Source organism: Lentzea sp. NPDC005914 (assembly GCF_040629405.1).
Classification (GTDB): Bacteria; Actinomycetota; Actinomycetes; order Mycobacteriales; family Pseudonocardiaceae; genus Lentzea.
This window is the reverse complement of the sequence record NZ_JBEXVQ010000002.1, coordinates 1-56,571: the sequence shown is the minus strand read 5'-3', so window position 1 is coordinate 56,571 and position 56,571 is coordinate 1. Positions and strand designations below refer to the sequence as shown.

General features: G+C 66.7%; 56 protein-coding genes and 1 pseudogene (1 of these 57 only partly in view). 35 read left to right on the top strand and 22 right to left on the bottom strand.

From position 1 onward, the window contains the following. Positions 1-620: the 5' portion of a hypothetical protein gene (locus ABZ345_RS03035; RefSeq protein WP_359842356.1), read on the bottom strand. The gene continues 52 nt to the left of window position 1, outside the view; only the first 620 of its 672 coding nucleotides appear in the window; it begins with the start codon at positions 618-620; its stop codon lies beyond the left edge, outside the window. A gap of 117 nt (positions 621-737) precedes the next feature. Between ABZ345_RS03035 and ABZ345_RS03030 the strand changes: the two genes are divergently transcribed. Then, on the top strand, positions 738-1,913 hold the full coding sequence (locus ABZ345_RS03030; protein ID WP_359842354.1) for a sensor histidine kinase: 1,176 nt from the start codon (positions 738-740) through the stop codon (positions 1,911-1,913). A 9-nt stretch (positions 1,914-1,922) separates the two neighbouring features. Further along, complete coding sequence (locus tag ABZ345_RS03025; protein WP_030465720.1) at positions 1,923-2,579, top strand: response regulator transcription factor; 657 nt, start codon at positions 1,923-1,925, stop codon at positions 2,577-2,579. On the opposite strand, the gene ABZ345_RS03020 is transcribed toward ABZ345_RS03025, so the two are convergent. Genes ABZ345_RS03020 through ABZ345_RS03010 form a run of 3 tightly spaced genes read right to left on the bottom strand, consistent with a single transcriptional unit; the run spans position 2,576 to position 4,486 of the window. Further along, positions 2,576-3,496, bottom strand: a complete 921-nt coding sequence (locus ABZ345_RS03020; RefSeq protein WP_359842352.1) for an SDR family oxidoreductase — start codon at positions 3,494-3,496, stop codon at positions 2,576-2,578. The genes ABZ345_RS03025 and ABZ345_RS03020 overlap by 4 nt on opposite strands. Next, positions 3,480-3,959 carry a pyridoxamine 5'-phosphate oxidase family protein gene (locus ABZ345_RS03015; protein ID WP_359842350.1) on the bottom strand — a complete coding sequence of 160 codons (480 nt, stop codon included), beginning with the start codon at positions 3,957-3,959 and terminating at the stop codon, positions 3,480-3,482. Before ABZ345_RS03015 ends, ABZ345_RS03020 begins: the two co-directional genes overlap by 17 nt. Beyond that, positions 3,959-4,486: a TetR family transcriptional regulator gene (locus tag ABZ345_RS03010; protein ID WP_359842348.1), complete on the bottom strand. Its 528-nt coding sequence runs from the start codon at positions 4,484-4,486 to the stop codon at positions 3,959-3,961. Before ABZ345_RS03010 ends, ABZ345_RS03015 begins: the two co-directional genes overlap by 1 nt. Before the next feature lie 48 nt (positions 4,487-4,534). Between ABZ345_RS03010 and ABZ345_RS03005 the strand changes: the two genes are divergently transcribed. Continuing rightward, the gene (locus ABZ345_RS03005; RefSeq protein ID WP_359842346.1) at positions 4,535-5,323 is read left to right on the top strand and encodes an HAD family hydrolase; all 789 of its coding nucleotides are present in this window, start codon (positions 4,535-4,537) and stop codon (positions 5,321-5,323) included. On the opposite strand, the gene ABZ345_RS03000 is transcribed toward ABZ345_RS03005, so the two are convergent. Continuing rightward, positions 5,320-6,186 carry a LysR family transcriptional regulator gene (locus ABZ345_RS03000; RefSeq protein WP_359842344.1) on the bottom strand — a complete coding sequence of 289 codons (867 nt, stop codon included), beginning with the start codon at positions 6,184-6,186 and terminating at the stop codon, positions 5,320-5,322. The two genes, ABZ345_RS03005 and ABZ345_RS03000, sit on opposite strands and share 4 nt — an antisense overlap. A 75-nt stretch (positions 6,187-6,261) precedes the next feature. Here ABZ345_RS03000 and ABZ345_RS02995 point away from each other — a divergent pair, with 75 nt between their 5' ends. Next, complete coding sequence (locus ABZ345_RS02995; protein WP_359842342.1) at positions 6,262-6,615, top strand: darcynin family protein; 354 nt, start codon at positions 6,262-6,264, stop codon at positions 6,613-6,615. Between the two features lie 374 nt (positions 6,616-6,989). Here the strand turns inward: ABZ345_RS02995 and ABZ345_RS02990 are convergent, their stop codons facing one another. After that, positions 6,990-7,424 carry a PPOX class F420-dependent oxidoreductase gene (locus tag ABZ345_RS02990; protein WP_359842340.1) on the bottom strand — a complete coding sequence of 145 codons (435 nt, stop codon included), beginning with the start codon at positions 7,422-7,424 and terminating at the stop codon, positions 6,990-6,992. A gap of 129 nt (positions 7,425-7,553) precedes the next feature. Here ABZ345_RS02990 and ABZ345_RS02985 point away from each other — a divergent pair, with 129 nt between their 5' ends. The 3 genes from ABZ345_RS02985 to ABZ345_RS02975 all read left to right on the top strand — a co-directional run bounded on the left by ABZ345_RS02985 (position 7,554) and on the right by ABZ345_RS02975 (position 10,229). Continuing rightward, positions 7,554-8,465, top strand: coding sequence for an ATP-binding cassette domain-containing protein (locus tag ABZ345_RS02985; protein WP_359842338.1), 912 nt, complete (start codon positions 7,554-7,556; stop codon positions 8,463-8,465). A gap of 5 nt (positions 8,466-8,470) precedes the next feature. Continuing rightward, positions 8,471-9,226, top strand: a complete 756-nt coding sequence (locus tag ABZ345_RS02980) for a hypothetical protein (RefSeq protein WP_359842336.1) — start codon at positions 8,471-8,473, stop codon at positions 9,224-9,226. A 100-nt stretch (positions 9,227-9,326) separates the two neighbouring features. Then, positions 9,327-10,229 carry an ABC transporter ATP-binding protein gene (locus tag ABZ345_RS02975; protein WP_359842334.1) on the top strand — a complete coding sequence of 301 codons (903 nt, stop codon included), beginning with the start codon at positions 9,327-9,329 and terminating at the stop codon, positions 10,227-10,229. Here ABZ345_RS02975 and mycP read toward each other — a convergent pair. After that, the gene (mycP, locus tag ABZ345_RS02970; protein ID WP_359842332.1) at positions 10,195-11,340 is read right to left on the bottom strand and encodes a type VII secretion-associated serine protease mycosin; all 1,146 of its coding nucleotides are present in this window, start codon (positions 11,338-11,340) and stop codon (positions 10,195-10,197) included. The two genes, ABZ345_RS02975 and mycP, sit on opposite strands and share 35 nt — an antisense overlap. A gap of 260 nt (positions 11,341-11,600) precedes the next feature. On the opposite strand from mycP, the gene ABZ345_RS02965 reads away from it, so the two are divergent. The 5 genes from ABZ345_RS02965 to ABZ345_RS02945 all read left to right on the top strand — a co-directional run bounded on the left by ABZ345_RS02965 (position 11,601) and on the right by ABZ345_RS02945 (position 17,143). Then, complete coding sequence (locus tag ABZ345_RS02965; RefSeq protein ID WP_359842330.1) at positions 11,601-12,005, top strand: hypothetical protein; 405 nt, start codon at positions 11,601-11,603, stop codon at positions 12,003-12,005. A 68-nt stretch (positions 12,006-12,073) separates the two neighbouring features. After that, positions 12,074-12,718 carry a tRNA (guanosine(46)-N7)-methyltransferase TrmB gene (gene trmB, locus ABZ345_RS02960; protein WP_359843091.1) on the top strand — a complete coding sequence of 215 codons (645 nt, stop codon included), beginning with the start codon at positions 12,074-12,076 and terminating at the stop codon, positions 12,716-12,718. A gap of 132 nt (positions 12,719-12,850) precedes the next feature. Continuing rightward, positions 12,851-13,957 (top strand): nitric oxide synthase oxygenase, encoded by a 1,107-nt coding sequence (locus ABZ345_RS02955; protein WP_359842328.1) that lies wholly within the window; start codon positions 12,851-12,853, stop codon positions 13,955-13,957. Between the two features lie 294 nt (positions 13,958-14,251). Further along, positions 14,252-15,409, top strand: coding sequence for a histidine kinase (locus ABZ345_RS02950; RefSeq protein ID WP_359842327.1), 1,158 nt, complete (start codon positions 14,252-14,254; stop codon positions 15,407-15,409). A gap of 426 nt (positions 15,410-15,835) precedes the next feature. After that, positions 15,836-17,143, top strand: a complete 1,308-nt coding sequence (locus tag ABZ345_RS02945) for an amidohydrolase (protein ID WP_359842325.1) — start codon at positions 15,836-15,838, stop codon at positions 17,141-17,143. Between the two features lies 1 nt (position 17,144). Here ABZ345_RS02945 and ABZ345_RS02940 read toward each other — a convergent pair whose 3' ends face one another. Then, positions 17,145-17,822, bottom strand: a complete 678-nt coding sequence (locus tag ABZ345_RS02940; RefSeq protein ID WP_359842323.1) for an SDR family oxidoreductase — start codon at positions 17,820-17,822, stop codon at positions 17,145-17,147. A gap of 15 nt (positions 17,823-17,837) precedes the next feature. Between ABZ345_RS02940 and ABZ345_RS02935 the strand changes: the two genes are divergently transcribed. Then, complete coding sequence (locus ABZ345_RS02935; RefSeq protein ID WP_359842321.1) at positions 17,838-19,010, top strand: MFS transporter; 1,173 nt, start codon at positions 17,838-17,840, stop codon at positions 19,008-19,010. On the opposite strand, the gene ABZ345_RS02930 is transcribed toward ABZ345_RS02935, so the two are convergent. From ABZ345_RS02930 to ABZ345_RS02910, 5 genes are all read right to left on the bottom strand, one after another. Continuing rightward, positions 18,986-19,459 (bottom strand): DUF3455 domain-containing protein, encoded by a 474-nt coding sequence (locus ABZ345_RS02930; protein WP_359842319.1) that lies wholly within the window; start codon positions 19,457-19,459, stop codon positions 18,986-18,988. The two genes, ABZ345_RS02935 and ABZ345_RS02930, sit on opposite strands and share 25 nt — an antisense overlap. Positions 19,460-19,644: 185 nt before the next feature. Then, positions 19,645-20,184, bottom strand: coding sequence for a DUF3455 domain-containing protein (locus ABZ345_RS02925; protein WP_359842317.1), 540 nt, complete (start codon positions 20,182-20,184; stop codon positions 19,645-19,647). Positions 20,185-20,311: 127 nt separating this feature from the next. Continuing rightward, on the bottom strand, positions 20,312-22,384 hold the full coding sequence (locus ABZ345_RS02920) for a PhoX family phosphatase (protein ID WP_359843089.1): 2,073 nt from the start codon (positions 22,382-22,384) through the stop codon (positions 20,312-20,314). Between the two features lie 159 nt (positions 22,385-22,543). Further along, positions 22,544-24,562 carry a PhoX family phosphatase gene (locus tag ABZ345_RS02915; RefSeq protein WP_359842315.1) on the bottom strand — a complete coding sequence of 673 codons (2,019 nt, stop codon included), beginning with the start codon at positions 24,560-24,562 and terminating at the stop codon, positions 22,544-22,546. Positions 24,563-24,618: 56 nt separating this feature from the next. After that, on the bottom strand, positions 24,619-25,785 hold the full coding sequence (locus tag ABZ345_RS02910) for an MFS transporter (RefSeq protein ID WP_359842313.1): 1,167 nt from the start codon (positions 25,783-25,785) through the stop codon (positions 24,619-24,621). 67 nt (positions 25,786-25,852) lie between these two features. Here ABZ345_RS02910 and ABZ345_RS02905 point away from each other — a divergent pair, with 67 nt between their 5' ends. Together ABZ345_RS02905 and ABZ345_RS02900 are read left to right on the top strand one after the other, a co-directional pair. Further along, the gene (locus tag ABZ345_RS02905; protein WP_359842311.1) at positions 25,853-26,482 is read left to right on the top strand and encodes an HAD family phosphatase; all 630 of its coding nucleotides are present in this window, start codon (positions 25,853-25,855) and stop codon (positions 26,480-26,482) included. Positions 26,483-26,491: 9 nt separating this feature from the next. Continuing rightward, the gene (locus ABZ345_RS02900) at positions 26,492-27,232 is read left to right on the top strand and encodes an SDR family NAD(P)-dependent oxidoreductase (RefSeq protein WP_359842310.1); all 741 of its coding nucleotides are present in this window, start codon (positions 26,492-26,494) and stop codon (positions 27,230-27,232) included. On the opposite strand, the gene ABZ345_RS02895 is transcribed toward ABZ345_RS02900, so the two are convergent. Both ABZ345_RS02895 and ABZ345_RS02890 read right to left on the bottom strand, forming a co-directional pair. After that, positions 27,210-27,767 carry a hypothetical protein gene (locus tag ABZ345_RS02895; protein WP_359842308.1) on the bottom strand — a complete coding sequence of 186 codons (558 nt, stop codon included), beginning with the start codon at positions 27,765-27,767 and terminating at the stop codon, positions 27,210-27,212. The two genes, ABZ345_RS02900 and ABZ345_RS02895, sit on opposite strands and share 23 nt — an antisense overlap. Before the next feature lie 48 nt (positions 27,768-27,815). After that, positions 27,816-27,959, bottom strand: coding sequence for a hypothetical protein (locus tag ABZ345_RS02890; RefSeq protein ID WP_359842306.1), 144 nt, complete (start codon positions 27,957-27,959; stop codon positions 27,816-27,818). Positions 27,960-28,104: 145 nt separating this feature from the next. On the opposite strand from ABZ345_RS02890, the gene ABZ345_RS02885 reads away from it, so the two are divergent. Continuing rightward, positions 28,105-28,839 carry an SDR family oxidoreductase gene (locus tag ABZ345_RS02885; RefSeq protein ID WP_359842304.1) on the top strand — a complete coding sequence of 245 codons (735 nt, stop codon included), beginning with the start codon at positions 28,105-28,107 and terminating at the stop codon, positions 28,837-28,839. 36 nt (positions 28,840-28,875) lie between these two features. Here the strand turns inward: ABZ345_RS02885 and ABZ345_RS02880 are convergent, their stop codons facing one another. Both ABZ345_RS02880 and ABZ345_RS02875 read right to left on the bottom strand, forming a co-directional pair. Then, the gene (locus tag ABZ345_RS02880; RefSeq protein WP_359842302.1) at positions 28,876-29,961 is read right to left on the bottom strand and encodes an inositol-3-phosphate synthase; all 1,086 of its coding nucleotides are present in this window, start codon (positions 29,959-29,961) and stop codon (positions 28,876-28,878) included. Positions 29,962-29,991: 30 nt separating this feature from the next. Then, entirely contained in the window at positions 29,992-30,528 is a 537-nt protein-coding gene (locus ABZ345_RS02875) for a PadR family transcriptional regulator (protein WP_359842300.1), read from the bottom strand. 163 nt (positions 30,529-30,691) lie between these two features. Between ABZ345_RS02875 and ABZ345_RS02870 the strand changes: the two genes are divergently transcribed. Beyond that, on the top strand, positions 30,692-31,090 hold the full coding sequence (locus tag ABZ345_RS02870) for a DUF5318 domain-containing protein (RefSeq protein WP_359842298.1): 399 nt from the start codon (positions 30,692-30,694) through the stop codon (positions 31,088-31,090). A gap of 421 nt (positions 31,091-31,511) precedes the next feature. Continuing rightward, complete coding sequence (locus ABZ345_RS02865) at positions 31,512-33,950, top strand: transglycosylase domain-containing protein (RefSeq protein WP_359842296.1); 2,439 nt, start codon at positions 31,512-31,514, stop codon at positions 33,948-33,950. A 95-nt stretch (positions 33,951-34,045) separates the two neighbouring features. Here ABZ345_RS02865 and ABZ345_RS02860 read toward each other — a convergent pair whose 3' ends face one another. Both ABZ345_RS02860 and ABZ345_RS02855 read right to left on the bottom strand, forming a co-directional pair. Beyond that, entirely contained in the window at positions 34,046-34,894 is an 849-nt protein-coding gene (locus tag ABZ345_RS02860) for a hypothetical protein (RefSeq protein ID WP_359842294.1), read from the bottom strand. A gap of 125 nt (positions 34,895-35,019) precedes the next feature. After that, complete coding sequence (locus ABZ345_RS02855; protein WP_359842292.1) at positions 35,020-35,442, bottom strand: hypothetical protein; 423 nt, start codon at positions 35,440-35,442, stop codon at positions 35,020-35,022. 927 nt (positions 35,443-36,369) lie between these two features. Between ABZ345_RS02855 and ABZ345_RS02850 the strand changes: the two genes are divergently transcribed. The 4 genes from ABZ345_RS02850 (at position 36,370) to ABZ345_RS02835 (ending at position 41,545) form a co-directional block, all read left to right on the top strand. Further along, positions 36,370-38,541, top strand: coding sequence for a glycoside hydrolase domain-containing protein (locus ABZ345_RS02850; protein ID WP_359842291.1), 2,172 nt, complete (start codon positions 36,370-36,372; stop codon positions 38,539-38,541). Positions 38,542-38,546: 5 nt separating this feature from the next. Then, complete coding sequence (locus ABZ345_RS02845) at positions 38,547-39,179, top strand: M15 family metallopeptidase (RefSeq protein WP_359842289.1); 633 nt, start codon at positions 38,547-38,549, stop codon at positions 39,177-39,179. Positions 39,180-39,254: 75 nt separating this feature from the next. Then, the gene (locus ABZ345_RS02840; RefSeq protein ID WP_359842287.1) at positions 39,255-39,566 is read left to right on the top strand and encodes a hypothetical protein; all 312 of its coding nucleotides are present in this window, start codon (positions 39,255-39,257) and stop codon (positions 39,564-39,566) included. A gap of 386 nt (positions 39,567-39,952) precedes the next feature. Beyond that, positions 39,953-41,545, top strand: coding sequence for a glycosyltransferase 87 family protein (locus tag ABZ345_RS02835; protein ID WP_359842285.1), 1,593 nt, complete (start codon positions 39,953-39,955; stop codon positions 41,543-41,545). Here the strand turns inward: ABZ345_RS02835 and ABZ345_RS02830 are convergent. Genes ABZ345_RS02830 through ABZ345_RS02820 form a run of 3 tightly spaced genes read right to left on the bottom strand, consistent with a single transcriptional unit; the run spans position 41,457 to position 44,654 of the window. Next, positions 41,457-42,464, bottom strand: a complete 1,008-nt coding sequence (locus tag ABZ345_RS02830) for a GDSL-type esterase/lipase family protein (protein WP_359842283.1) — start codon at positions 42,462-42,464, stop codon at positions 41,457-41,459. The two genes, ABZ345_RS02835 and ABZ345_RS02830, sit on opposite strands and share 89 nt — an antisense overlap. 19 nt (positions 42,465-42,483) lie before the next feature. Next, positions 42,484-43,860, bottom strand: a complete 1,377-nt coding sequence (locus tag ABZ345_RS02825) for a hypothetical protein (RefSeq protein ID WP_359842281.1) — start codon at positions 43,858-43,860, stop codon at positions 42,484-42,486. A gap of 23 nt (positions 43,861-43,883) precedes the next feature. Next, on the bottom strand, positions 43,884-44,654 hold the full coding sequence (locus tag ABZ345_RS02820; protein WP_359842279.1) for a deoxyribonuclease IV: 771 nt from the start codon (positions 44,652-44,654) through the stop codon (positions 43,884-43,886). Between the two features lie 132 nt (positions 44,655-44,786). Here ABZ345_RS02820 and ABZ345_RS02815 point away from each other — a divergent pair, with 132 nt between their 5' ends. From ABZ345_RS02815 to ABZ345_RS02755, 13 genes and pseudogenes are all read left to right on the top strand, one after another. Beyond that, entirely contained in the window at positions 44,787-45,719 is a 933-nt protein-coding gene (locus ABZ345_RS02815) for a hypothetical protein (protein ID WP_359842277.1), read from the top strand. Between the two features lie 101 nt (positions 45,720-45,820). Then, a complete protein-coding gene (gene rpsF / locus ABZ345_RS02810; RefSeq protein WP_359842275.1) occupies positions 45,821-46,195 on the top strand; it encodes a 30S ribosomal protein S6 in 375 nt (124 codons plus the stop codon). A gap of 30 nt (positions 46,196-46,225) precedes the next feature. Next, positions 46,226-46,735, top strand: a complete 510-nt coding sequence (locus ABZ345_RS02805; RefSeq protein WP_359842273.1) for a single-stranded DNA-binding protein — start codon at positions 46,226-46,228, stop codon at positions 46,733-46,735. A gap of 58 nt (positions 46,736-46,793) precedes the next feature. Further along, a complete protein-coding gene (rpsR, locus tag ABZ345_RS02800) occupies positions 46,794-47,033 on the top strand; it encodes a 30S ribosomal protein S18 (RefSeq protein ID WP_030480165.1) in 240 nt (79 codons plus the stop codon). 18 nt (positions 47,034-47,051) lie between these two features. After that, the gene (gene rplI, locus ABZ345_RS02795; RefSeq protein ID WP_359842270.1) at positions 47,052-47,510 is read left to right on the top strand and encodes a 50S ribosomal protein L9; all 459 of its coding nucleotides are present in this window, start codon (positions 47,052-47,054) and stop codon (positions 47,508-47,510) included. 580 nt (positions 47,511-48,090) lie between these two features. Further along, on the top strand, positions 48,091-50,118 hold the full coding sequence (dnaB, locus tag ABZ345_RS02790; RefSeq protein WP_359843087.1) for a replicative DNA helicase: 2,028 nt from the start codon (positions 48,091-48,093) through the stop codon (positions 50,116-50,118). Between the two features lie 101 nt (positions 50,119-50,219). Further along, a complete protein-coding gene (locus ABZ345_RS02785) occupies positions 50,220-50,609 on the top strand; it encodes a hypothetical protein (protein WP_359842269.1) in 390 nt (129 codons plus the stop codon). Positions 50,610-50,831: 222 nt separating this feature from the next. Beyond that, complete coding sequence (locus ABZ345_RS02780; protein ID WP_359842267.1) at positions 50,832-51,581, top strand: TnsA-like heteromeric transposase endonuclease subunit; 750 nt, start codon at positions 50,832-50,834, stop codon at positions 51,579-51,581. Further along, complete coding sequence (locus ABZ345_RS02775; protein WP_359842265.1) at positions 51,578-52,123, top strand: helix-turn-helix domain-containing protein; 546 nt, start codon at positions 51,578-51,580, stop codon at positions 52,121-52,123. The genes ABZ345_RS02780 and ABZ345_RS02775 overlap by 4 nt, the downstream gene beginning before the upstream one ends. A 518-nt stretch (positions 52,124-52,641) precedes the next feature. Beyond that, positions 52,642-53,727 carry a Mu transposase C-terminal domain-containing protein gene (locus ABZ345_RS02770; RefSeq protein WP_359842263.1) on the top strand — a complete coding sequence of 362 codons (1,086 nt, stop codon included), beginning with the start codon at positions 52,642-52,644 and terminating at the stop codon, positions 53,725-53,727. After that, a complete protein-coding gene (locus ABZ345_RS02765; protein WP_359842262.1) occupies positions 53,724-54,872 on the top strand; it encodes a TniB family NTP-binding protein in 1,149 nt (382 codons plus the stop codon). The genes ABZ345_RS02770 and ABZ345_RS02765 overlap by 4 nt, the downstream gene beginning before the upstream one ends. Continuing rightward, positions 54,869-56,335, top strand: a complete 1,467-nt coding sequence (locus tag ABZ345_RS02760) for a TniQ family protein (protein ID WP_359842260.1) — start codon at positions 54,869-54,871, stop codon at positions 56,333-56,335. The genes ABZ345_RS02765 and ABZ345_RS02760 overlap by 4 nt, the downstream gene beginning before the upstream one ends. A gap of 30 nt (positions 56,336-56,365) precedes the next feature. Further along, positions 56,366-56,571, top strand: a pseudogene (locus tag ABZ345_RS02755) (IS5/IS1182 family transposase); the annotation flags it as partial.

Genomic DNA, 56,571 nt, shown 5'->3' with positions numbered 1-56,571 from the left:
GCGAGGACGCAGAAGAGACCGAACCCACCGCCGACCAGCGCACCGACCAGCGCCGCGCCGAGTCCCGCCGACACGTGCACGCTTCGGGTGCGCAGCGCCCGGTCGACCTGCTCGTCACCGTCGGCAGGCCGGGCGACGGCGGCCCAGGTGACCAGTGCCACCGCGCCGACGGACACGACGAGCGCGGGCAGCTGCCCGATCTTCATCTCGACGACCAGCAGGACGACCCCGATCACCACGATCGCGGCGTACGACATCAGCACGTACTGCGAGGCGATGTCGAACAGGCCGCGCGGTGTGAGCGTCGCCACCCTCTGTGACCCCTCGCGATGCAGTTGTGTCGCGATCAGCTCGGCGAGCAGCGTGCCGCCGAGCACGATCGCCGCGAACGACCCGACACCACGACCGCTGCCGAGGGGCACGAACGTGAGCCCCACGAAGATCCACGGGTAGAGGAACCGCCGCCGCTTCAGGTAGCGGATCGCGTCCTCGATCTGCGCGGACGTCGGATCCTTCACACGCCAGCTCTTCAGCAGCCGCTTGCCGGTCGACCGGGTGGGCCAGAGCGCCAGCAGCAGGACCAGCCCCACGCCCGCGGCCCACAGAGCGTCGTACAGCATGCGTGCCCCCTTGACCTTTGTATCAACCCCTCGACACAATAACTCACACCGAAGTCGTACGCAGCGTCATTCCGTGGCGCGACGCGCGAAGGTTCGATCCGCACCTAACCTTGTCCGGTGCGGAGGTTCAGCCTGTGGATGAAGGCTCACCCGGCGTTCGGGGACTCCCTGATCGCCGGAATCTTGCTGATCTTCGACATGGGGTTCGCGGTCAGCGCTGCCGACCGCGGGGTGTCGTTCTCCGCGTTCCTCGCCGTCACACTGCTGATGCTCGGGCCGCTGCCGTTCCGGCGCTACCACCCGCTCGGCACTAGCTACCTGATCCTCGCGGGCGCGTTCCTGCAGCTCTTCACCCACGGCGGCGAGAGCGGCATACCGGCGCGGATGTCGGACTTCGCGCTGGCCATCGCCCTGTACACGCTCGTCGCGTACATCGGCCGCAAGTCAGCGTTGATCTACTCGGGCTGGTTGCTCGCGGGCACGCTGCTCTGGGCGATCTTCCAGGTCGGCGAGATCCAGGCCGTGTTCCTCGTGTTCATGGTCTTCGTGATCTTCGGCTTCAGCTGGGCGATGGGCGAGTTCATCGGGGCTCGTCGCGCGTACCAGAGCGAGATGGAGCAACGTTTGAAGCTGCTCGAGACCGAACGCGACCAGCAGGCCAAGATCGCGGTCGGCGAGGAACGGTCCCGCATCGCCCGTGAACTGCACGACGTGGTCGCGCACGCGGTGAGCGTCATGATCGTCCACGCGGACGGCGCGGCGTACACGATCAGGTCACAGCCGGAGGTCGCGGAGAACGCGGTCCGCACGATCGCGGACACCGGCCGCCAGGCGCTGACCGAGATGCGGCGGCTGCTGGGCGTGCTGCGCAGCGAGGACGCCGAGACGCAGTGGGCCCCGCAACCTGACGCGAGCGGCGTCGTCGAGCTCGCCGAGAACACCCGCGCGGCCGGCGTCCCGGTCCGGCTGGAGATCACCGGCGACGTGGACGACCTGCCCGTCGGCGTGGGCCTGAGCGTCTACCGGATCGTGCAGGAAGCGCTGACCAACACCATCAAGCACGCCGGCGCGGGCTCCACCGCGTTGGTGCGCCTCGCCCGCTCGCAGGAGGAACTGCGGCTCGAGGTGATCGACAACGGCTTCGGCACACCGTACGACGTGGTCAAGGTGTCCGGCGGCAACGGACTGATCGGCATGAGAGAAAGGGCTGCGGTGCTGGGTGGCGAGTTCGAGGCGGGCCCCAACCCCGGTGGGGGATGGCGCGTGCGCGCGAGCTTCCCGCTAGCCGCATAGGGTGATCGAGTGATTCGGGTGCTGCTGGTCGACGACCAGGAACTCATGCGCATGGGCTTCCGCATGGTGCTGGGAGCGCAGGAGGACATCGACGTCATCGGCGAGGCCGCGGACGGGCTCGACGCGGTGCAGATGGCGGACAAGCTGCGCCCCGACGTCGTGCTGATGGACGTCCGCATGCCCGTGCTGGACGGCGTGGAGGCGACCAAGCGGATCACCGAGGCCGACACGGCCAAGGTGCTGGTCATGACCACGTTCGACATGGACGAGTACGCGTTGTCCGCCCTGCGAAACGGCGCCAGCGGGTTCCTGCTGAAGGACACCCCGCCGTCCGACCTCGTGTCGGCGTTGCGGGCCGTGGCCTCCGGCGACGCGGTGGTCTCGCCGTCGGTGACCAAGCGCCTGCTGGGGCGGTTCCTCGGCGACGGCGGCGGTGAGCTGCGCGACGCCACGGTGTTGGACGTGCTGACCGAACGCGAGCGCGAGGTGCTCGTGCTCATCGCGAAGGGCCTGTCCAACACGGAGATCGCCCGCAAGCTCTTCCTGTCCGAGGCGACGGTGAAGACGCACGTCGGACGGATCCTCGCGAAGCTGGAGCTGCGAGACCGGGTGCAGGCCGTGGTGCTGGCCTACGAGACCGGCCTCGTCCGCCCTGGTGACGCCTAGCGGTAGTCCGCCGGGTCGGTTTCCACTGTTCTGCCGGCGATCCTCGGCTTCACCACGTCGTCCCACCAGCGGCCCCAGTCGGGCTGCGTGCCGTCGAGGTCGGTGAACCCGTACTCGCGCTTGAGCTTCCACGACGACAGGCACTGCCCGGCGAACCTCTTGCGGTCGGGGTCCGCGGCGAGATGTGCGATGCCGCGCCCGAGGTAGTGCGGGGTCTCCGAGATCGCGTAGTCCGGCACCTTCTCGACGGCGTCGCGCCAGTTCTCCTCGGTGACGCCGAAGGTCTCCAGCATCTGCTCGGACCGCAGGAACCCCGGCGTGGCGGCGAGCGCGGTCACGTTCGGGTGGTCCTTGAGGTCCTTCGCGAGCACCTCGCCGAACCGCCGCACGGTGTTCTTCACCGCGTCGTAGGTGAGGTTCACGAAGTACGCCTCGCCGTCCTCGCCGTCAGTCACCTCGACGACCAGTCCGTCATCGGACCGGATGAGGATCGGCATGAGTTTGTGCAACGCCACGAGGTGCGTCTCCACGCCGTTTCGCCACATGTGGAGCTGCCGGTCGAGGTCGTGCTCCCAGAACTTGCCCCACTCGACGAGGTTCTCGCCGCCCCACGCGTTGTCGACGAAGATGTCGAGCTTGTCGATCTTCTTGGCGAGATCGTCCACATCGGACGGATCAGTGAAGTCGCAGCGGACGGCGATTCCCTTGCCACCGGCTTTGGTGACCAGGTCCGCGGTGTCCTCGATCGTCTCGGCACGACCGACCTCGGACTGCTGCGTGCGCGTCGTGCGTCCCGCCACGAACACCGTCGCACCGGCCGCGCCCAGTTCGACCGCGATCGCCCGGCCCGCACCTCGCGTGGCGCCCGTGACCACGGCGACCTTCCCGCTCAGGTCGGGTTCACTTCTTTGCGACACGCCGAATTCCCCTTCCTTCGTGCCAGGACAGGACCACCATCTCGTCGCCCTCGACGGTGATCGACACGACCTCGGTGACGTCGCACCGGAAGAGGTCGAGCTCGCCGCCCTCGGGCATCCACCCGGTGCGGTCGTAGAGGTCCTTGAGGTAGTCGTCCTTGTCGGTCCAGAACTGCGCCGTCCCGCTGATCTTCGCGTCACCCGCCGCGGTCATCGAGGCCGTGGTCGTGTTGCAGTGCAACGAAAAGCGCGGGTCTCTCCGGAGGTCGCGCGACTTCAGCGAGTCGAGCATCATGCCCATCCACAGCTCGCCGCGCGTGAAGTCCGGCTCCACGCCGCTGATCCGCGGCGAGCCGTCCTTGCGCAGGGTCGCGACCAACGCGTGCCGGTCCGCCGCGAACCTGGCCTGCGCGAACGCGGCCAGGTCGGGCTGCTCGGCCGCGAACTCGGCCCAGGTTGCCATCAGCGCATCCCCTTCAGCACCAGATCGATGTCTTCCTCCATGCGTGCCAAGAGCTCGCCTCGCGGTCTGATCGACCAGTCCATCGCGATCCCGTAGACCAGCGCGGCCAGCACTCTCGCGGCGTTGGGCGGCAGGTTCTCCGCCGCGCACAGGACCTCCAGCTCGGACTCCAGCACCGCGTAGTGCCGGGCGAGCAACGCCCTCAGCTCGGGATCGATGAGATCCACGCCCAGCTGCGCGAGGTTGTTCGTGGCCGTGGCCGGATCGGCGAGCCGGTCGAACCAGGTCATGAGCGCGTCTTTGACCGTGCCGGCCGCACGCATCCGGTTTCTGACTTCTTCCGTACCGGCTCGCGTCAACGCCTGCAGCAGTCCGCTCTTCGACCCGAACCGCTTCGCCACCGCGCCGACCGACACGCCTGCCTCCGCCGCCACGTCCGCGACCGTGAACCCCGGCCCACGCCGGTCGATGACCGTCGCGGTCGCCGTCAGGATCCGCTCGTCGGAGATGGTTCTCGGCCGTGCCACGTCGTTAGTGAACCACAATTCACTAACCTTCGCATAGGGTGGCGTCACGTGAACTGGAGACCGCGCCTGGTCGCGCTGGACATCGACGGAACCCTGACGCCTGTCGGCTCGAACGACATCTCGCCCGCTGTTCAGGCTGCCGTGGCGCGTGCCGCTGATCATGGCGCTCAGATCGTGCTGTGCACGGGCCGCAGCCTCATCGGCACCACGCCGATCGCCGCTCAGCTGCCGTCGTCGTTCGCGCTGTGCTCGAACGGCGCGGTGTGGTGGGACCCGGTCCGTGACGAGATCACCAAGCGGACGACGTTCGAGCCCGGCCCGACGATCAAGACGCTGTCCGCGTTGCTGCCAGGCTCGGTGTTCGCGGTCGAGCGGACCGGCGTGGGCAGCCTCTCGCTCGGCCAGTTCCTGCCGAACGACCTGTGGGGCGTGACTGCCCATGCGACGTTCGACGAGATCGCCGCCGTGCCGACACCGCGGCTGGTGATGCGCTGGCACGACCGCACTCCGGCCGAGCTGGCGTTCGCCGTGCGGGAGCTGGAGCTGCCGGGCGTTTCGTGGACCGTCGACCACACCGAACCGTGGCTGACCGCGGTACCTGCTGATGTCACGAAGGGCGCGGCGCTGGAGGAGCTGAGAGTGTCGCTGGGAATCTCGGCGGACGACACGCTCGCGATCGGCGACGGGTCCAACGACGTCGAGATGCTGCGGTGGGCTGCTTGCGGCATCGCGATGGGCCAGGCGCCTGCGACCGTGCAGGCAGCGGCTGACTCGGTTACCGGGACGGTTTTGGAAGACGGTGCGGAGCAAGCGCTTTCGCGGTTCTTCCCGGCTTAGGCCAGGTCCCGGACCACGTCCCGCAGCCAGCGCTGTGCCGGGTCGGCGTCGAGGCGGGCGTGCCAGTGCATGCGCACCTCGACCTCCGGCAGATCCGCGTCGATCGAGAACCAGCGCAGCACCTTGTGGTGTTCTTCGGCCAGGCGCTGCGGGATCAGTCCTATGTAGTCGGTCGACGCGACCAACGCTGCCGCGGCCGCGTAGAACGGGACTACCGCGCCGACGTGGCGTTGCAGGCCTTGGGCTTGCAGCGCCGCGTCCAACGGGCCGTGGGCGCGGCCTCTCCTCGAGACGCTGACGTGCGGGAACTTGCAGAGCTGCTTGAGCGTGGGCTTCTTCAGCGGATGATCGGCGCGGACGACCCCGACCATCCGCTCCATGAACAGCACCTCGGACCTGATGTCGGCGTCCACGTCGGCACCAGCGCCGAGGTCCAGGTCGACCGAGCCGTCTCGGAGCGCCTCGACGCTCTCGTCGCCCTCTGCCACGAACCGCAGCACCACGCGAGGCGCCTTGTCGGCCACCGCGTTGACCAGCGACGTCACCACCCCGTCGCCGACCCGGACGGTGAACGTGCGGCGGAGCTGGGTCACGTCGAACTCTTTGTCGTTGACCAACGCCGACGCCTCGTCCAGCAGCGACCGCACCCGCGGCGCGATCCGCAACGCGAACGGCGTGGGCGCGAGTCCTCGGCCGGCGCGCACGAGGATCGGGTCCTCCATAGCGCGCCGCAACCGGGCGAGTGCCCTGCTCGTGGCGGCGGGGATCGACAGGTGCAACCGCTCGGCCGCCGCGGTGACGCTGCCGTCCTGCAGGAGGGCGTCGAACACGCGGAGGAGGTTCAGATCGAGCTGATCAGGCATGTTTGCACCGTACGCAACCCTGGCTTGCCAAAGTTGCGTGGCACGAAATGCCCGCTGGTTTCTAGCGTCTGTGACATGACTTTCGAAGCCAACGTGACTGCGTTCATGCTGATCAAGACCACCCCGAAGTGGCTCTCCCTGTCGGTGCCCGAACGCATGCGGGCGTTCGAGACCGAGATCCTCCCGGCGCTGAAGGACGTGGAGGGCGTGCGCTCTCGCTACTACGACACGGAGTTCTACGGCGCGAGGGTGACCGACGTCTGGATGTGGGAGGCGCGCGACCACGCGTCGTACCAGCTGCTTGTGGAGGCGCTGCGGGAGACGCCGTTCTGGGACACCTACTTCGAGGTGGTCGATCTGCTCGTCGGGGTGGAGAACGGGTACGCGCGCAACTACGACGTGGACCCGCTCGCCACCGTCGGCAACTAGGAGTTCGGGAAGAACGAGCCGGCGCGGCGGGTGGTCAACTGCTGGCTGCGGCCGCACAACGTGCCGGACCGCATGAACTCCGGACGGTCTGCTCCTGGCCGGCACGAGGGACGGCGCAGGTAGCAGTGCCCGACATCCGGAGCGGTGCGGCGAGCCAGCCGTCGGCGACCAGCAGTTCAGGACGAACGAGCTCACACGGTTGGCTGCTGGCCGCGGCCGCGCAACGTGTCCAGCCGCGTGAGCTCCGGGTCGGCCGCTCCTGGCCGGCACGAGGACAGCGCAGGTAGTCGCTCCAGCCCGCGTGATCCTGAGCCAAGAGTGCGCGACCCAGTGCCCCCACGTCCGGAGCGGTGCGGCCAGCCCGCCGTCGGCGACTAGTCCGAGACGTTGGTCTTGGCCACTACCTTGTCGATCTTCACGCGGATGACCATCTCGCCCGGCACGCCGTTGCGCTCGGCATAGGCATCGGCCTGGTCGTCGCCCATGTACCGGGCCGCGGTGCGCCCGGCCCAGTACTTGAGCTGTTCGGGGTCCTCGTCCACCTGTGCGCGGCCCGTGATGGTCACGAAGTTGAACGGCGGTGTTTCGTCGTCGAAGCACACGGCCACGCGGCCGTCGCGCAGGATCGACTTGCCCTTGATCGTGTCGCGGTTGGTCAGGAAGACGAGGTCCGGGCCGTCCAGGTCCACCCACACCGGTGCCACGTGCGGCGAGCCGTCCTTGCGGGTGACGGCTAGTTTGCCGGTTCGGGCGGGCTTGGCCAGCACGAACTCGCGCCACCAGCCTTCTGGAGCTTCCGTGTAACCCATGGGGATCATTCAACTACGACTGAGGTAGGGGCACAGCACGACTGAAGTTGACGCCACCGCAGACTGCTGGGCGATGTGGCGGACCCCCTCGGAGCAGGACAGTTGTCCCAACACCGAGAGGGGACGCCAATGATCGAGGCAATCGGCCTCACCAAGAGATACGGCAGGACGGTCGCGGTCGACGACCTGTCGTTCACCGTCCAGCCTGGACGGGTGACCGGGTTCCTCGGTCCGAACGGCGCCGGCAAGTCCACCACGATGCGGATGATCCTGGGGCTCGACCGACCGACGGCAGGCCGCGTGCTGATCGACGGGAAGCCCTACGCCGAACTCAACCGTCCACTGCGGACGGTGGGTGCGCTGCTCGACGCCAAGTGGGTGCACCCCAACCGGTCTGCGCGGGCTCACCTCAGGTGGCTCGCCAAGTCCAACGGGTTGCCCGACAAGCGTGTCGGCGAAGTCCTCGACGCCGTGGGTCTCACGCAGGTCGCGGGCAAGAACGCCGGTGGGTTCTCGCTCGGCATGTCGCAGCGGCTGGGGATCGCCGCGGCACTGCTCGGTGACCCGCGGGTGCTGCTGTTCGACGAGCCCGTCAACGGGCTGGACCCCGAGGGCATCCTCTGGATCCGCACGTTCATGCAGAACCTCGCCGCCGAGGGCCGGACGGTCCTGGTGTCGAGCCACCTGCTGTCGGAGATGGCGCTCACGGCCAGCGAGCTCGTGGTGATCGGCAAGGGGAAGCTGATCACGCAGAGCACCACCGCGGAGTTCATCGACAGCGCAACGGGCAACTCGGTCCTCGTGCGCAGTCCTCAGTTGTTCAAGCTCGGCCCGTTGCTCGTGGACAAGGGCTTCACGGTTCGTGACGGCGCGGACGGGGCATTGTCCGTATCGGGTGCCACCAGTGACCAGATCGGTGACATCGCCGCTGCCAACGGTGTCGTCCTGCACGAGCTGAGCCCCCAGCGCGGTTCGCTCGAAGAGGCGTTCATGCAGCTGACCGGCGATGCTGTCGAGTACCACGCAGAGATCGGGAAGTGAGTCTGATGACCCTGTTGGCAGTTGAGAGAATCAAGCTCTTCTCGACCCGCTCGCCGTACTGGTGCAGCGCGCTCGCCCTGATCCTCGGCGTCGGCCTCACCGCGATCATCGCGGGCACGACCGAGACCGGCCACATGTCCATCGGCCTGACGCAGCTCGGCAGCAGCCAGCTCGCGCTCGCCGTGGTGCTGGTCATGTCGGCGCTCGCGGTCACCACCGAGTACCGCTTCAGCACGATCCGGGCCACGTTCCTCGCGGTGCCGAACCGGATCTCCGCGCTCGTCGCGAAGACCGTCGTGGTCGCGTTCATCGCCGGTGTCCTCGGCGAGATCATCGCGTTCGGCTCGTGGGGCATCGCGAAGGTCATGTCGCCCACGTCGGACCTCGCGATCAACACCGGCGCCGAGTGGCGGCACGTCGCGGGCGTCGGCCTGCTGTACGGGATCGGCGCGGTCCTCGCGATCGCGGTCGGCATCCTCATCCGCCAGACCGCCGGTGCCGTGGCCATCCTGCTGGTCTGGAACATGCTGCTCGAAGGCCTGATCGGGATCATCCCGAAGGTCGGCGTCAAGATCCAGGCGTGGCTGCCCTTCCAGAACGCCAACCACTTCCTGCAGCTCGGTGGGGCCGACCCCGCGGAGCAGCCGGGAGCCGGGATCGACTTCAAGCTGAGCCAGTGGGGATCGCTCGCCTACTTCGCCGGTGTAGCGGTCGCACTGCTGGTGGTCGCACTGATCGTCGCCAAGCGGCGGGACGCGTGACCTCCCAGAAGATCCACCACTGAGGGGGAGCGGGACGCAGGTCATCCATCGGGGGGATGGCCTGCGTCCCGATCACACTTTCGAGCGAACGGGAGAGGTCATGATCCAGGCAGTGCGGTTGCGCAAGCACTACGGCAGGACGAAGGCGGTCGACGACCTGTCGTTCACCGTCAAACCCGGTCGTGTCACGGGCTTTCTCGGACCGAACGGTGCCGGCAAGTCCACCACCATGCGGATGATCCTCGGCCTCGACACCCCCACCAGTGGGGACGTCACGATCGACGGGAAGTACTACTCCGAGCTCAAGCAGCCGCTGCGCAAGGTCGGCGCGCTGCTCGACGCGAAGTGGGTGCACCCCAACCGTTCCGCTCGGTCGCACCTGAAGTGGATGGCCGTCTCCAACAAGATCCCGGTCAGCCGCGTCAACGAGGTGCTGGAGATCGTCGGGCTCACCGAGGTCGCGCACAAGAAGGCGGGCGGGTTCTCGCTCGGCATGGCGCAGCGGCTCGGCATCGCGGGCGCGTTGCTCGGCGACCCCGAGGTGCTGCTGTTCGACGAGCCGGTCAACGGTCTCGACCCGGAGGGCATCCTCTGGATCCGCCAGTTCATGCACCGGCTCGCGGACGAGGGCCGCACGGTGTTCGTGTCGAGCCACCTGCTCTCGGAGATGGCGCAGACCGCCCAGGACCTCATCGTCATCGGCAAGGGTCAGCTGATCTCGCAGACCACCACCGAGCAGTTCATCGCCGACGCCACCCAGGACCACGTCCGGGTGCGTTCGCCGCACGCCGTGAAGCTGCGCGAGATTCTCGTGGCGCACGGGACGGTCACCGAGGACGCCGTCGACGGAGCCCTTGTGGTGCACGGGATTCCGGCGCAGCAGATCGGTGAGATCGCTGCGGAGAACCAGATCGTGCTGCACGAGCTCAGCCCTCAGCGCGGCTCGCTGGAGGAGGCCTTCATGCAGCTCACCAAGGAGTCGGTGGAGTATCACGCGCACTGACCTCACGCGGCCTGCGTGACCTGATGGCGGGCAGGGCGATCAGAAGTCCCGTCATCAGCGCGGTGCCGCCCGCGACACCGGCGACGAACGGCAGCCGGTCCTCGATCTGCTCGGCCGGCCGCGCGGGACGTTGCGCGGCGAGCGTCGGAGTCGGTTGCGCGGTCGAGGGTTTCGCCGCCGGCATCAGCGGGTTGCGTTCCACCGGCGGCAACTGGGCGGTCAGCGCGCCCATCGGGTTGACCATGCCGAACCCGGTCGTGGCGTCGCGGCCGGGTTCCGCCATGTCCTTCGCGGTCTTGATCAGCACGTTGACGACGTCCTTGGCGGGCATCTCCGGGTGCTTCGCGCGCACCAGCGCGGCGACTCCGGACACGATCGCCGACGCCGCGCTCGTGCCGTCCATCTCGGCGTAGCCGCTGGCGTAGACGCTGGTCGGTGCCGCCGTGACGATGCCTTCCGCGGGTGCCGCGAGCACCGTGTCCGCGCCGACGTTGGACGCCTTCCACGGCTTGCCCTCGCGGTTGGTGCCCGCGACCGCGATCACGCCACCGATGTTGGCCGGTGCGGAGACCTCCTTGCCCTCGTTGCCGGTGGCGGCGACGAGGACGACGTCCTTCTCGATCGCGTAGTTCACGGCCTTGACCAGGCTCGGCGTCATCGAACTGGAGAAGCCCAGCGACATGTTGACGACCTTCGCGCCGTGGTCGGCCGCCCACCTGATGCTCTCCGCGACGACGTCGAGCGAGAACTGCTCCTTCTCGGCGCTCGCGATCGGGAGGATCTTGGCGCCGGGCGCGATGCCGAGCGCGCCACCGTGGTGACCGGTCGCCGCGATGATCCCGGCCATCCCGGTGCCGTGGCCGTCGGTGTCGGTCGTGCCGTCGGTGCCCTTGGAGCTGCCGAAGCCGGTTCCGGGTAACACCTGGCCGGTGAGGTCGGGGTGCTTGGCGTCCACACCGGAGTCGATGACCGCGACGATCACGCCGTCACCGCGCGCCTGATCCTGCGCCGAGTAGACGTCGAGCGCGTCGAGATGCCATTCCTGTTCCTCGATCGTCTGCGCGGCGAGCAGCAACGGCAGCGCGACGGCGAGCGCGGGAAGCAGAGGCACGTTCCCTACATCGTGTTTCCATCCCGCAGCGCAACGTGCCTGGGGTCACACGTTGCGTAAGAGTGGTGTTAACAAGCTATGAAATGCCACTTTCTGGACATCACCGGCGTTTGGATTCGAGTTCAATTGGGCTATCCCGGTGCCGGAGGTGGCCAGTGGTCCGTGTGGAAGCAATGCTCGGTCTCGAATGGGCAAATGCGCTCGAAGCTCCCAACCCTGCTGAAATCGCCCTCACGCCCGCAGAGGCGCGCCGTTCCTGGGTGAACCGCGCCAGTGAGAGCGAAGTGCTCGCGATGTACCGCGCGGTGCGTTCCGTCGAGGACGCTCCCGCACCCTGGTGGCTGCGTGCACTGCACTGCGGCCGGCTGCGCTCTCGTGCCGAAGGTCACGCCGTCGAAGACGCGGTGAGCGAGTTGCTCTCGTCACGTCCCGGCTGGGTGTTCGTGCCCTGGGTCGACCTCGGCGAGGTCGGGTACTGGGAGTTCGTGCCGTCCGAGAGCGGTGTCTACGGGCCCGCCACGCCCACGACCGTGCAGTTCACCGCGCGGCACAAGGGCTTCATCGACCTCGTACCGGCGCACCGCGGACCGGGTCAGGCCCAGCCCATCGACTTCACGGTCGCCGACCTCCGTGCTCAGATCGAGGACATCGAGCTCATCGCTTAGGCTGTCCGGTCGTGACCAGGCCTGAGTTCCCCCGTTCCATCGTCAGCTTCGTCCAGCGCGGCGAGCGCATGACCGTGGGACAGGAGCGCGCCTGGGACATGTACTGGGAGAAGATGGGCAACGACGTGAAGTCGTTGCCCGAGGGGCCGCTGGACTTCGACACGTGGTTCGGCCGTTCCGCGCCGGTGCTGCTGGAGATCGGGTCCGGCATGGGCGAGACCACCTCCCAGCTCGTGGCCGCCGCGCCCGAGCTCAACTACGTGGCCGTCGAGGTCTACAAGCCGGGACTCGCCCAGCTGCTGCTGCGCGGCGAGCACCTCGGCGGGCTGGACAACCTGCGCGTGCTGCGCGGTGACGCCGTCGATCTGCTGACCTCGCACATCGCGCCGGCGTCGTTGCACGGCGTGCGGATCTTCTTCCCGGACCCGTGGCCGAAGAAGAAGCACCACAAGCGCCGGCTGGTGCAGCCGGAGTTCGTGGCGCTGCTCGCGTCACGGCTCGAGCCCGGCGGTGTGCTGCACCTCGCGACGGACTGGGAGCACTACGCGGAGCAGATGCTCGAGGTGTGCTCCGGCGAGCGGTTGCTGACCAACATGTACGACGGCTGGGCACCGCGTCCGGACTGGCGGCCCGTCACGAAGTTCGAGCAGCGCGCTGTGAACGAGGACCGCGTTTCGCACGATCTGATGTTCAAGCGGAACGACCTCACCTGATCGAGGTCTCAAGCTGGGGGTTCCGCCACTGGCGGTCGAGCTCTCACTCGATCGGGTGGCGGGTGTTGATCACCCGAAATGCCCCGAGTGGCAGTGACGCGTGAAGCTGTTCCGGCCTTAGCGTCTCGCTGCGTGACCCCCGACGTCCTCCCCGTCGCGGAGGAGTTCGTCCGCATGTTCCACGCGGCGCACTCCGACGCAGGCTCCCTGTCCGCCCGCATCGCCCAGGTGCGCGCCGAGATCGCCGAGACCGGAACCTACCGCCACACCACCAACGAACTCGCGTACGGCGCGCGGATCGCGTTGCGAGATTCTGGTTGGTGCACTTCAGGTCTGCCGTGGCGCCGGCTCAAAGTCCGCGATCTGCGCGGCTATCGCAACGCCGCCGCTGTCGCGGGCGAATGCGTGGAGCATCTCCGGCTCGCGACGAACGGCGGTGAAATTCGGCCGCTGGTCACGGTTTTCGCGCCGGACGCGCCCGGCTCGCCCGGCCCGGTGATCTGGAACGAGCAGCTGATCCGGTACGCCGGGTACGCCGACGGGATGGGGGACCGTCGCTACACCCAGTTCACGGAGACCATGCAGGGCATGGGATGGCGGCCTCCGGCCCGTCGCTCTCGCTTCGACCTGCTGCCGTTGGTGGTGGAGACCCAGCACGAGGGACCGCGGTTGTTCACGCTGCCGTCCGAGATCGTGCACGAGGTGCCGCTGGAGCACCCGACCCTGCCGTGGTTCGGCGAGATGGGCCTGCGCTGGCACGCGGTTCCGGTCATCTCGAACATGCGGCTGTCGATCGGCGGCGTGAGCTACCCCGCGGCGCCGTTCAACTCCTGGTTCGTGGGCGCCGAGATCGGTACGCGCTCACTGGCCGAGGAAGGCGCTTACGGTGTGGCGCGCGAGGTCGCCGACGCGTTGGGTTTGGACACGACGTCCGAACGCACGCTGTGGCGGGACCTCGCCACCGTTCACCTTAACGCGGCAGTGCTGCACTCGTTCGACAAGGCGGCCGTCACCATCACGGACCACCACGCGGAAGCGCTGCACCGCCTCGCGTGGTTGCGCTCTCGCCAACGCCCCTCCGCGGCCAGGCCCGCTTTCCGACTGGACCCGACCGCCGCGAACCGCGCTCGTGCCGGTGCACCCGCGCAGTTCACCGCCGCGCTGGACGAGACACGCCCACAACCGACGAGCAGGCTGGCGGAGCTTCTCCGCCTGCAACATTCCCTGACCAGCGTCTGACTTCCCCATCACACGCTGGTGCCGTGGACCTACCGGTGAGAGTCGACCATCACGCCCGACAGTGCCATGAGCGCTAGGACCAACAGGCCGACCACCGCGGCGGCCCAAGTGAACACAACTGACAACATGGCGTCCTCCGTTTCCCCGACTGCTACTCCAGAGTCCGTGACCGGCGCGTAATCCGGCATCCGCCGGGAGGGTATTTCCGCAGGTCGCCCACTCAGCCTTCTGGCTGATGCCGGGTTAGCCTCCGGTCGGACGCGATGTCGTTCTTCCGGCCCTACTGTGTGTCGGGTGGAGAGCACGGACTTGAACTGGCGGTTGCTCGCCAAACGCCAGTGGCCGCTGGCGCTCTCGCTCGCCGGGATCAACGTGGCGGAAACCGCCTCGATCAGCACCGGCATGGGCTTTTGGCAGGTCCCGGGCGTGCTGATCATCTGCGTGATCGCGGTGCTGGCCCCGCGCCGGCCGTTCGACGCCGCGCTGGCGCTCTCGTTCGCCGTCGTCTGCGTGGCGATCTACATGCGGTTTCTCGGCGTCGCGCTGAGCCCGCACTTCTTCCTGAGCGGCGCCACCGTGACGATGACCGGTGCCGCGATGGCGACCATCGCGGTCGTCGTGAGGGAGGCGTCCCGGTGGCCGGCGGTGGCCGGAACCGCGCTCGTCGTGGCCGCGATGGTCACCGCCGAGGTGCTCGGGTTCCCGATCGTCGCGGCCGCCGACTACACCGAGTGGGTCCCGGACGCCACGCCCTACCTGTTCGGCGCCACGCTGTTGTTCGTCGTGTCCGTCGGCACCGGGTTGTACTTCCGGGCCCGTGACAACGAACGCGCGTCTCAACTGGCGGCTTCCGTTGCGGCGGCGCAGAACTCCGAGCGGATGGCGTTGGCGCGCGAGCTGCACGACGTGGTGGCGCATTACGTGACGGCGATCGTGGTGCACGCTCAGGCCGGTCAGCTGAACCGCGAAGTCGACGTGCTGCCCGCGATCGCCGCTTCCGGTACTGAGGCGTTGACCGCGATGCGGCGTCTGGTGGGGACCATGCGGGACGGGACGTCCGCCGGTCCCGCCGCGTCTTCGTCGTTGATGGACGACGTGCGTTCGCTGGCTTCGGAATCCGGGCTGCCGGTGCGGTTGTCCTTCGACCTGCAGGACGCGGTGCCGCAGGAGCTGGCCCGGTCGGTGCTGCGGTTGGTGCAGGAATCCCTGACCAACACCCAGAAGCACGCCTCGGCAGTGTCCTCAGTGGACCTTTCGCTGTCCTCGCGCGACGGTGTGCTGTTCCTGAGCGTGGTGGACGACGGCGTCGCCTCTGGCGTTCCCGTCGGCGGCTCCGGCGGTTACGGGCTCGTCGGCATGCGCGAACGCGTGGAACTGCTGGGCGGCAAGTTCTCCGCAGGCCGACGCGAACCGACTGGGTGGACGGTCCGCGCCGAACTGCCTCTTGCCTAGCGCTCGTCGCGGATGACGTCGAACTCCTGCGTCATCTCGACATCGCTGAACTGGTCGTCGTTCTGAGGGTCGATGTCGGCCACTGATGCCTCCGCATGATCACGCCCGTACCCGTGCGAGTGTGATCATGCCAACTCAGCGGCGAGTCGGCGGTTTGGGGGTGGCGGGCTTCTGCGCGCGCCGGAAGTCTCCACTGGACGTGCACGGCTTCTTCGACATGATCATGTGACGTCGTCCCCGCGGTCGTGGTTGCTTCGGGATGCACAAAGGGCCCGCCGGTTCGTGCTCGACGGGCCCTCTGGTTGGGGAAAAGTTCTGGTCGGGGCGGACCCTGGGGGTCGGTCCGCACCCGACGGAGACAGGATTCCCAGCGCTTCCCGATGTATGCATGCTTGTGACTGGCATCACAATGGCAGGATTCTCCGCATGTCACTGCGTCTGCACGCCCCGGTGGTCCTGCCCTGCGACCCGTCCTGCTCCGTGTTGAGGGACGCCGTCGTGGACGTAGTGGACGGTCGAATCACTTACGTGGGTGGTGCTGACGCCGCCCCGGCTTTCGACGGCGAGGTTCGGCGGCTGACCGGAATCCTGCTGCCCGGCCTGGTGAACACCCACGCGCACAGCCCGATGACGGTGCTGCGCGGCCTCGGCTCGGACCTGCCGCTGCTCCGGTGGCTGAGGGAGGCCATGTGGCCGAACGAGGCGCAGATGACCGCCGCCGACGTCGGCACGGGCATGCTGCTCGGCGCCGTGGAGATGCTGCGACACGGCGTGACCACGTCTGCCGAGATGTACTTCCACGGCCCTGAGCTGGTCTCTTCGGTGCTGGCCGCCGGCTCGCGCGTGGTGTTCGGTTCGGCGATCCTCGACCTGCCCGGCATGTCGTGGCAGTCGATGACCGACGAGGTCTCGTCGTGGATCGACGCCGACGGGCTGCGGTTCGGGCCCGGCGAGCGGGTCGAACTGGCCTTCGGGCCGCACTCCGCCTACACGCTGACGCCTTCGATGCTGACGGCCGTGGCCGAGGAGGCACGGGCGCGCGAGGCGTTGCTGATGGTGCACGTCGCCGAGTCGCCGGAAGAAGACATCGCGCAGCGGGCCGAGTACGGCTCGGTGCCCGCGCTGCTCAAGGCCTCGGACGTGCTGGGCGGCCGGGTGCTGTCGGCACACTCCGTGCACCTGTCCGACGACGACATCGCGCTGTACGCCTCGTACGGCGTCGGCGTGGCGCACTGCCCCGGCTCGAACGCGAAGCTCGCGTCCGGCATCGCGCGGGTGCCGGCGCTGCTGCGGGCGGGCGTGAACGTGGGCCTCGGCACGGACGGACCGGCGTCGAACGACGATCTGGATCTGTTCGAGGAGGCAAGGCTGGCGGCGATGTTCGCGCGGGTCTCCACGATGGACGCGACCGCGCTGGGTGCCGCGCAGGCGTTGCTGATGGCCACTCGGGGCGGGGCCGCGGCTTTGGGACGCGAGGACATCGGGGCACTGGAGACCGGACGCTGGGGCGACGTTGTGCACATCGATGTCGACGACCCGGCGTTCGCGACCGGTCTCGACGCGCCGGACGAGCAACTGCTGGCGAACCTGGTCTGGGCTTCCGGAGCTCGCCGGGTCACCGACGTCTGGGTGGCCGGTGACCACGTCGTGGCCGGCGGGGAGTCGACTCGGGTGGATCGTCAGGAAGCCCAGGCCGGCGTGACCGCGGTGGCCGAGCGACTGCGCTCGGCCTGAGTCACCGGGGTCGTGGGCGGACCACGAGCTCGGTGATGTGCGCGTCCGGCGTCGCCAGCACCGCGGACGCCACCGCGCGCCCCACCGAGGCCGGGTCCAGGTACTGGGTGGCGTCGTACTCGCCGCCCTCGTGGCGCCGCACCTCGCGCTGCATCGGCGTGTCCGTGCGCCCTGGGAACACCGAAGTCACGCGCAGGGACGGCTCGTCGGCGCGCAGGGCGTCGGCGTAGGCGCGGAGAGCGAACTTCGAGGCCGCGTAGACGCCCCAGCCCGGGTTGGCGCGCAGGCCGGCGCCCGAGTTGATCAGGACGACGTGACCGGACGAGGCGCGCAGCTGTGGGAGCAGCAGGCGGGTCAGTTCGGCCACGGCCAGGACGTTCACCTCGAAGGTCTGGCGCCACACGTCGGCCGAGGCTTCGGACAGCGGGCCCAGCAGGGCCACGCCGGCGCTGTGGACGATCACGTCGAGGCGCTGGATGTGGGTCGTGTCGGCCGAGGCGAGGTTCGTGAGGTCGAACGGCCAGGCCTGCGCGCCGGGGAGCTCAGCGGCGACCAGTGAGAGGGACGTTTCGTCGCGTCCACCTAGCAGCAGGTCGTGGGTCGGGGCCAAACTTCTTGCGATGGCCGAGCCGATTCCGCTGGATGCCCCGGTGACGAGGGCGACCGGACGATCACTCATGGGGGGAACCGTAACGTGCCTCGGAAGTTGATCCTGCCGTACCTGTGCCTGCTCTACTTCATCAACTACCTGGACCGGGTCAACATCGGGTTCGCCGGGCCCAACGGGATGTCCGAGGAGCTCAAGCTCAGTGCGACCGTGTTCGGGTTCGCGTCCGGGGTGTTCTTCATCGGGTACCTGATCCTCGAGGTGCCCAGCAACCTGGCGCTGCACAGGTTCGGGGCGCGCAGGTGGATCGCACGGATCATGGTCAGCTGGGGGATCGTGGCGAGCGCGATGGCGTTCGTGCCCAACGGGACGGTGCTGATCGCGTTGCGGTTCCTGCTCGGGGTGGCCGAGGCCGGGTTCTTTCCCGGGATCATCCTGTACCTGACGTACTGGTTCCCGCAGAAGGACCGGGCGCGGATCGTCGCGTTGTTCATGGTGGCGATACCGATCTCCACGGCGCTCGGGTCGACGCTCAGCGGGTGGCTGATCCAGGTGACCGACTGGCGGACGATGTTCCTGATCGAGGGGCTGCCGGCGATCGCGCTGGCGTTCGTGACGTGGTTCTGGTTGCCGGACAAGCCACAAGAGGCGATCGAAGAACCGGAGAAGGAGCACTGGCCGCTCAAGAAGGCCCTCACGCACCCGCGGGTCCTGGCGTTGAGCTTCGTGTACTTCGGGATCGTGTATGGGCTGTACACGCTGGGGTTCTTCCTGCCGACGATCATCAAGGGGCTGGCGCCCCGCGCGAACATCGTCGAGCGAGGGCTGATCAACGCGATCCCGTACGTCCTCGGTGCGGTCGCCATGATCCTGTGGGCCAGGCATGGAGACCGCACCGGAGAACGGAAGTGGCACGTCGCCGCCCCGATGTTGCTCGGTGGAGCAGCCATTCCCGTCGCGCTCTACCTCAGCAACCCCGTCGCGGCGATGGTCGCGGTCAGCGTGTGCGCGATCGGCGTCTGTGCTGCTCTGCCGACGTTCTGGGCCCTGCCGACCAGTTTTCTGGGCGGCACGGCCGCGGCGGGCGGGATCGCGTTGATCAACTCGCTGGGCAACGTGAGCGGGTTCGTGGCGCCCTACGTCACCGGGTGGCTGCGCGACCTCACCGGGACCCAGAAGACCGGACTGTGGGTCGTCGGCATCACGATGGTCGTCGCAGCCGTGGTGGCGCTGGTTCAGCGAGGTGCGGAGAAGGTGTAGACCGCCTCGTAGTGCACGGACGTCTGGGCACCTTCCTGACACGCGCCACCAGGGGCGACGCCGCCCTTGGTGGCGAGGCGCTGGACGTAGCTGACGCCCGCGAACACGCCGGAACCCCGCGTGGACTTGGCCTTCAGCAGCAGCTCCGGAACGGCTCCGGCGACTTCGTTGCGGGCACCGTCGACCGGGGCGGCCTCGACCGCGCTGCCGTCGACGGTGGAGACCCAGATCGGACCTCGTGTGTGCAGGGCGACCGCACGACCGAGCCGGTCCGCCAGGGTGGCGGCGGGCTCCAGGCTCTTCCAGGCGCCGGCGGTGCAGGTGTAGGTCTGCACGCCCTTGGCGTAGAACTTGGCGACGAGCTTGTTCCCGGCCGGAACCTGGACAGCCGGTGCGGCCTTCGCATCAGCGGCGTCCATCGCCGGTGTCGGCGCGGCGGTGGAGCCCACGCCTCCGATGGCGATGCCGAGCAGAGTTGCAGAGACAAGGACAAGACCAGCACGCTTCATTTACTCACTCCAAAGTAGACAGTGCGACGTGTCTCTCGTTTGAGCGGTGCAGCCATCTGGGCCTACGGACCGATGGCCGCACCGGTTCAAACGACTTCGCAGAGTGAGAGCGCGCCCACCGTCCGTCAGGAGGCCGGAGCGAAGAAGGTGTAGAGGGCCTTGTAGGGCACGGAGACCTGGGCGCCGGCGGTGCAGCCACCGGACGGGGCGACGCCGCCCTCGGTCGCGAGCCGCTGCACGTAGCTGACCTTGCCGAACAGACCGTCGCCGCGCACCGCCTTGGTCTTCAGCAGAAGCTCGGGAACGGCTCCCTTGACGTCGTTCTTGGCACCGTCGACAGGAGTCGCCTCGACCGCGCTGCCGTCCACAGTGGACACCCAGACCGGGCCGCGGGAGTGCAGGATGATCGGCTTGTTGTCCTTGTCCACCAACGTCGCGGCGGGCTCCAGGCCCTTCCACGCGTTCGCGGTGCATGTGTACGTCTGCACACCGGTGGCCTGGTACTTGCCTACGAGCTTCTGCCCGGCCGGAACCTGGACGGCGGCGGCGACCGGGGCGTCCGGCGAGGCCTGGGCGACCGGAGTCGGCGTCGGGGTACCTGAGGTACCACACGCGGCGAGACCCAGAAGAGCAGCGGTACCAACGAAAAGGCCAATGCGCTTCACAGCGACACTCCTATGTAGACAGCCATTGTGGACGTTCCCGTCGGCTGTCCGCGGTGCAGCCACCCATCACACGGATGGATGGCCGCACCGGTTCAAAATTGAACTAGGAGTGAGTCAGGCCACACGCTCAGTCGCAGATGCGGCGACGGTCCTTGCGCCACACCACCGCGACGGACGGACGCGGCTGCGAGGTGCCACCGTCCGGCCAGTGCGACATCGGGTTGTTCGCCGACGCACCGTCGAGCTCACCGGGGTGCTGCACGGACACGAGCACGAAGTCCTCGGTCACGACAGGACCGCAGGTCTCCGCACCCTTGGGCACCGTGAGGAACTGCTTCACGAGCCCGCGGCGCTTGCCCTCGACCGGCACCGCGAACAGGCCGTCGTTGGACCCCAGGGCGTTGCCGTCCGTGGAGATCCACAGGTTGCCGTGGCTGTCGAACGCGACGTTGTCCGGGCAGGAGATCGCGCTGACCTGCGACTTGTCGTAGCCGCCGAAGTACGTGCCGGGGTCCTTCGGGTCACCGCAGACCAGCAGCAGCTTCCACGAGAACTCCAGCGCCGTGTTGTCCGAACGACGCTCCTCGATCTCGAGGATGTGGCCGTGCTTGTTGTTGACGCGCGGCGCGATCTCGGTCGGGCCTTCCTTGCCGGCCTTGCCGCGGTCGGTGTTGTTGGTCAGCGCGGCGTAGATCCGGCGGTTGTGCTTCGAGGGCTCGACGTCCTCGGGGCGGTCCATCTTCGTGGCGCCCACCTTGTCGGCGGCCAGGCGCGTGAAGACGTAGACCTCCTCGGCGGTGAAGCCGGGGACGAACGACTTGTCGCCGGCGGCCAGCGGGATCCACTTGCCGGAGCCGTCGAACTCACCGTCGGAGGGCAGCTTGCCGGTGCCGTCGATCTCGGACGCCGGGCTGTCGCCGGTGAACTGCGCGACGTAGAGCGTGCCCTTGTCCAGCAGGCGCTTGTTGTGCTCGCGGGCGCGCTTCGAGTCGCCCTTCTGCATCTTCTCGTCCGAGACGAACTTGTACATGTAGTCGAAGCGCTCGTCGTCGCCCATGTACGCGACCACACGGCCGTCCTTGGCGACGATGATGTTCGCGCCCTCGTGCTTGAAGCGGCCGAGCGCGGTGTGCTTGACGGGCGTCGACTTCTTGTCCAGCGGGTCGATCTCGACGATCCAGCCGAAGCGGTTGGCCTCGTTCGGCTCCTTCAGCAGGTCGAAGCGCTTGTCGTAGTTCTCCCACTTGCGCAGCGTCGCGCCACCGCTGATGCCGTAGCGGGCGAACTTGGCCTTCGTGTCCGGGTCGGTGACCAGGCCGCCGTTGGCGAAGTACTGGTTGAAGTTCTCCTCGCCGGACAGGATCGTGCCCCACGGCGTGACGCCACCCGAGCAGTTGTTTTGCGTGCCCAGCACGGTCTTGCCGGTCGGGTCCGCGGAGGTCTGCAGGAACTTCGACCCGGCGGCGGGGCCACGCACCTCGAACGGCGTGGTGAGCGTGATCCGGCGGTTGTACTTCGCCTTGTCGTCCGGGCAGACGAACAGCTTGCCCGTGCGACGGTCGCGGTCGACCATCACGACCGACAGGCCGTGCGCAGCCCACGCGATCTTGGCGTGCTTCTCGGTGATCGTGGTCGGCGTCCAGTCCTTGAACATGAAGGACTCGGTCGTGTACTCGTGGTTGCTCACCATGAGCCAGCTGTTGGGGTCGCCGGGCACCGGGACGAGGCCGCAGAAGTCGTTGTTGAAACCGAACTGCTGAGCCTGCGCCTCGGGCGTCTGGTTGTCGAAGTCGAACTTCGGCGCGCCGTCCAGGATCGGGTCACCCCAGCGGACCACGACGTCCTGCTGGAAACCCTCGGGCACGGTGATCTGGTCGAGGGTGTTGGGCGGCACCGAATCCCAGTTCAAGCCGTTCGGGTTGTGACCGCGGCTGCCCAGGTCGACGTCGACGTCCACGTCGACGTGGATCGGGTCGGCGGCGGCCGAGCCGGCCATCGCGAGTGCACCGGCACCCGCGACCGCGACGACGGCGCCGGCCTTCAGCATGCCTCGGCGGCTCACGACGTCCTTGACGACGTCACCGAAGTAGGCGTTCTGCGACGTGTTGGGCGCTTCGTGCGCACACGCGTTGCCGCAGCGGAACTCGCAGGTGACAGCCTGACGCCCGAGCGGGTGGTTCGTCGGGAGCAGGGGCAGCATGCGGCGGCCCCGATCGGTGGATGAGGACACGCAGGCCTCCGAGATCGGTCAGTGTGGGAACTGGCCGAACCTAAGAGCCCAACGAGATCGCCTGCCGTCCAGAAGATGAACGGCAGGCGAACTCGTACTACACCCGAACGACTGCGGCACGCAGGGTGATCAACCGATTTCACCCAGCTGACGACGGCCCTTGCGCCACACCGCGACGACCGACGGACGCGGCCGCGAAGTACCCCGGTCCGGCCAGTTGGAGGCGGGCTTGTCGGCACTCGCGCCGTCCACCTCGCCGGGGTGCTGGACGCACACGGTGATCACCCGCTCGCCGATCACCGGACCGCACGTCTCACCACCGCGCGGCACCGTGAGGAACAGCTTGAGATGCCCGCGTTCCGGGCCTTCCAGCGGCACGCCGTAGAGACCGTCGTTCAGCCCGTCGAGCTTGCCGTCGGCGTCCGTGGAGATCCACAGGTTGCCGTGCCGGTCGAACGCCACGTTGTCCGGGCTGGAGATCGGACTGACCTGGGACTTGTCGTAGCCGCCGAAGTACGTGCCGGGGTCGTCCGGGAAGCCGCAGACCAGGAACAGGTCCCAGCCGAACGTCAGCGCGAGCGCGTCACCACGGCGTTCGGTGAGCTCCAGCACCTGGCCGTGGCGGTTGTTGATCCGCGGGTTCGGCTCGGTCGGGCCTTCCTTGCCCGCGGTCACGCCGCGCTCGACGTTGTTGGTGAGCGCGCAGTAGACGACTCCGGTGCGCGGGTGGCACTGGATGTCCTCGGGACGGTCCATCTTGGTCGCACCGACCTTGTCCGCCGCGATGCGCGTGAAGACGTACACCTCTTCGGCGGTCATACCGGGCACGAAGGACTTCTTGCCCGCGGCCAGCGGGATCCACTCGCCGCTGCCGTCGAACTTCCCGTCGGACGGCAGCTTTCCGGTGCCGTCGATCTCCGAAGCCGGGCTGTCGCCCTTGAAGCGCGCGACGTAGAGCGTGCCGTCGTCGAGCAGCGTCATGTTGTGGCGACGGGCGGCCTTGCTGTTGCCGTGCTTCATCTTGCCGTTCGAGATGAACTTGTAGATGTACTCGAACCGCTCGTCGTCACCGGAGTACGCGACGATCCTGCCGTCCTCGGCGACCCGGATGTTCGCGGTCTCGTGCTTGAACCGGCCGAGGTGCGTGTGCTTGACCGGCGTCGAGTCCGGGTCGTTGGGGTCGAGCTCGATGATCCAGCCGAACCTGTTGACCTCGTTGGGTTCCTGCGCGAGGTCCCAGCGCTTGTCGAAGCGCTCCCACTTGCGCGTGGTCGCGGTGCCGGTGACCCCGTAGCGGGTCAGCCTCGGGTCGTTGCGGCCGGCGGCGTTGGCGAAGTACTGGTTGAAGTTCTCCTCGCCGGACAGGATCGTGCCCCACGGCGTGACGCCGCCGGAGCAGTTGTTGATCGTGCCGAAGACCTTCTTGCCGGTCGGGTCCACGGACGTCTTCAGCAGGTCGCTGCCCGCCGCCGGGCCACGCACCTCGAACGCCGTGTTCAGCGTGATACGGCGGTTGTACCTGCTGAACCTCGGCCGGTAGTGGCCGGAGAACAGCGACCGTTTGATCATGAACACCGAGAGGCCGTGCGCGGCCCAGGCGATCTTCACCTGTTCCTCGGTGGGGTTCGCGGCGTTGTAGCCGCTGAACATGAACGGCTCGCTGGTGTACTCGTGGTTGGTGACCATGATCCCGGTCAGTTCCAACGGGTCCAGCGGCAGGATCGCGGCGAAGTCGCAGTTGAATCCGAACTGCTTCTCCTGCTTGGCCGCGGTCTGGTTGTTGAAGTCGAACTCGGGGACACCGGGGAAGAGCGGGTCGCCCCAGCGGATCACGACCCCCTGTTCGTACCCCTCGGGGATGACTACCTCGTCCTTGGTGTTGACCTCGACGGGCTTGAAGTCGAGCCCCTTCGGCGGACGGTGGCTCTGGGCCTCGGGCTCGGCGGCGGCGGTAGCGGGCAGTGCGACCGTCGCGGCTGCGGCGACCACGGCACCGGCCTTCAGCGCGGTGCGACGGCTGATCAGGTCGCCGAAGTAGGGGTTGTCCGACGTGTTCGGGACGTCGTGGAAGCACGCGTCCCCACAGCGGTACTCGCATGTCACCGCTGCTCTGCCGATGCGGTGGTTGACGAGCGGCAGAGGGATCATGTGGTGGCCTCCTACGGTCGGTGCGGGAACCGCAACCGACCGTAGTTCAGCCTTTGTTAACCCACTAGCTGCTCGCTCGCAATCACGACTTCCGTCGGTACCTCGCGGGTGTCGGTGCGGTTGAACGTCAGCAGCACGGCCGCGACCGCGCAGAGGACCGCCGCCACGACGAACGGTTGCGCGAGGTGGCTCACGAACGTCGCCGCCAGCGCTCCGCCGAGCCACCGCAGGAAGTTGTACCCGGCGCTCGCGACCGGCCGCGGCGCGTCGCTGACGCTCATCGCGGTGCCGGTGAACAGCGTGTTCAGCAGACCGGAGACCAGGCCGCTGACGATCACGGCGACCACCAGCAACGGCTTGTTCGGAACCGCCATCACGAGCATGAGCACGGCGAACGCGAGCACCGATCCGATGATCGCGTGCTTCTCGCCGATCCGGTCGGCGAGTCGCGGCGCGAGGAACACGCTGGAGACCGCGACGCACACGCCCCAGCCGAAGAAGATCAGTCCGATCTCGACGGCACCCCACTGCAGGACGAACGGCGACCAGGCGAGAACGGTGAAGAACGCGGCCGTGTAGAGCGCGGCACCGATCGAGGTGCGCAGCAGAACGGGGTTCTTCAGGGCCTTCAGCGGGTCGAGCAGGCTGATCTTCGGACGTTCCTGGTACGAGTCCCTGGCCAGGAACGTTGCACAAAGGATCAACGCGACGGCCATCAGGACCGCGGTGCCGAGGAACGGCCCGCGCCACGAGATGCTGCCGAGCAACGCGCCGAGCAGCGGTCCGACGCTCAGGCCGAGACCGAGCGCGGCCTCGTAGAGCAGGATCGCGGCCTTCTGCCCGCCGCTGGCGGCGCCGACGATGACGCTGAGCGCGGTCGCGATGAAGAACGCGTTGCCGAGCCCCCAGACGGCCCGCAGTCCCACGAGCTGGCCGATGCTCCCCGCCGCCGAGCACGCCAGCGTGGCGATGACGATCAGCGCGAGCCCGCCGACGAGCGTGCGCTTGGCCCCGAACCGCGCCGTCGCGGCACCCGTGAAGAGCATCGCCACGACCTGGACGCCGAGGTAGGAGGAGAAGAGGAGGGTGACCTGCGACGGTGTCGCGTGCAGACCCTCCGCGATGGACAACAGGATCGGGTCCACGAGCCTGATCCCCATGAAGGCGATGACCGCGGCGAACGCCGTGATCCACACCTGCTTGGGTTGAGCCTTGAAATTCACTTAGCCAGCCTAACCGATTTTAGTTAGCATGGCGAAGTATGATGCGCCACAAGGTACGGTTCGCGGTGTGGAAGCGGTGATCTTCGACCTCGACGGCGTGCTGATCGACTCCGAGCAGGTGTGGGACGAGGTGCGCCAGGACTTCGCGGCGCGTCACGGTGGGGTGTGGACACCTGAGGCGACTCGGGCCATGCAGGGGATGTCGACGCCCGAGTGGGGCTGGTACCTGGTGTCCGAGGTCGGGGTGAAGCTGACCGCGGCCGAAGCGTCCGCCGGCGTGATCGCCGCGATGGAGAAGGCGTACGCGGACCACCTGCCGGTGATTCCCGGTGCGGTGGAGACCGTTCGTGAGGTGGCCTCGCGGTTCCCCGTGGCGATCGCTTCTTCGGCTCCGGCCGTGCTGATCAAGGTGTTCCTCGACGTGACCGGGCTGCCGGTGCCCGTCGCGGTGTCGTCGGAGGAGTGCGCCGCGGGCAAGCCGTCTCCTGACGTCTACCTGCTGGCGGCGTCACGACTAGGCGTTCCGGCTGATGCCTGTTACGCCGTCGAGGACTCCACGAACGGGCTGCGCGCCGCCCTGGCCGCGGGGATGACCGTGCTCGCCGTGCCGAACCCGCACTTCCCGCCTGCTCCGGAAGTGTTGTCGAAAGTGACGGTTCTGTCTTCTATCGCTCAGTTGCCGGGAGCACTGGCATAGCGTCCGCACATGCTGCTGCGGGACAAAGTCGCCCTCATCACGGGCGCTTCAACGGGAATCGGTGCGGCCGCCGCTCGCTTGTTCGCGGCCGAGGGGGCTTCGGTGGTGCTCGCCGCCAGGTCCGAGGACAAGATCCAGGCGCTGGCCGAGGAGATCGGCGGGGTCGCGGTCGTCGCCGACGTGGCGGTCGACGCGGACTGCGAGCGAGCCGTTTCCGTTGCGGTGCAACGGTTCGGGCGCCTCGACGTGGCCTTCAACAACGCGGGCGTCGGCCCTGACGGCGTGGTCCTCACCGACAGCACCGCCTGGGACTCGACCCTGGCCGTGAACCTCACCGGTGTGGCCCAGTGCATGCGGCACGAGATCCGGGCCATGACCGGTGGCGGCGCGATCGTCAACAACGCCAGCACAGCCGCGTTCTACGGCACCGCTTTCGCGTCCGCGTACTCGGCCGCGAAGCACGGCGTGATCGGACTGACCAAGACCGCCGCCGCCGAGTACGGCAGGGCAGGGATCCGCGTCAACGCCGTGAATCCTGGTGTGATCGACACTCCGCAGACCGGCCCGTGGCTGTCGATCCCCGGCGAACGCGAGCGCGCGGCCACGTGGAACGCGTTGAAGCGCTTGGCAGACCCCGTCGAAGTGGCGGAAGCCGCGCTGTGGCTGCTGTCGGACCGGGCGTCCTTCGTGACCGGGGCTGTGCTGGCGGTCGACGGCGGCTACACGGCTATCGCACCGGGCGTGGGCTGACGAAGCTGATCGCGGCCATGCCGACCGCGATGCAGGTGCACGCGATGACGCCCTTCGGCCAGTAGATGTGGCTGTCGAGGAACAGGAAGCTGCCGACCAGCAGGAAGGCAGCTCCTGGGATCGCCTTGAGCCTGTGCTTGAGCAACGCGCACACCGCGATCGCGATGCTGGCAGCGAAGAAGCACCACGCGCCAACAGTTCCGAGCTGGTTGCCGATCTTGAACAACGGCTCGTCGGCGGGCGAGCGGCCACCGTTCGCCAACGTCATGGCGCCGCCGCCGATGCCCGCCAACGCGTCCAGCGCGCCGTAGAAGACGACGAAGCCGAACGAGAGCACCCTGGCCGGGTAGCGGACGTACTTCGGGGAGTCGTCGAGCAGAACCCATTGCGCCGCACCGAGAAGCGGGAAGACCACCGCCAGAATGACGTGCATGTCCCGCCACCACTGCGCGGTCTCCGCGCCGAGATAGTGCGGATGGGACAGGCCGAAGGCGGCGAGGACCAGACCGGGGAGAGCGACCAGTGGCGTGCGCACCCCGCCGACGCTAGCGATGACCGGCCGCTCCTCGGTGGGACGCGCCGGTCAGTTCACCGGTTGGTAATGACTGTTCCACTCGAAGCCCGCGACGTTCCAGCCGCGGTTGCCGTCAGGCGTGCCGGCACTGCCGATCGAGTACGCGCCCGCCACGATGAGCAGCACGGCCAGCAGCGCTCCGTAGACCTTCATCGGTTCCTCCTTTCACGAAGAGGAACCCAGGGTGGGACGGCAGGCCGGGGACCAGTCCCGGCCAGCGCCAGCAGGAGTTGGGCTCAGGCGTGCAGGCCGCTACGGGTGCTATCGCTGGCGAGTGCCGCTGCCTAGCGTGGCGCCCATGACGCAACGAGTTGCTGTGGTCACCGGCACGGCGCAGGGCATGGGGCTGCGGATCGCGGACGTGCTGCGCGAGGACGGGTTCGCCGTCGTCGGGTTCGACCTGCAGGAGAGCAAGGACGGGATCGTCGGCAACGTCGCGAGCGCCGCGGACGTCCAACGGCTCACCGACCACGTGACCAGCACTCACGGCCGGGTGGACGTGCTGGTCAACAACGCGGGGATCGCCGGCATCGTGCCGTTCGAGGACACCACACTCGAGCAGTGGGAAAAGATCATGGCGGTCAACCTGACCGGGCCGTTCCTGCTCACCCAGGCGCTGGGCAAGATCATGCTCGCTCAAGGCAGCGGCAGCGTCATCAACATCGCGAGCGTAGCCGGGCTGCAGGGCGTGGCGGACCGGGCGGCGTACAACACGACCAAGCACGGGCTGATCGGGCTGACGCGCACGCTCGCCGTCGAGTGGGGCGGGAGGGGGATCAGGGTCAACGCCGTGTGCCCCGGCTGGGTCAAGACCGAGATGGACGTCGAGTCGCAGGCCGGCGGCTACTACGTCGACGAGGACATCACGAACCACGTGCCCATGAACAGGTTCGCGGCGCCGGACGACATCGCGCAGGCCGTCAGGTTCCTCGCGAGTGACAACGCCCGGTACATCAACGGTGTCGCGCTGCCCGTCGACGGCGGGTGGACCGCCGACGGCAGCTGGCAGAAGCTGCGGCTCTCGAAGCGTTAAAACGAAGGGGCCGCCCGCGAAGGGCGGCCCCTCACGTCACACCTCGCCGCGGATGAAGGCCTCGACGGCCTCGTGGGCCTCGGGGTCCGAGTACTGCACGGGCGGGGACTTCATGAAGTACGACGACGCCGAGAGGATCGGGCCGCCGATGCCCCGGTCCAGGGCGATCTTCGCCGCGCGGACCGCGTCGATGATGATGCCCGCGGAGTTCGGGGAGTCCCAGACCTCCAGCTTGTACTCCAGGTTCAGCGGCACGTCACCGAACGCGCGGCCTTCGAGCCTGACGTAAGCCCACTTGCGGTCGTCGAGCCACGCGACGTAGTCCGACGGGCCGATGTGGACGTTGTCCTTGCCGATGTCGCGGGACAGCTGCGACGTGACGGACTGCGTCTTGGAGACCTTCTTGGACTCCAGGCGCTCCATCTCCTTCATGTTCAGGAAGTCCATGTTGCCGCCCACGTTCAGCTGCATGGTGCGGTCGAGCTGGACGCCCCGGTCCTCGAAGAGCTTCGCCAGCACGCGGTGCGTGATGGTGGCGCCGACCTGGGACTTGATGTCGTCACCGACGATCGGCACACCGGCCGCGCGGAACTTCTCCGCCCACTCCGGGTCCGACGCGATGAAGACCGGCAGCGCGTTGACGAACGCCACACCGGCGTCGATGGCGCACTGGGCGTAGAAGCGGTCCGCCTCTTCCGACCCCACCGGCAGGTACGAGACGAGCACGTCGACCTCGGCGTCACGAAGAGCCTGAACGACGTCGACCGGCTCGAAGTCGGACTCCTCGATCGTCTCCCGGTAGAACCGGCCGAGACCGTCGAAGGTGTGCCCGCGCTGCACGACGACGCCCAGCGGCGGCACGTCCGCGATCTTGATCGTGTTGTTCTCGCTGGCCAAGATCGCCTCGGCGAGGTCGACACCGACCTTCTTGGCGTCCACGTCGAACGCGGCCACGAACTCGACGTCGCGCACGTGGTAGTCACCGAACTGCACGTGCATCAGGCCGGGCACGCGGGTGCTCGGATCGGCGTCCGCGTAGTAGTGAACGCCCTGCACCAGCGACGCCGCGCAGTTGCCAACCCCGACGATGGCCACTCGAACGGTGCGGCGGTTTCCGCCCATTGCCGAGTCCTCCTTGATCAACGGTGAGTACTACTCGTCCTGCTCGGACTTCTCGTGCGCGATGAGCTCGTTGAGCCACCGCACCTCGCGCTCCGTGCTTTCCAGGCCTTGGCTGTGCAGCTCACGGGTGTAGCGGTCGATCTGCTCGCCCGTGCGCGTGAGCCGCTCGCGAAGCCCCTCCCTGCGTTCTTCGACACACCGCCGGCGACCTTCCAGGATGCGCATCCTGACGTCGGCCGGCGTGCGCGAGAAGAACGCCAGGTGGACTCCGAACGAGTCGTCGTCCCAGGTCTGCGGACCCGCGTTGGCCAGGAGGTCGGCGAACCGCTCCTTGCCTTCCGGCGTCAGCTTGTAGACCTTGCGCGCCCGACGTCCCCAAGAAAGAGCCGGTTCCTCCGGCCCCTCCTCCACGATCAGGCCCGCACGTTGGAGTCGCCGCAGTGTTGGGTACAGCGATCCGTAGGAGAACGCGCGAAACGCTCCGAGCAGGTCATGCAAGCGCTTGCGCAGCTCGTAGCCGTGCATGGGCGCCTCGTGCAGCAGGCCGAGCAGCGCGAACTCGAACACGAGTCACCTCCTCGCACCTGCACCGATAGGTGAGGTGATTATATCGCTGCGATACATCGGTGACCCCTCTTCATGTGGGATGTGGCACACCGTCATATCGCGCCGGAGCCCGCTGCCCTGAACGGCCCATCATCGCCAAGCGGTCGGCACGTACTCTGGTCACGTGTTGACCCAACGGCAGGTGGTGGACTACTCGCTGCAGCGGCGTGCGCTGCTGGCGGAGGTCTACGCCGGCCGGACGGGCACCATGGAGGTCTGCGACGCGTCCCCGTACCTGCTGCGAGCTGCGAAGTTCCACGGTACGGCGACCCAAGTGCCATGCCCCGTATGCCGCAAGGAACCCCTTACGAACGTGTCTTGGGTCTACGGTGACGAGCTCAAGCACGCGACCGGCTCGGCGCGGACACCTGAAGAACTCGTCAAGATGGCAACCCTCTTCGACGAGTTCACCGTGTACGTCGTTGAAGTTTGTCGCACGTGCAGTTGGAACCACCTGGTGCAGTCATACGTCCTGGGGAAGCGTGGGCTGGAAAAGCCACGCAGGAGGACTGCGGCGGAATGACCCACAGGTGACACTGCTCCGAATGAAGTACGACCACCGAACCGCGTGCTGAGCACGCCGGTCTGGGAGGCCTTTTCACGTGAACGACCAGCATGATGACCGGCAGCGCGGAGGCGAGCCGCAGTGGCCGACCGGGGACGACCCGGACGGCGGCGGCGCGAGGCGCGATGTCCCGAATCAGCCACGACCGGGCACACCACCCGGTGGTTTCGCACGCCCTCCCCAGGGTGGCACGCCACCCGGTGGTTTCCCACAGCAACAGCCCCCACGCCGCCCGATCGGACCAGGCGGTCCTCAGGGCGCGCCGGGTGGGCCTCAGGGCGGTCCAGGCCGTCCGCCGGGTCCCGGCGTACCGCAGGGTGGCCCCGGTGGACCTGGCGGTCCCGGCGGTCGTCCGCCGACGCCTCCCGGCGGTGTGCCGATGGGCCCGCCTCCCGGTGGCCGTCGTCCCAGTGGTCCGGGTGGGCCTCAAGGCGGCCCCGGCCGTCCCGGCGTCCCCCCGCGCAACCCCGGCGAGGACCGGACCACGCAGCTGCCGCCGGTCAACCGGCCGACGCAGCGCGAACCCGACCTGCTGACCCACCGCGAGCCCGAGGACGAGTTCCTGCTCGCGGGTGGTGTCGACGACGAGGATGACGAGTACTACGACGACGAGCCGGAGCTCACCGAAGAGGAGGAGCGCCGTCTGCGCAAGAAGAAGATCTGGAAGCGCGTCCGCATCGGTGCGTTCGTCGCGCTCGGCCTGATGATCCTCGGTCCCGTGATCGCGGTCGCGGTGGCGTACCCGCTCGTCGCGTGGCCCAGGCCGGAGGAGATCGCGGCCTCCCAGAACAAGACGATCACGCTGCAGTACGCCGACGGCCAGGAGATGACCAAGATCACCTCGCCCGGTGAGAACCGGACGATGCTGACGTACGAGGAGATCCCCGACACCGTCAAGCACGCGGTGCTGGCGGCCGAGGACGCGGACTTCTACGACAACCCCGGCTTCGACGCCAAGGGCATCCTGCGCGCGGCGTGGTTCCAGGTCACCAGCGGTTCCGGTGGTGGTTCCGGTCTGACGCAGCAGTACATCAAGAAGGCGACCGGCAACGAGGCGCCCACGCTGACCCGTAAGTTCACCGAGGTCGTCAAGGCCTTCAAGATGAGCAACGAGTCGGACCACAACACGATCCTCACCGCGTACCTCAACACGGTGTACTTCGGTCGTGGCGCGAACGGCTTCAAGGCCGCGGCGCAGGTCTACTACAAGAAGGAGATGAAGGACCTCACTCCTTCCGAGGCGGCGCTGATCGCGGCCATGATCCAGACGCCGTCCTGGTCCGAGGACAAGGAGTACTCCCAGAAGCAGTGGAAGTACGTCATGGACCAGATGCTCCAGAAGAACTGGATCGACCAGGCCTACCACGACAGCCAGCAGTGGCCGCAGCCGCTGGCGTTCGCCGAGACGCAGCCGAAGTCGTTGGAGGGCCCGCGCGGCCTGATCGTCGACCAGGTCCAGGAGGCCCTCGAGGCCGAGCAGACCGGTGTGTCGTTCGAGCAGGCGCAGAAGACCGGCGTCACCATCCAGACGACGATCGACCCGAAGATGCAGGACGCGGCCGAGCAGGCCGTGGACGAGATCATGATCAAGGGCGCGCAGCCGGAGGCGTTGAAGACGTCGCTGACGGCCATCGACCCGACATCGGGTGCCGTACGCGCCTACTGGGGCGGTAGAGACGGCAGAGGCTCCTTCGACTACGCGAAGGGCACGCTGCAGGAACCCGGCTCGTCGTTCAAGCCGTTCGACCTGGTCGCGGCTCTGCAGAACGGCAGGGGCCTCGGCACCACCTACGACGGCTCGTCGCCCCGCAAGTTCCCCGGCGTCTCGACACCGATCAGGAACTCCGGCAACGACAACTCGTGTGGCAAGGAGTGCCCGGTCCGCACGGCGATGATCAAGTCGTTGAACACCGTGTTCTACGACATGGTCGTGAACGACGTCGGCGTCAGGCCGACCGTCAAGGCCGCGCACGAGGCGGGCATTCCCGACGAGGTCAACGTCGGCAACGGCCCGAAGAAGCTGCTGGTCGGTGAGGACGGCGGCACCCCGAACGGCGGTATCGCGCTGGGTGGCGACCAGGCGGTCGTCCGTCCGTTCGACATGGCGTCGGCGTACGCGACGTTCGCCGCGCGCGGCGTCTACCGCCCGCCGTTCTTCATCTTGAAGATCACCGGTCCGGACGGCGGCGTGCTCTACCAGCACGTGGACAAGCCGCTCTCGGCGTTCGACCCGGACCAGACGAAGAGCCAGGACATCGCCGACAACGTCACGGACGTGCTGAAGGAGATCCCCAAGAGCTCCAACATCCCGTGCGCAGGCGGCCGTGAGTGCGCTGGCAAGACCGGTACGCACGAACTGGCCGAGAGCGCAGGCCAGGGTGCAGGTCTCAACTCGAAGGCGTGGATGGTCGGCTATACGCCATCCATCTCGGCCGCGGTGTGGGTCGGCCGTAACGAGGGCAACCTGCCCATCCGCGACAAGGCCGGTACCAACATCTTCGGTTCCGGTGTGCCGGGCAAGATCTGGCAGGCGTTCATGAACAAGGCGCTGGCCGGCTCCCAGATGGAGCGGTTCCCGAAGGCCAAGCCGCTCAACCAGTACAACCCGCCGTCGAAGTCGGTCCCGCCGTCGTCCAGCCAGCCGCCGCCGGACAAGCCGACCGGCACGTCGGAGCCGGAAAAGCCGACCGGCACCAAGCCGACGAAGACGACGGATCCGTGCATCCCGAACCTCACCTGCCCGCCGTCAGGCGATCCTGACCCGACCGGTACAGGTGCGAAGCCACCTACAAGGGGTGGCAACACAGGCGGCGGCTAGCAAGCGGAGGGGCCCGGTGCACGTGCACCGGGCCCCTCCGCCTTTTTACTGGTTCAAGAACTGTTGCAACGAACGCCACGGCAGCATCAACGCGCTCACTTGTCTGACATGATCTCGGTCGCCTTGCGTACCTGCTCGTCAACGCGGCCCTGATGTTGCTTCAGCGGATCGGCATTGTCCACGATGAGCCGGTTCTGATAGGCCGTCCGCACCGCCACCCAGATCCCGTTCACATTGTCCTTTTTGCGGCAGACGACATCGGCGCGTGCCGTGGCGATCTCCTCCGGAGAGGCGTCGTCACCGCCGAACTTCTTCTCACTGTTGGGTCCCCACGGGTCGGCGTAGTGGTAGCCCGCGTCCTTCATGCAGTCGCTCCACTTGCCCCAGACAGCCTTCAACCTGGTGTCCGCCTCAGCCAGTTTGCTCGACTCGCGCGACAGTGCGACCACGAAATTCTCGTCGCCGGGCTTGTCCATGCTCTGCGATGCGAGCCCGAGAGTCCGTTGAGCTTCGCCCATGCAGCCTCCATCGGGTACATCATTTCTCTTCGCCGATTTCGACCCGTCCAGCACCGCGACCATCTCCTCCGGCCAGGGCTTCTGCTCCTTCCTGACTTGCTCGGCCTTGCGAATCGACTCGAGCGTCTCGGGATCGGAGTAGCCGAACTTCGCCGCCTCCGCGTCATCGACGACACCGATGACCCGGGCCCGTAGCTGTTCCGGCTTGCGGTCGGGGAGCTCCATCTCGAAGCCGAATCGACGCAGGCATTTCTGCACCAGCAGGTCTTGACCTTTCCGGATGGTGACCCGACGCTGCGGCGACGTCAGGTAGCCGTCGAGCGGGAACTTGACGTCGGCGTCGACCTGGATGACCGGAACTGGCCCCAGCGGGGGCAGGGGTCGTGGTTCACCCGGCGGCGCCGAGCACGCTGCGATCGCGGACATGCCTGCCCCGATCAGCGCCAACTTCCGGTAATTCCCAGCCATCTTTCCCCCAAAGGAATCCAGGCCGAAGTGGACTGATTCTGTGTCCACTTCGGCCTGGGCCGACGTTCACGACAGCGAGTGCGTCACACCCATCGGTGAGAGGACGCTTGATCATTGCATGGCAAAGCGCGGCACCAATTGTCCACGTTCGAGTAGTACGTTCCCGGCGGGACTGTCCAGATCAAGTCCACGTAGTTCGGGTGCCTGAATGACTCGATATCGTCGGGAGTTCCCAGGTAACCGTTGTTGAACACGGACGTGGTCTGGTCATCAAGTTGATAGCTGATCGCGCCGTCGGTGCAACTGTCGTCGGAGTAGGCGGCATCGTTGCCCGTGAATGCCGCAATACACCTGCGCCAGTTGGCATCACCCATGGCACAGTAATTGCCGCGACCGCATCTGTCCCTCAGGTCGTTGTACGCGGCCGATGCGGGCTCCGCCATGCCGACCAGAACCAACGGAAAAACGAAGGTAAATGCCGCGGCCAAGCGAACAAGATTCTTCACTTAAGCTCCCGATTTAATTGCAAACGATCGCGAGAGGGCAGCACGAAGAAGCCAACCATGAAAGATCGGCATCATCGGACCGAAGCTGATCAGAACTTCGTGAACAAAACGTCCATATGCGCCCCCCGCAAGGACCCTCCCAACAAGGGCCGCGATCCGACCTTACGAAGCCGTCGGCAGGTTGTCCAGAGGCGGCGAGTTGCAACATTTGGGCGATTGCCTACTGGCGGCTCGACTTGTACGGTGAAGAAGTAACGCACTAATTCACAGAAGCGTTATCTTATGACCAAGGCCTCTCGGGGGAGTCGATGGAGGTTCGACCCACAATTCTTCGTTTCCATTATCGCGCTTCGTCGACGTGATTTCTGTGTTTGCGCGACCGAGTGGCGCTCAATGGCTTTAGACCAAATTCAGGAATCGCAGGCTAGCGATTACCTGGGCAGCTTTCTGCCCGCATCCTGGCATTGACTTGACAACTTGGATTTTCAGTCATATTTCCTGGGGGGAAGGCGTGTAGTTGCGACAAATTATTTCTGCACACGGCCGCCTTGCTGATGACCACGAGTCTCGTGATTGCGGCGCCAACGGGTTCGTCAACATTCCGAACGGTCTTCATGGCAACATCGCATCCAGGCGTTCAGGGCAATGGTGCAGCGGCTTACCTGCAGTTCGGCCTGGTGAACGGGGATTGAGCGCGGTTGGACGATGCTCGCCGCCCACAGCGGTCATGCTACTCAGCGGCGATGAGAAGTTTGGGATGGACTGGAGTTTCGACAGTGGTCGGACATGGATGCAGTGTGGCCCGTTCACGCCAGCCGTCTTGTCCCGCGGCACACCACGCCCGCTCAACGCACACATCGTCTCTACAACTTCCGAGGTGGCGCCTTGGTGCGAGGCCAGCCTCTGTTCACGGATTGGGTCTGACAAGTGACGGACCAGCGCGTCGTCGACGCACAACGATTTATCAATTCATACAACGTAGGTGGAATTCCGAAGGTCGAGGAGAACGGCCGAACGAGCTGGGATGTAATGTTCGGACTGACCCGGGTGCTACAGCACGAGCTGCGACTGGGTTCCTATTCCGACACATTCGGCCCGGGCACCCTTGGCGCGCTGCAACAGAACTACCCGAACATCAACGGCAGCAGCACAAACGGCGCAATTAACAAGATTATCTCACACGCGTTGTACTGCAAGGGATATCCCGGCGGCGAGCCGAACGGGGTCTACAACGGCGAGATGTCCACTTCGGTCACGAAGCTCAAGCGGGACATGGGCGTCGACGGCGCTTATCCTGGCGACGGCGTGACACCGAAGGTGTTCAAAGGTCTGCTGACCATGGATCCGTATACGCGGATCGACGGTGGCCGCGAGAACGTTCGCGCTGTGCAGCGTTGGCTGAACGGCAGTTACATCAACCGCCGCAATTTCTTCGCCATCCCGTGCGACGGCTACTTCTCACGGGACGTGCAAAAGGCTCTGCTGCTCGCGATCCAGTTCGAAATCGGCATGAGCGACGACGTGGCCAACGGTGTCTTCGGCCCCGGTACCAAGCAGGGCATCAGGAACAATCTGCTGTCGGTGGGTTCCTCGGGCCGATGGGTGTCGCTGTTCACCGCTGCCATGATTCTGAACCAACGCGATGCAGTGCAATTCGACAGCGTCTACACTTCCGAGCTCGCAGCACAGGTGCTGCAGTTCCAACGTTTCTGCGTGCTGCCGGAGACGAACAAAGGTGATTTTCAGACCTGGGCCTCACTGCTCGTCTCGACCGGCGACGACTCCCGCAAGGGGACCGCGGTCGACTGCGTTACCGAGATCACTTCGGCGCGCGCACAGGCGTTGCGACAACAGGGCTATTTGTACGTCGGCCGTTACCTGTCCAACGTGCCGAACACCCCGCCGAACAAGATGATCCAAACCGGCGAGCTGGACGTCATCAAGGACAACGGCCTGCGGATCTTCCCGATCTACCAGACCTACGGTGGCGAAGCGGCCTACTTCAGCAATGGACAGGGTCGGGCGGACGCGTTCGCGGCGATCGACCGAGCCAAGTACTACGGATTCAAGCGAGGAACACGGATCTACTTCGCTGTCGACTACGACGCCTACGGCTACCAGGTCACCGACAACATCATCCCGCACTTCCAGGGCATCAAGTCGGTGATGGACCAGTTCGGCGTCGGCTACCACATCGGCATTTACGGCCCGCGCAATGTGTGTACCCGCGTACGCGAGGTCGGCCTCACCGACGCGAGTTTCGTGTGCGACATGTCGACCGGTTTCTCCGGCAACCTCGGATACCCGCTGCCGTCAGACTGGGCGTTCGATCAGATCTCCACGATCACGGTCGGGTCGGGCGACAGTTTCATCGAGATCGACAACAACATCGCATCGGGCCGTGACATCGGGCAGAACTCCTTCGACATGCCGAACATCCCGCTCGGCAGGCAGGACGTTGTCTTCGACCGGAGCTACCGAGACGCACTGCTACGCGACATCCAGACGCATTTCGAGTCGATCGGAGTCCCGGAGACGGGAGGCGCGGGCGAGGACGTCTACCGGATCTTCTCGACGACGGAAGCCTTCGACCGGGTCATCTCATTTGACTCGTACTGCACTCAACTGGCGCAGACCTACCGTGTGCGCAAGGCGATGATCCAGGCAGTCATGATGTGGGAGATCAACAAACTCAACAACCCTGACATCCTCGTGGACCAGGCTGTCGAGGCCGGGTTGAAGGACGACTCCAGCACTGGTGTCGGCCAGATCTTCGGTATCACTGGCACGGTGGCCCGCAACTGGGCGATCGACAACAATCACATGAACGGTGCCAAGCTCAACGCCGGCAGCCGTGACGACCGCATGATCGTGTGGCGTCAACTGCGGGATGACAACAACTTCAACATCAGCATGATCCTCATGGTGTTGAAGTACGAGGCAGCGAACCTCAATATCGAGCAGCCGCACCTGAACACACCGGAAGGCGACGTCCAGAGGCTGTTGTCGAAGTACAACGGCGCTGACAGCTACGGCCAGGTCGTGATCGGTCTGTATCGGGCCTTCGAGAAGTACCACTCGATGCTGCGGAACAGGTGAAGGACATGGGGGAGCACGTGGAAGACCACCAGATCGCGCGGCGAACGATGTTGCGCGTCGGTGTCGGTGTTGCCGCCGCCGCGAGTATGGCCACATTGGTACCGGCCGTATCGCTTGCGGCGCCGCAACAGAACGATCCGCTCGACGCCAAGCTCGACGAGGTGCGCAGCGGGGATCTCAGTGCCAACGGTTGGGAGATCGAGAAGGGTTTCGATATCGGCGGCGCTGTGTGGATGCGCGAGGTGCAGGGCACAGGTTTCTCGGTGCCGTTGCACATCGGCATGGCACAGACCGTGCTGCACCATGTGATCCGGCGCTACCACTACAGCGTCGCCACGCTGCGACCCGGCGATGTCCTGGGGTTTCTGCTGCATGACCGGAAGCAGCCCGCGTACCAGAGCAACCACGCTTCCGGCACCGCGATCGATATCCGGCCGGGCTCTCACCCCGTCGGCACGAGGGAGCTGTTCGATTCGCAGCGGGTTGCGATTCGCTCGATCCTCGCCGAGTGCTGCGGGCTAGTGGCATGGGGCGGCGACTTCAAGACACCGGACGAGGCACACTTCCAACTGGCGGTGAAGCCGGATGACAAGCGGCTCGCGAAGCTGGCGGAGTCGTTGGCCGGGTTCAAGTACTAGGAGGACGTCATCAGCACCAGCGCAGAGGCAAGACCGCAGGTCGCCGGTTGGCTTTGGACGGTAGGGCTCAACGCCGTGCTGGGCTACCTGGGGGTGGTCCCGCTCGTCCTGTTCATCGGAGCGCTGGAGGAGTCGGTCGGAGTGTGGCTCGGCTGGGCGCCGGCCAGCACCAAGTGGGGGCAGGAGGGCATTGGCGCTGCGTTTGGACTCCCCTTGATGCTGATGTTGGGTGTCGCGGCGATGTTCTGGGTGCTGAACTACTGTGTCTTACGCCTTCTTAAGGTACGTGGCCGGCGGTTCTGGCTGATCGCGGCACTGATCACGCTGACTCCCACTGTGCTGTTCCTGATCGAACCCCAATGGTGGCGCGCGATCAGCTGGCTTTAGCCGCTGATCTGATGAACACCTTGCGATCGTGGCGGATCCCCGAAAACATTGCGGGATCCGCCACATGCTCATGTCGATCCTGCTGATCGCCCCGTCCACCGCGCTGATCGGGGCACACTCGTTCATGCTGCGCGGCACTTGTGACATGGCCGGACGAGGCGTACACCCCTCATGCAGCGATGATGCACGACATTGGAATCGTTGTGGCGCAACGAGAGGTGGCCTGCAAGGCCAACAAGATCATTTCGCCCTGCCCTGCGCGGGAACTCTCTGTGCACACCGCGAAAACAGCGGCGCGGCCGTATCGAGCTCCGCAGTCTGTGTGCACTCTGCTGAGTCGGGGATGTTGACCACGGCGAAACGGTCTTGGCCGTAACATCCGCGACGTGCCCAGCAGCCCTGCCGAGCTTCCCGCCGAGGACACCGACTCGCTCACGCACGTAGAGCGGGTCGCGCCCACCTGGACCGAGTCGCTCGCCCGCACCCTGAGCAGACCGTTCGGCGGTCCGCTCGGTGAGCACGCGCAGGTCGGCCGTCACTGGTTCTGGACGGCGCTGCGGGTGGTGCTGCTGCTCGCCGTGCTGACGTTGCTGGCCGGGTGGGTGCAGAAGTCGCCGTGCATCCAGCAGTACGTCGACGACAAGGGCCAGGTGCAGCTGGACTGGCGGGGCAGCAGGCAGTTCACCGCGCTCTGCTACTCCGACACCGTGCCGCTCTACACCGCGGAAAGGCTCGACCAGCGCGGTTCCTTCCCGTACATCACGTCGTGGAAGGACGACGAGGGCAAGCCGACCGAGCACGTCCGGTACATGGAGTACCCGGTGATCACCGGTGTGTTCATGTGGCTCAACGCGCGGGTGGCGCAGGGGCTCGTGGCGCTCGTTCCCGGGCTGCCGATGACGGTGATCGTGTTCTTCGACGTCACGGCGTTCTGGCTGGCCGTGGCGTGGCTGGTCACCGTGTTCTCGGTGGCTCGAATAGCGCGCAGACGGATGTGGGACGCCGCGATCGTCGCTGTGTCGCCGTTGGTCATCGTCCACGCGTTCACGAACTTCGACACGATCGCCACGGCGTTCGCCACGGCCGGTCTGCTGGCGTGGGCGCGGAAGAAACCCGTGCTCGCCGGTGTGCTCATAGGCCTGGGGGGCGCGGCGAAGCTCTACCCGTTGTTCCTGCTCGGGCCGCTGCTTCTGCTGTGCTGGCGTTCTGACCGGTTGAAGGCGGGGCTCACCACCACCGCGTCGGCCATTGGCGCGTGGGCGCTCGTCAACGCGCCGATCGCGTTGAACCCGGCGTCGAACATCGGGTGGAAGGAGTTCTTCCGCCTCAACACCGAGCGCAACGCCGACCCGGACACGATCTACAACGTGCTCGTGCAGTGGACCGGCTGGCAGGGCTTCGACCCCGGGCTCACGCAGGGGCAGGCGCCGACGGTGCTCAACACGGTGAGCTCGGTGCTGTTCATCGCGTGCTGTGCCGGGATCGCCTACGTGACCCTGACGGCTCCGACGAGGCCGCGGCTCGCGCAGCTCGGGTTCCTCGTCGTGGCGGCGTTCCTGCTGACGAACAAGGTGTGGAGCCCGCAGTACTCGCTGTGGCTGGTGCCGCTGGCGGTGCTCGCGTTGCCGCGCTGGAAGCTGCTGCTGGCGTGGATGACGATCGACGCGCTGGTGTGGGTGCCGCGGATGTACTTCTACCTCGGCACCGAGAACAAGGGCCTGCCGATCGACTGGTTCCTCGGCGCCGTGCTGCTGCGGGACGTGGCCGTCATCGGCCTGTGCGTGATCGTCGTGAAGGAGATCTACCACCCGGAGCGCGACCTCGTGCGCATCGCGGGCGACCAGGACCCGCTCGCCGGTGTCATGGAGGACGCTCCGGACCGGCGGATCGTCACACCTTCACGAGGCGAGCCATTGCACCGAATGCGGCCCCGTTCGGATGCAGATGATCACCGGAGTCGAACTCCGGACGCAGTCTGAGCGGGTCGGCGGGGTCGCGCAGCGCGGCGTCGAAGTCGATCACGTCGGGAAAGGTCGCGCGGATCCAGTCGTTGGTCTTCTGGCGCTGCCGCTCGCGTGCCTCGGTCCAGTTGCCCCAGCCCCGCCACGGGGTGATCGTGCCGACGAGGACCTGCACGCCCTCGTTCTGGCACCGCAGCTGAACCGTGCGGATGCCGGCGATGACGTTGTCCGCGCTCACGTCGTGCTGGATGTCGTTGATGCCGCCCAGCAGCACGACCTTGTGCACCTCGTCGCTGTACAGGACGTCCCGGTAGAGGCGGGTGATCATCGGGGCGTCACCGGACAACACGCCGTTGCCGCTGATGCCCGCGTTCAGCACGGCGTAGTCGCTCTGGACCAGGGACGGCCAGGTGGCCTCCCGCTCGCCCTCGGTGATCGAGTCGCCGAACATCACCACCGCGCCCGGTGCCGTGAAACCCGCGACCTCGACCGCCGAGACGAGGCAGATGTGCGTTCGTGCCGACGTGATCGTGCGGTGTGCGCGCGCCTGACACGGCGTGCCGGCGGGTGTGTACGTGCTGATCTCGAGCGTTGTCGTCACCGTCAACTGCACGGCGTCGCTGTAGACCTCGCCGCGCGGACCGATCGTGACGGCGCGGGAGCGTCCGAACGTCAGCTGCCGGGTCTCGCCGTTCGCGGTGACCACGGCCTGCTCGACGCGGACCGGTTTGATGCCCATCAGGTTCGACAGCCTGACGCGGACCGACGTGCCGCTCGCGGTGAGGTCGACCGTCGTGCGCACGCTCTGGTCCGGCACGGAGGCGGACAGCGTCGGCACCGCCTGCCACACGGGCAACCAGCGGATCGGCGCCAGCCGCTCGTGCGGTCCGGAGGCGCCGCAGAGCAGCAGAAGCGTCAGGACGATGATCACCCTCACGGGTGCAGTCTGCGGCCCGTCAGCTCTTCGCTGCTACTGCTCCGCGGATGAACTTCGTGTCCTCGCGGTCGTCCTCGGTGACGTCACGGGCCTGGAGGAACACCACGAACAGCGCCACCAGCAGCGCGGCCCGGCCCCACACGCCGATCATGACGGCCTGCGCGGAGAAGCTGTCGTAGATGCCGGCGGGCTGACCGAACTCGATCGCCCAGAACCAGCGGAAGATCCCGATGCCCATCGCCAGGTCGACCACGAAGTACGCGAACGCCCACATCAGCCGCACGCGCAGCAGCACGAGGAACGGCACCAGCCACAGCGTGTACTGCGGCGAGTGGACCTTGTGCAGCAGCATGAACCCGCACAGCATCGCGCCGGACACGGCGATCCACGGATAGGTGCCCTCGCGCCGGTACCGCAGCAGGCCGTAGCCGGCGGCGATCGCGAACGAGACCAGGATCGTGATCGGTGAGACGACGCTGACCAGCGACTGCATCGCGTCGTCGCCGAGGAACGGCCGCAGGCCCCAGTACCAGATCGAGTTCGTGGTGATGTCGACCCGGCGCAGCTGCTGGAACTCGAACGACGCGAGCCAGCCGTCGTAGCCCGCGAACGCGAACGGCAGGTTGACCAGCACGACCGTGATGATCGACGCGAGGCCGACCTTGAGCGCGCCGACGACGTCGAACTTCTTGCCCTCCGGCAGTTCCTGGCCGCGCCAGCCGCCGGTGGCGACGAAGAGCATCAGCGGCAGCACGAAGGCCGCCGGGTAGACCTTGAACGCGAACCCGAGGCCGAGCAGGACGGACGCGATCGTCGCGCGTTCGACCAGTGGCCGGTTCCAGCGGTGCACGACGTAGACCGCGGCCACCGAGCACAGCACGACCGGCAGGTCCCAGTTGTGGAACGCGTAGAGGATGAGCGGTGGCCCGATCGCCCACAGCAGGGCGCGCCACCGGGCGAGCTTGCCCAGCAGCCAGCCCGTGAGCAGGCCGAACGGCGCCATCAGCAGCGAGGAGAAGAGCAGGTACTCCGCGTCGTTGTGCGCGAAGATCGCACCCGCCCAGATGATCACGCCGGTGAGCACCGGGTACTCGACGGAGCCGCCGACGAGGACGCCCTTGTCGTTGATGCCGCCGTCGACGTACGGGAAGACGTGCCGGTCGATGTCGCGCCCGATCCAGAGGTGCTGGATGTCGGAGTAGCAGACCTCTTCCTTGTTGCGCTCGTCGTAGTCGGGCTGCGTGCGGCCCCACTGGTCGAACGCCGGACCGGTGCAGCGGTCCTTGTTGATGAAGCCCAGCAGCAGCGTGAGCCCGCACAGCAGCACGAGCACGGCAAGGGCGGCACTGCCGAAGCGGCTCGCGACACGCCCGGCGTCGCCTCGCTCGGGCGTCACGCTCACCACCTCGTGCACGCTCGTCACCGGCCGGCGCGGTCGCGCAGGAACGCGATGTCGTCGGCCTGGCCCTCGTCCGGTGTCTCGACCACGACGGGGCATCCGGCACTGGCGACCACGGCCACCAGCTGATCGGCGTCGATGGTGCCAGTCTTGATGTTGTCGTGCCGGTCGCGCGAGGAGCCGAACTCGTCGCGCGAGCTGTTGAGGTGCACGAGGTCGATGCGGCCGGTGATCGCTTTCACCCGATCGACGATGCCGACGAGGTCCTCACCGGCGGCGAACGCGTGGCAGGTGTCGAGGCAGAAGCCCTGGCCGAACTCGCCCACCGCGTCCCAGAGGCGCTTGATGTTGTCGAACGAGCGGGCCATGGCGTTGTCGCCACCCGCGGTGTTCTCGATGAGGATCGGGACCGCGAAGCCGCCCTCGGCGACCTGGCGCTCGAAGAACTTGCGCCAGTTCGCGAAGCCTTCTGCCGGGTCCTCGCCCTTCGTGACGTGCCCGCCGTGCACGATCAGGCCCTTCGCGCCCACGGTCGCGGCGGCCTCGGCGTGCTGGATCACGTTCTTGCGGCTCGGAATCCTGATCTTGTTGTTCAGCGACGCAATGTTGATCAGGTACGGGGCGTGGACGAACACCTCGAGGTCGGAGGCGAGCAACGCCTCCGTCTGCGGATGAGGTTTGGGCTTCTTCCACCCCTGGGGATCCGACAGGAAGAACTGGACGACCTCGGCCCCGCGTTCGGCCGCGGCGCCGACCGGGTCGTCGTCGCGAACATGGGCCCCGATGCGCATGAACAAGGAGGGTAGTCGGACTCCATAACGCGATCGCAGCCGCCGCCGATAGGAGTAATTGCGAAAACTGGGGGTGGTTCGCGTCACGACCAGGACCTACGGTCGTTACTTGAGAGTAGGAAAGGGGTTCACATGCGACTGCTCAGCGTCACCGCCGCGACGCTTCTGGCGCTGGCCTCCGCCACCGTGGGAGCTGCCGCTCCGGCCACGGCAGCGGATCCCATCGTCGTGGGCAGCTGTGCCACATCGGTGCAGGGCACGCCTGGAACCCCGGTCTCCCTCAGCCCTGCCGCCGTCACCCAGCCCATCACGGACTTGATCCGGGCGATCCCCCTGCTCGGGCCGCCGCTCGCCGACCCGTTCAAGCAGGCGTTCTCGCAGGGCAAACCGATTCCGATCGGTGCGGTGCAGGCGGGTACGACGACCATCTCCGGTGCCACGATCGCGAACGCCGTGGTGGCCGAACTGCAGAAGCTGCCGTTGCTCGGGCCGATCATCGGGACGCTCAACACGTCCGTGCGCTCGACGCTGACCAGCGGCTGCCAGGTCGTCGTGACGGGCGTGAACCAGGTCGTGGCTCCCGTGCAGGACGGCGCCAAGGCCGTCGCGGACGCGTCGCAGCAGGCCGTTCAGCTGCCGGGTCAGCCCAAGCCGCCGGCCCAGCAGCCGCAGCCCCAGCCGGGCACCCAGCCGGGTCAACCCGGTGTGACTCCTGGCACACCTGGAGCCATGACGGGCGCGCCGAGCAACCGCGACTTCTCCCTCTACTCGCTCGGTTCGAACTTCGGCCGCGTGCCGCTGTTCAGCTACGGCTCGCTGCCGTTCGCGATGCCCGGCCTCTACTCGCCGTCGCCCGGCGTGCGCTACGGCTCGCAGGTTCCCCGCGCCTCCAACGGAAACGGCGTCGACGGCGACCAGGTGCTGGCGGCCGGTCGCGCGACGGCGCTGCCCAGGCTCGGCGGACCCGGTGGCGTCGGCCTTCCGGTGCTGCTCGCGGTGCTGATGCTGGCCTGCGTGACGGGTGCGCTGGTGCGGACATGGGTGCTGCGCCGCACCCCTGCGTAGTCGCCGGACGCGCTCTGTTACCCTTCTTCAGTTGCTGACGCGACGACCCTCCTGCCACGGAAAGCCCGTGGCCGCGAGTCCACAGGAGGTGAGTGGTCCTCATGCGTCATTACGAAGTGATGGTCATCCTCGACCCCAGTCTCGACGAGCGCACGATCGCGCCGTCTCTCGACACGTTCCTCAACGTCATCAAAACCACTGGTGGCAGCGTTGAGAAGGTCGAAGTGTGGGGCAAGCGCCGGTTGAGCTTCGAGATCAACAAGAACAGCGAGGGCATCTACGCGGTGCTCGACCTGGCCTCGACGCCGGACGCGGTGAAGGAACTGGACCGCCAGCTCGGTCTGCAGGAGACGGTGCTCCGGACGAAGGTCCTGCGCCGCGAGCCCGCCAAGGCTGCCAAGACGGCCGCCAAGGCCGCGGCCAAGTCGGACGCCAAGTCGGCCAAGTCGGCGGCCAGGGCCGCCGCCAGGGCCTGACGAACCTCGAATTAGGGGAGCTCCCAAGCCATGGCTGGTGAGACGACGATCACGGTGGTCGGGAACCTGACTGCCGACCCTGAACTCCGCTTTACCCAGTCCGGTGCGGCGGTGGCCAGCTTCACGGTCGCCTCCACGCCCCGCACGTTCGACAAGCAGTCGGGCGAGTGGAAGGACGGCGAAGCGCTGTTCCTGCGGTGCAACGTGTGGCGGCAGGTCGCCGAGAACGTGGCCGAGTCGCTCACCCGCGGTTCGCGAGTGCTCGTCACCGGGCGGCTGCGCCAGCGTTCCTTCGAGACGAAGGAAGGCGAGAAGCGCACCGTCGTGGAGCTTGAGGTCGACGAGATCGGCCCCTCGCTGCGCTACGCGACCGCGAAGGTCAACAAGGTGAGCCGTGGAGACGGCGGCGGTGGCGGCGGCTTCGGCGGCGGCGGCGGTCAGCAGTCTCGCGGCGGTGGCGGTGGCGCACCGGCAGACGACCCGTGGGGTTCCGCCCCGCCGGCCGGCTCTGGTGGGTTCGCCGACGAGCCCCCCTTCTAGACCGACTGCACCGGTCATCCAGATCTTGATCACTGCGTATTCCAGGAGTTAGAGACACATGGCCAAGCCGCCTGTGCGCAAGCCCAAGAAGAAGGTTTGCGCCTTCTGCAAGGACAAGAGCGCGAGCCTGATCGACTACAAGGACACGACGCTGCTTCGGAAGTTCATCTCCGACCGCGGCAAGATCCGTGCCCGCCGTGTCACCGGCAACTGCTCGCAGCACCAGCGCGACGTCGCTGTTGCCGTGAAGAACGCCCGTGAAATGGCGCTGCTGCCCTACACCTCGACCGCTCGCTAAGAGAAGGGAACTTTCGCGATGAAGCTCATCCTCACCGCTGACGTTTCCGGCCTTGGCGCGCCCGGCGACATCGTCGAGGTCAAGGACGGCTACGGCCGCAACTACCTGCTCCCGCGCGGTCTCGCGATCGTCGCGACCCGCGGTGCGCAGAAGCAGATCCAGGTCATCCAGCGCGCGCAGGACACCCGCCGCGTGCGCGACCTGGACCACGCCAAGGAGCTCAAGGCCAAGCTCGAGGGCCTCGGCGGCGTGACGCTGACCGCGAAGGCTGCGGCCGGCTCCGGCAAGCTGTTCGGCTCGATCACGACCGCTGATGTTGCGGCGGCCGTGAAGAAGGCCGCGTCCGGCCTCGTGCTGGACAAGCGCGCCATCGAGCTGCCGGGTCACATCAAGACCACGGGCAAGCACTCGATCACGGTTCGCCTCCACCCCGAGGTCACCGTGGCGCTCCCGCTCGTGGTGACCGCCGGCGAGTAGTAAGCCCCGCGAAGCCGCTGGCTTTACCGCCGGCGATTGAGCACCGCAACGCGAACGGCGTGACGTGACCTCCTCGGGGGCACTTCACGCTGGTTGCGATTGCTGAAGCGCCGCCTACCCGGAATGCTCCGGGTGGGTGGCGCTTTCGCTCGTTCGGACCAGCGCCATCCTGTCCACGTCCTGTGGATAACCCGTGCGACCGGCCGACACGCGACACGCCGAAGAGGGTGTTTTTCGCGACACGCCGAGGGTGTGGCGCACAACTTTTTCCACAACTTGTTCACAGCCTCTGAGCTGCGGTTATTTCTGTCACTCCACCGGTTGTCAACAGGTTGTCCCCAGCGCTCTCACCCCTGTGAGCAACCATCCACAGGTTGTCCCCCACTTGTCCACAGGACGATCCACACGCTGGTTTGCTTGCTCCGGACGGGTCCCTCTAGCGTCGCGACTCGGGCGATGACCATCGCACAGCGTGGCCGCCCGAAATTGTCGGTGCCGCGCTGTACAACTAGGGGGCAGGCACCGGCTCTCGACTCTTCGCAGGGGTGATTTGGCAGTGGCGCTGGTGGACGACCGGGGTATGGCGGAACCCGGATTCGAGCGTCAGCCGCCACAGGACCTCGCCGCGGAACAGTCGGTGCTGGGCGGCATGCTGCTGTCGAAGGACGCCATCGCGGACGTCATCGAGGCGCTCGCGCCCAACGACTTCTACCGCCCGGCGCACCAGGCGATCTACGACTGCATCCTCGACCTCTACGGTCGCGGCGAGCCCGCCGACCCGATCACCATCTCGGCCGAGCTCGAACGGCGCGGCGAGCTGCTGCGCATCGGTGGCGCGCCGTACCTGCACACGTTGATCGCGACGGTGCCCACGGCCGCGAACGCCGGTTACTACGCCGAGATCGTGGCCGAGAAGGCGGTGCTGCGCCGCCTGGTCGAGGCGGGCACGCGCATCGTGCAGCTCGGGTACAACGGTGCCGAGGGCGCGGACGTCGACGACGTGGTCGACCGCGCCCAGGCGGCGATCTACGAGGTCACCGACCGCCGCACGACCGAGGACTACGTGGCGCTGGAGGACCTGCTCCAGCCGACGATGGACGAGATCGACGCGATCGCGTCGCGCGGCGGCATCTCGCAGGGCATCCCGACCGGCTTCGCGGACCTCGACGAGCTGACGAACGGCCTGCACGGCGGTCAGATGATCATCGTCGCCGCCCGTCCCGGTGTCGGCAAGGCGCTCGCTCTCGACACCCCGCTGCCCACGCCGTCCGGCTGGACCACGATGGGCTCGGTCTCCGTCGGCGACTTCCTGATCGGCGCCGACGGCCGTCCGACGCGCGTGGTCGCCGCGACCGAGGTGATGGCGGGCCGTCCGTGCTTCGAGGTCGAGTTCTCCGACGGCGCGGTGATCGTGGCCGACGCCGAGCACCAGTGGCTGACGGAGTCGTGCAGCGAGACCGGTGGCTTCTGGGCGATCCGCACGACGGCGCAGCTGTTCGAGCGCGTCGGCGTGTGCCGCATGTTCGTCCGCATGTCGGCGGCGTGGGAGCTGCCCTCCGCGTCGTTGCCCCTCTCGCCCACCTCGCTCGGCAAGTTCCTGTCCGGTCTGGGCGACGGCGAGCTGACCGACGACGAGCTGCGCGTGGCCAAGGACCTCGACGTGGCCGACGACCCGCACATCCCCGCCGCGTACCTGCGCGCGTCGCGCAAGCAGCGCGAGGAGCTGCTGGCGGCGCTGCAGATCGACGGCCGGTTCGCGCGTCTGCGTCGTGACGTCGACGAGCTGATCGCCGGCCTGGGTCAGCACGCCCAGGTGGAGATCGTCTCGGTGCGCCCGGTCGCGTCCGTGCCGGTGCGGTGCGTGGAGGTCGACAACCACGACCACCTGTACCTCGCGGGCGAGACGATGATCCCGACCCACAACTCGACGCTGGGCCTCGACTTCGCCCGCTCGTGCTCCATCAAACACGGCCTGACCAGCGCCATCTTCAGCCTGGAAATGAGCCGCACCGAGATCGTCATGCGCATGCTCTCCGCCGAGGCCCGCATCCGCCTCGGCGACATGCGCGGTGGCCGGATGAGCGACGACGACTGGACCCGCCTCGCCCGCCGCATGAGCGAGATCAGCGAGGCTCCGCTGTTCGTCGACGACAGCCCGAACCTCACGATGATGGAGATCCGCGCCAAGGCCCGTCGCCTCAAGCAGCGCCACGACCTCAGGCTGGTGGTCGTCGACTACCTCCAGCTGATGAGCTCCGGCAAGAAGACCGAGTCCCGCCAGCAGGAAGTCTCGGAGTTCTCGCGAAACCTGAAGCTGATCGCCAAGGAGCTCCACGTCCCGGTGATCGCGATCTCCCAGCTGAACCGCGGTCCGGAACAGCGCACCGACAAGAAGCCGATGCTGTCCGACCTCCGTGAGTCCGGCTCGCTCGAGCAGGACGCCGACATGGTCATCATGATCAACCGCCCGGACGCCTGGGAACGCGACGACCCGCGCGCTGGCGAGGCCGACCTGATCATCGCCAAGCACCGTGCCGGCCCGACCGCCACCATCACCGTGGCCCACCAGCTGCACTACAGCCGGTTCACCGACCTGGCCCAGGGCTGATGCTGGTCAGTGTAGGTTCTCAAATCCGGCTTCATATTCTCAGTGCTGACTTCATCTGTACTTCATAAGTGAAGTGAAAACGAGATTCAGAGGAGCGTCGCATGCCTGTTCCAACTCCCTCTGGCCACATCTTCGAATCCCCCAGCCCCTTCGGCGGCGGGTCCAATGCCGGCGCCAATCGTGAGGAGTTGACGAAGGGCGCCGACGTGGCAGCCCAAGAGGCGATAGCTTGGACGGCTTTCGGCAACGAGCTCGCCGAGTTGGCAGGCAAGCTCCAGTCGCCCCTAGGACACCTGGACGGTCTCACCAACCTGCCCACTGTCAAGCCCAAGTATTTCGGCACAAGTACCCAGATACCTCCCCACGGCGTCAACGCCGAAGAGATGATCAGTCACCTCACAGCGCTGATGCGAGACTCCCGGGCCATCGGCGCTGCTTACGAGGCGGCCAGCCACCAGCTCGCAGCCGCCGTGGCAGAGCACGCCGAGTAAATCCCGCGCCTCAGTGGGAATGTCGCAACGGCGCTTGATCGAACACCGCAGGCGGTAGCCGAGCCCCGATCTTGCTGTTCCGCTGATGGGCGTACATCGCGTGGGCTGTCTGGGTGGTTGTCCTCGACACACCGCCGAAACTCTGTCCTGGCGTCGGAAGCCGATGCGAGGGTGCTCCCGCCCAACGGTCGTTCATGGCCGTGTCGATGGGAGGGAGCAGGGATGGCCACCCTTGTAGACGCCCCGGTGTCGATGACGGTCAGCTATCGGCACGCGAACTCGCTACCTGGCCAAGCCTCTGAGAAGACCGAGCCGTGGGCGTTTGCCGATCTGGAGTCAATGGTCTCGGCATCACCGTGGCGGACGTTCCGCTGGCGCAGAGGGCAGCGGCACTATTCGGGCACCTTTTGGTCCGCCACTGCGGACAACCATGTGATCTACGAATCCCGGCTCGAACTGGCTCGCTTGTTGTTCGCGGACTTCGACTTGTCCGTGTATCGCATCTCGGCTCAGCCCTTTCTTCTGCGGGCTGAAGTCGACGGAGCTATTCGTAAACATATCCCTGACTACCTGCTGCTCACCGGTACCGGAACGGTTGTGGTGGACGTCAAGCCGCGCCACCGAGTGCACAGACCGGACACCGCGTTCACCTTCGCTTGGACCAGACAGATGGTGGAATCGCGCGGCTGGCGATACGAGGTGTGGAGCGAACCGCCGCCCGATGAGTTGGAGAACGTGCGTTTCCTGGCTGGTTATCGCCGTAGCTGGTTGTTCGATCAGGAGCTCCTTGCCGAACTGCGTGCTGCCGATCTTGACGGCGCCACGTTCGCTGAAGCGTGCCGTTCTCGGCCGGATCGGCCAGCAGCGTTGGTGCGCTCGGCGGTGCTGCACCTGTTGTGGCGGCAGCACTTCACGGTTGATCTGACGCGTCGGTTGAGCAATGCCCACGTGTTGAGGAGCGCGGCGGGGTGAGCGGGGCGGCGGTTCGCATCGGTGTCGGCGCACGCTTCATCTACGACGGCGAGGTCGTCGAGGTCGTGGAGATGCTCAGCACTGCGGCCGGCAACGAGGTCGTGCTGAGGAACGCTACGACCCAGCAGGTTGTGCGGGTGTCGCTGCGGGAGATGCTGGCCTCAGATCGCGCTCGGGTCGTGCCGGTCGGTCCAGGTCCGAGCGCTGATGATCCTGAGGAACTGGCGAGTGTGCTGCTGGCCGAGCTGACCGATCCTGCGCGGCAGCAGATGCTGGACCGGGCGGCACACGTGCTGGAGGTCCTGACCGGCTACCGCTCGGGGATGGCGGAGCTGTCCACTGTGAACGAGCCACGTCCCGAGTTTGATCCGTGCCTGCCCCTGACAGCCCGATACTCGGCGAAGGCGGCCGAGTTGGACGTCACCATGCGCACCGTTCAGCAATGGGTGTCCGCCTTCCAGCGCAATGGTGAAGCCGGCTTGATTGGCAGGAAGCCAGTTGCGCGCAACTGGTCGTCGGTCGGGTTGACGAGCGGTGGGTAGAGACCGCGGTGGAGGTGATGGTCGAGCATTCCGGGGAGTCGAAGCCGTCACGGTCGATGGTGATCGACCGGACCAACGCTCGCGTCGTCGCACGATTCGGGTCCGGTGCGGTGAAGGCACCGAGCCGGGCGACGGCGTTTCGGGTGCTTGAGGAGTTGGAACGGCGGCATCCAACGTTCCGGTTGAGCGCCAAGCGAAACCGTGACATCGCCGACCGTCCTGACACGGCGTATGGGAAGCTGCGGCCGACCCGGCCTGGCGAGTACGTCCTGATGGACACCACCCGGCTGGACGTGTTCGCGCTGGATCCGGTCACGTTGCGGTGGATCAACTCCGAGCTCACCGTCGCGATGGACTGGTACGACCGGTGTGTCGTCGGACTTCGGCTCACACCAGTGTCAACCAAGTCGGTAGACGCGGCATCTGTGCTTTACCAGGCGTTCCGGCCGCGACCGGCCGGGCGGGACTGGCCTGCACACGCCGTCTGGCCCGAACACGGCATCCCCAGGTCAGTGCTGATGGACACCACCTCGATCGAACTGCCCGGAGCGGCCGCGCCGGCGGTGGTCCCGGAGACGATCGTGGTCGACCACGGCAAGATCTACGTGTCGGAGCATCTGACGAGCGTGTGTCGCCGGATGGGGATCTCGATCCAACCGGCCCGGTTGCGCACAGGCCGCGACAAGGGGCCGGTGGAGCGGTTCTTCCGCACTCTGCGGGAGGACCTGTTGCAGGCACTGCCTGGTTACAAGGGTCCGGATGTCCACTCTCGGGGTCTGAATCCCGAGGGAGAGGCGTTCTTCTTCCTCGACGAGTTGGAAGCGATCATCCGCGAGTGGATCGCGACCGTGTATCATCACAAGCCGCATTCCAGTCTGGTTGATCCGCATCTGCCGAAGCTGCGGATGTCGCCGGCCATGATGTTCGAGCACGGCGTCGCTCGCGCCGGCTACATCGAGGTCCCGCGCGACCCGGATCTGGGCTACGAGTTCCTCAAGACCGAGTGGCGCACGATCCAGCACTACGGGGTGGAGATCGACGGCCGCCGCTACACCGGCACGATACTCAAGGGCAGGGACAACGAGACCAGCCCCTACACCGGAAAAGCTGCGGGACGCTGGCCGATCCAGGTCGATCCCGACGACATCACCCGCGCCTACTTCCGCGACCCCGGCTCCCGCCGATGGCACACCCTGCAGTGGGAGCACGCTCCGTCGCTGGAGATGCCGTTGAGCGAGGACGCCTTGCAGTTCGCGCGCAAACTGGCCGCCGCCAAGTATGCCTATCCCGATGACAAGATCGCGATCGCCGACCTGTTCGAGCGATGGAACCTCGGGCTGGGACAGACGCTGACTGAGCGGCGGATGGCACTGCGGCTGTCCCGTGAGCAGGCCGCGATCGACCTACCCGAGGACACGCGCGAAGAGGGTGTGCCGGCGTTGCCGTCGGTTGCCCGTGTGCTCGCGGCCGCGACAGCCTCCGACAGCGCACCGACGGAGGAGGTCGATGAGCCGGTGGCGGAGATGGGCGATGACGACGCCGATGACCTGAACGACCTCGATGCCGAGGATGACTTCTACGCCGATGCTCTGGAGGACGTGTGACTGCGCGCCGTCAGCAGCCCGCCTCGGGCGAAGCCCAGTCGGCGGACAGTCACGCAGGGCTGGACAACTTGACCCTGGCCCGCAAGGAAGGCTGGCGCAGTTTCGTCACCACGCCAGCCCGGTCCCAGCCAGAACCGTTGAGCGCCAAGGAACTGAGGCGGCTGGGTGAAGGCGCGTTGGCTGGATACAACAAGCAGCGGCGGATCTGGCACGCCAACCTCGGACCACTCAAAACCCCGCAACTGACCGAGTTGCACGAGGACTTGTGGGACATCGTCGACAGCAATGTCCAGGACGGCGACAAAGCCAAGGGCGCGATCGCGATCGACGCGTTTCCTGGGCTGGGCAAGACCACCGCAGTGCTGGCGTTCGCCAAGAAGTTTCACCTGCGCGAGATCGCCGAGGAAGGCGAGTTCACCGAGGACGGTAACGAGCGCTGGCCGGTCTGCCGGGTCGGGTTGACGGGCAACACCGGCATGAAGGACTTCAACCGGGCGATGCTGGAGTATTTCGCCCACCCCGGACGAACAAGCGGGACGACCGCGCAGTTCGGCCATCGGGCGCTGGACTGCATGCTGTCCTGCGCCGTCCGCCTGTTGATAGTGGACGATCTGCATTTCCTCCGCTGGAGGGCAACGTCAGGGGTCGAGATCAGCAACCACTTCAAGTACATCGCCAACGAGTTCCCGGTGACGCTGATGTTCATCGGAGTTGGCCTGGCCGAACGTGGATTGTTCAGCGAAGGCGACTCCTACGCCAACGCGGTCCTGGCCCAAACCGGACGCCGCACCACTCCACTGGATATGCGGCCGTTCACTGTCGACACCGAAACCGGACGGCGGGAATGGCGGCAGATGTTACTGGCTCTGGAACAACGCCTCGTGCTCGCCGACAAGAACCTGGGCATGCTCGCGGATGCCCTATCGGATTACCTGTTCGCCCGCAGCACCGGTCACATCGGCTCGTTGATGACGCTAATCAACCGCGGCTGCCAGCGCGCCGTCCGCACCGGCGCTGAGCGTCTCGACGAGGAGTTGCTAAACGGAGTAAAGAACGACGCGGCCTCGGAAAAGGCACGGCAGGAACTGGAAGCGGCCCTCCAGGCACGCCGCATCACCACCCGGCCACGCGCCAAGACCAGATGAACCAGCCACGCACCCTGCCCATCCGCGTCGACCCGATGCCGGGCGAGGCGCTAGATTCCTGGCTCGCAGCGCTGGCCTACCGACTCCACACGCCGCTTGGCGACCTGCTTCCGGAGATTGGGCTGTCTCGCTCTCGCCAAACGTCTGACCCTTACGAGCTGCCTGGAGAAGTCCAGATGGAGTGGACCGTGCTCCTGCGGCCTGCAGAGACCGCAGCATTGGCCACCGCCACCGGAGTAGATCCGGCCACAATCGAAGCGATGACCTTGGCCCGTTACGACGGCCACGCGCTGAGCATTGACACCGCCAGGCGGCAGGTCCGGCAATGGCGACTTTGGGGACGCCACAATGGATTCCGCTACTGTCCTGATTGTCTGGCCAGCACGGGCGGGCGCTGGCAGTTGAGTTGGCGGCTGGGATGGTCATTCGCCTGCACCATCCACCAGCGGTTGCTCGCCGACGTCTGTCCAGACTGCGGACGAGTGCCTCGCCGCCAATTGCGCGGGTGTCTGTTAGCGCTGGGACAGTGCGTTCAACCAGCGGGGCCTGACGCACGAGGCAGGAACGCGGCCCGTTGCGGCAGCGACTTGACCCAGGCGGTGACCACCAGGTTTCCGGAGCACCATCCCGTGTTGCACGCCCAGAAGGTAATCCTCACTCTTATAGAAGAAGGCAAGGCCAGGTTCGGGGTGTACGACACCGAGCCTCAACCGACATACACCGCGCTGTCGGATCTACGGGCCCTGGCAGCACGAATCCTTCGCTACGCCGACCGGGATGACCTCGATGGCCTTCCCCAGGACTTGCTGAATGCCTACGAACAGGCCCTATCTCAGCCCGCCGGACATAGCCGACCGACACAAGCCGAAAAACGCCCAGGTGCCATGGCTCCGGCCCACGCCGCGATCACCGCGCTCGGCGCTACCGCTGCAGTTGGAATCCTCAACTCGAACACGGCCCGAGATGCTGGAGCAGCACTTCGCTGGCTGATGGAAACCTCCCGAGAACGTGGTATCGCCGTCTCTCCCACCACCCTCGGCAGCTGGGGAAAAGAAACCAGTACACGCCTGCGAGTAATCCAGCTATCCGCACTCGGCCCCCTACTCAAACCCAGCGACCAGCTGCGCTACCGCACGAGCACCGAATCGCCATGCCACCACCTACCCGCTGCAAGAGCATCCTCACGGCACCGCAGCGTCCCTACTCTTCTCTGGACCGAATGGGCGGTGCGACTCCAGCCCAGCACGAGCCTTTATCTGAATACATTACGGAAATCGCTATCAGCGATGCTCTTACTCGTGGGAACCCGCCATAGCCTCCCTGATGTCACAAGAATCTTGGGCAAAGTTGTCTCCGCGCATGACGCCTCACGCCTTCTCCAAACGCTGGCATCCAATCCCTATTGGCTACACATCCTGACTGCAGTGACCCGGCTTGCTGATCACCTAAAGGTTGTCCCGTAACGCTGTCTCGGCGTGATCGATGATCTTGGTGTGGATCAGGTGATCAGTGCGGAGCGGCCGGAGTGGGTGCCGGTGTTCACGGGCTTGCCGGTGCCGGTGTTTCGCCGGCTCGTGCGGATCGTGGCCCGTCGGGGTGGTGAACAGACCGGGACCGGCCGGCGGTGGGGCTTGTCGCTGGCGGATCGGGTGTTGCTGGTGGCGGTGTACTACCGGACGAATCTGACGTTCCGGCAGGT

Bases quoted from the DNA above. Each gene is read 5' to 3' on its own strand.
- ABZ345_RS03015 (WP_359842350.1), bottom strand. From the start codon at position 3,959: ATGGCAACCTGGGCCGAGTTCGCGGCCGAGCAGCCCGACCTGGCCGCG.
- ABZ345_RS03000 (WP_359842344.1), bottom strand. From the start codon at position 6,186: ATGCCTGATCAGCTCGATCTGAACCTCCTCCGCGTGTTCGACGCCCTC.
- ABZ345_RS02995 (WP_359842342.1), top strand. From the start codon at position 6,262: ATGACTTTCGAAGCCAACGTGACTGCGTTCATGCTGATCAAGACCACC.
- ABZ345_RS02990 (WP_359842340.1), bottom strand. From the start codon at position 7,424: ATGGGTTACACGGAAGCTCCAGAAGGCTGGTGGCGCGAGTTCGTGCTG.
- ABZ345_RS02985 (WP_359842338.1), top strand. From the start codon at position 7,554: ATGATCGAGGCAATCGGCCTCACCAAGAGATACGGCAGGACGGTCGCG.
- ABZ345_RS02980 (WP_359842336.1), top strand. From the start codon at position 8,471: ATGACCCTGTTGGCAGTTGAGAGAATCAAGCTCTTCTCGACCCGCTCG.
- ABZ345_RS02975 (WP_359842334.1), top strand. From the start codon at position 9,327: ATGATCCAGGCAGTGCGGTTGCGCAAGCACTACGGCAGGACGAAGGCG.
- trmB (WP_359843091.1), top strand. From the start codon at position 12,074: ATGACCGTGGGACAGGAGCGCGCCTGGGACATGTACTGGGAGAAGATG.
- ABZ345_RS02945 (WP_359842325.1), top strand. From the start codon at position 15,836: ATGTCACTGCGTCTGCACGCCCCGGTGGTCCTGCCCTGCGACCCGTCC.
- ABZ345_RS02940 (WP_359842323.1), bottom strand. From the start codon at position 17,822: ATGAGTGATCGTCCGGTCGCCCTCGTCACCGGGGCATCCAGCGGAATC.
- ABZ345_RS02920 (WP_359843089.1), bottom strand. From the start codon at position 22,384: ATGCTGCCCCTGCTCCCGACGAACCACCCGCTCGGGCGTCAGGCTGTC.
- ABZ345_RS02915 (WP_359842315.1), bottom strand. From the start codon at position 24,562: ATGATCCCTCTGCCGCTCGTCAACCACCGCATCGGCAGAGCAGCGGTG.
- ABZ345_RS02900 (WP_359842310.1), top strand. From the start codon at position 26,492: ATGCTGCTGCGGGACAAAGTCGCCCTCATCACGGGCGCTTCAACGGGA.
- ABZ345_RS02890 (WP_359842306.1), bottom strand. From the start codon at position 27,959: ATGAAGGTCTACGGAGCGCTGCTGGCCGTGCTGCTCATCGTGGCGGGC.
- ABZ345_RS02885 (WP_359842304.1), top strand. From the start codon at position 28,105: ATGACGCAACGAGTTGCTGTGGTCACCGGCACGGCGCAGGGCATGGGG.
- ABZ345_RS02880 (WP_359842302.1), bottom strand. From the start codon at position 29,961: ATGGGCGGAAACCGCCGCACCGTTCGAGTGGCCATCGTCGGGGTTGGC.
- ABZ345_RS02865 (WP_359842296.1), top strand. From the start codon at position 31,512: ATGGGCCCGCCTCCCGGTGGCCGTCGTCCCAGTGGTCCGGGTGGGCCT.
- ABZ345_RS02860 (WP_359842294.1), bottom strand. From the start codon at position 34,894: ATGTCCGCGATCGCAGCGTGCTCGGCGCCGCCGGGTGAACCACGACCC.
- ABZ345_RS02845 (WP_359842289.1), top strand. From the start codon at position 38,547: ATGGGGGAGCACGTGGAAGACCACCAGATCGCGCGGCGAACGATGTTG.
- ABZ345_RS02820 (WP_359842279.1), bottom strand. From the start codon at position 44,654: ATGCGCATCGGGGCCCATGTTCGCGACGACGACCCGGTCGGCGCCGCG.
- ABZ345_RS02815 (WP_359842277.1), top strand. From the start codon at position 44,787: ATGCGACTGCTCAGCGTCACCGCCGCGACGCTTCTGGCGCTGGCCTCC.
- rpsF (WP_359842275.1), top strand. From the start codon at position 45,821: ATGCGTCATTACGAAGTGATGGTCATCCTCGACCCCAGTCTCGACGAG.
- ABZ345_RS02805 (WP_359842273.1), top strand. From the start codon at position 46,226: ATGGCTGGTGAGACGACGATCACGGTGGTCGGGAACCTGACTGCCGAC.
- rpsR (WP_030480165.1), top strand. From the start codon at position 46,794: ATGGCCAAGCCGCCTGTGCGCAAGCCCAAGAAGAAGGTTTGCGCCTTC.
- rplI (WP_359842270.1), top strand. From the start codon at position 47,052: ATGAAGCTCATCCTCACCGCTGACGTTTCCGGCCTTGGCGCGCCCGGC.
- dnaB (WP_359843087.1), top strand. From the start codon at position 48,091: ATGGCGGAACCCGGATTCGAGCGTCAGCCGCCACAGGACCTCGCCGCG.
- ABZ345_RS02785 (WP_359842269.1), top strand. From the start codon at position 50,220: ATGCCTGTTCCAACTCCCTCTGGCCACATCTTCGAATCCCCCAGCCCC.
- ABZ345_RS02780 (WP_359842267.1), top strand. From the start codon at position 50,832: ATGGCCACCCTTGTAGACGCCCCGGTGTCGATGACGGTCAGCTATCGG.
- ABZ345_RS02770 (WP_359842263.1), top strand. From the start codon at position 52,642: ATGGACACCACCTCGATCGAACTGCCCGGAGCGGCCGCGCCGGCGGTG.
- ABZ345_RS02760 (WP_359842260.1), top strand. From the start codon at position 54,869: ATGAACCAGCCACGCACCCTGCCCATCCGCGTCGACCCGATGCCGGGC.